General features: G+C 72.0%; 54 protein-coding genes, 1 tRNA gene and 1 other RNA gene (1 of these 56 only partly in view). 35 read left to right on the forward strand and 21 right to left on the reverse strand.

The window, feature by feature from the left end; translation table 11 throughout:
- The 5 genes from mtrA to raiA form a co-directional block, all read left to right on the forward strand.
- Positions 1–95, forward strand: partial view of an MtrAB system response regulator MtrA gene (gene mtrA, locus ABZ783_RS12260; RefSeq protein ID WP_073832804.1) — the 3' portion only. It extends 595 nt beyond the left edge of the window; only the last 95 of its 690 coding nucleotides appear in the window; its start codon lies off the left edge, out of view; its stop codon occupies positions 93–95.
- Positions 96–207: 112 nt separating this feature from the next.
- Positions 208–1,848 carry an MtrAB system histidine kinase MtrB gene (gene mtrB, locus ABZ783_RS12265; protein ID WP_357437158.1) on the forward strand — a complete coding sequence of 547 codons (1,641 nt, stop codon included), beginning with the start codon at positions 208–210 and terminating at the stop codon, positions 1,846–1,848.
- On the forward strand, positions 1,845–3,626 hold the full coding sequence (locus ABZ783_RS12270; RefSeq protein ID WP_357436592.1) for an LpqB family beta-propeller domain-containing protein: 1,782 nt from the start codon (positions 1,845–1,847) through the stop codon (positions 3,624–3,626). Before mtrB ends, ABZ783_RS12270 begins: the two co-directional genes overlap by 4 nt.
- A 9-nt stretch (positions 3,627–3,635) precedes the next feature.
- Entirely contained in the window at positions 3,636–4,337 is a 702-nt protein-coding gene (locus ABZ783_RS12275) for a ComF family protein (protein ID WP_357436595.1), read from the forward strand.
- A gap of 253 nt (positions 4,338–4,590) precedes the next feature.
- Positions 4,591–5,241, forward strand: coding sequence for a ribosome-associated translation inhibitor RaiA (gene raiA / locus ABZ783_RS12280; protein WP_357436597.1), 651 nt, complete (start codon positions 4,591–4,593; stop codon positions 5,239–5,241).
- Positions 5,242–5,320: 79 nt separating this feature from the next.
- Here raiA and ABZ783_RS12285 read toward each other — a convergent pair whose 3' ends face one another.
- Both ABZ783_RS12285 and ABZ783_RS12290 read right to left on the reverse strand, forming a co-directional pair.
- A complete protein-coding gene (locus tag ABZ783_RS12285) occupies positions 5,321–6,436 on the reverse strand; it encodes a GNAT family N-acetyltransferase (RefSeq protein ID WP_357436600.1) in 1,116 nt (371 codons plus the stop codon).
- Entirely contained in the window at positions 6,433–7,590 is a 1,158-nt protein-coding gene (locus tag ABZ783_RS12290) for a GNAT family N-acetyltransferase (protein ID WP_357436603.1), read from the reverse strand. The genes ABZ783_RS12285 and ABZ783_RS12290 overlap by 4 nt, the downstream gene beginning before the upstream one ends.
- A 169-nt stretch (positions 7,591–7,759) precedes the next feature.
- Between ABZ783_RS12290 and secA the strand changes: the two genes are divergently transcribed.
- Positions 7,760–10,678, forward strand: coding sequence for a preprotein translocase subunit SecA (secA, locus tag ABZ783_RS12295; RefSeq protein WP_357436606.1), 2,919 nt, complete (start codon positions 7,760–7,762; stop codon positions 10,676–10,678).
- Positions 10,679–10,895: 217 nt separating this feature from the next.
- Here the strand turns inward: secA and ABZ783_RS12300 are convergent, their stop codons facing one another.
- Together ABZ783_RS12300 and ABZ783_RS12305 are read right to left on the reverse strand one after the other, a co-directional pair.
- The gene (locus ABZ783_RS12300; protein WP_357437162.1) at positions 10,896–11,486 is read right to left on the reverse strand and encodes an Rv3235 family protein; all 591 of its coding nucleotides are present in this window, start codon (positions 11,484–11,486) and stop codon (positions 10,896–10,898) included.
- Between the two features lie 102 nt (positions 11,487–11,588).
- Entirely contained in the window at positions 11,589–11,816 is a 228-nt protein-coding gene (locus ABZ783_RS12305; RefSeq protein WP_357436609.1) for a helix-turn-helix domain-containing protein, read from the reverse strand.
- Between the two features lie 207 nt (positions 11,817–12,023).
- On the opposite strand from ABZ783_RS12305, the gene ABZ783_RS12310 reads away from it, so the two are divergent.
- Positions 12,024–12,533: a hypothetical protein gene (locus tag ABZ783_RS12310; protein WP_357436611.1), complete on the forward strand. Its 510-nt coding sequence runs from the start codon at positions 12,024–12,026 to the stop codon at positions 12,531–12,533.
- A 15-nt stretch (positions 12,534–12,548) separates the two neighbouring features.
- Here ABZ783_RS12310 and ABZ783_RS12315 read toward each other — a convergent pair whose 3' ends face one another.
- A complete protein-coding gene (locus ABZ783_RS12315) occupies positions 12,549–13,613 on the reverse strand; it encodes a hypothetical protein (RefSeq protein WP_357436614.1) in 1,065 nt (354 codons plus the stop codon).
- Positions 13,614–14,139: 526 nt separating this feature from the next.
- Between ABZ783_RS12315 and pruA the strand changes: the two genes are divergently transcribed.
- From pruA to ABZ783_RS12365, 10 genes are all read left to right on the forward strand, one after another.
- Positions 14,140–15,768: an L-glutamate gamma-semialdehyde dehydrogenase gene (gene pruA, locus ABZ783_RS12320; protein WP_357436616.1), complete on the forward strand. Its 1,629-nt coding sequence runs from the start codon at positions 14,140–14,142 to the stop codon at positions 15,766–15,768.
- Between the two features lie 176 nt (positions 15,769–15,944).
- Positions 15,945–16,463, forward strand: a complete 519-nt coding sequence (locus ABZ783_RS12325) for a PadR family transcriptional regulator (protein WP_357436619.1) — start codon at positions 15,945–15,947, stop codon at positions 16,461–16,463.
- Positions 16,464–16,525: 62 nt separating this feature from the next.
- On the forward strand, positions 16,526–17,647 hold the full coding sequence (prfB, locus tag ABZ783_RS12330; RefSeq protein ID WP_357436622.1) for a peptide chain release factor 2: 1,122 nt from the start codon (positions 16,526–16,528) through the stop codon (positions 17,645–17,647).
- 118 nt (positions 17,648–17,765) lie between these two features.
- Positions 17,766–18,446: a cell division ATP-binding protein FtsE gene (gene ftsE, locus ABZ783_RS12335; RefSeq protein ID WP_073832794.1), complete on the forward strand. Its 681-nt coding sequence runs from the start codon at positions 17,766–17,768 to the stop codon at positions 18,444–18,446.
- A 73-nt stretch (positions 18,447–18,519) separates the two neighbouring features.
- Complete coding sequence (gene ftsX, locus ABZ783_RS12340) at positions 18,520–19,395, forward strand: permease-like cell division protein FtsX (RefSeq protein ID WP_357436626.1); 876 nt, start codon at positions 18,520–18,522, stop codon at positions 19,393–19,395.
- Positions 19,396–19,524: 129 nt separating this feature from the next.
- The gene (gene smpB / locus ABZ783_RS12345; RefSeq protein WP_357436629.1) at positions 19,525–20,004 is read left to right on the forward strand and encodes an SsrA-binding protein SmpB; all 480 of its coding nucleotides are present in this window, start codon (positions 19,525–19,527) and stop codon (positions 20,002–20,004) included.
- Positions 20,005–20,108: 104 nt separating this feature from the next.
- Positions 20,109–20,484: a transfer-messenger RNA gene (gene ssrA, locus ABZ783_RS12350) on the forward strand.
- A gap of 87 nt (positions 20,485–20,571) precedes the next feature.
- Positions 20,572–21,225, forward strand: a complete 654-nt coding sequence (locus tag ABZ783_RS12355) for a hypothetical protein (RefSeq protein ID WP_357436632.1) — start codon at positions 20,572–20,574, stop codon at positions 21,223–21,225.
- A 124-nt stretch (positions 21,226–21,349) separates the two neighbouring features.
- Positions 21,350–21,820: a hypothetical protein gene (locus ABZ783_RS12360; protein ID WP_357436635.1), complete on the forward strand. Its 471-nt coding sequence runs from the start codon at positions 21,350–21,352 to the stop codon at positions 21,818–21,820.
- 39 nt (positions 21,821–21,859) lie between these two features.
- The gene (locus ABZ783_RS12365) at positions 21,860–22,864 is read left to right on the forward strand and encodes a hypothetical protein (protein WP_357436637.1); all 1,005 of its coding nucleotides are present in this window, start codon (positions 21,860–21,862) and stop codon (positions 22,862–22,864) included.
- 3 nt (positions 22,865–22,867) lie between these two features.
- Here ABZ783_RS12365 and mdlC read toward each other — a convergent pair whose 3' ends face one another.
- Both mdlC and ABZ783_RS12375 read right to left on the reverse strand, forming a co-directional pair.
- A complete protein-coding gene (gene mdlC, locus ABZ783_RS12370; protein WP_357436640.1) occupies positions 22,868–24,463 on the reverse strand; it encodes a benzoylformate decarboxylase in 1,596 nt (531 codons plus the stop codon).
- A gap of 141 nt (positions 24,464–24,604) precedes the next feature.
- On the reverse strand, positions 24,605–25,408 hold the full coding sequence (locus ABZ783_RS12375; RefSeq protein WP_357436642.1) for an S-methyl-5'-thioadenosine phosphorylase: 804 nt from the start codon (positions 25,406–25,408) through the stop codon (positions 24,605–24,607).
- 152 nt (positions 25,409–25,560) lie between these two features.
- Here ABZ783_RS12375 and ABZ783_RS12380 point away from each other — a divergent pair, with 152 nt between their 5' ends.
- Positions 25,561–26,151: a YqgE/AlgH family protein gene (locus ABZ783_RS12380; protein ID WP_357436645.1), complete on the forward strand. Its 591-nt coding sequence runs from the start codon at positions 25,561–25,563 to the stop codon at positions 26,149–26,151.
- A gap of 85 nt (positions 26,152–26,236) precedes the next feature.
- Positions 26,237–26,309: transfer RNA gene (locus tag ABZ783_RS12385), tRNA-Ala, on the forward strand.
- A 96-nt stretch (positions 26,310–26,405) separates the two neighbouring features.
- Here the strand turns inward: ABZ783_RS12385 and ABZ783_RS12390 are convergent.
- Both ABZ783_RS12390 and ABZ783_RS12395 read right to left on the reverse strand, forming a co-directional pair.
- On the reverse strand, positions 26,406–26,537 hold the full coding sequence (locus ABZ783_RS12390; protein WP_357436647.1) for an integrase: 132 nt from the start codon (positions 26,535–26,537) through the stop codon (positions 26,406–26,408).
- A 101-nt stretch (positions 26,538–26,638) separates the two neighbouring features.
- On the reverse strand, positions 26,639–26,863 hold the full coding sequence (locus ABZ783_RS12395) for a hypothetical protein (RefSeq protein WP_357436649.1): 225 nt from the start codon (positions 26,861–26,863) through the stop codon (positions 26,639–26,641).
- A gap of 302 nt (positions 26,864–27,165) precedes the next feature.
- Here ABZ783_RS12395 and ABZ783_RS12400 point away from each other — a divergent pair, with 302 nt between their 5' ends.
- The gene (locus ABZ783_RS12400; RefSeq protein WP_357436652.1) at positions 27,166–28,188 is read left to right on the forward strand and encodes a hypothetical protein; all 1,023 of its coding nucleotides are present in this window, start codon (positions 27,166–27,168) and stop codon (positions 28,186–28,188) included.
- Between the two features lie 81 nt (positions 28,189–28,269).
- Here the strand turns inward: ABZ783_RS12400 and ABZ783_RS12405 are convergent, their stop codons facing one another.
- Positions 28,270–28,710, reverse strand: a complete 441-nt coding sequence (locus ABZ783_RS12405; protein WP_357436654.1) for a VOC family protein — start codon at positions 28,708–28,710, stop codon at positions 28,270–28,272.
- Between the two features lie 238 nt (positions 28,711–28,948).
- Entirely contained in the window at positions 28,949–29,596 is a 648-nt protein-coding gene (locus ABZ783_RS12410; protein WP_357436657.1) for a MerR family transcriptional regulator, read from the reverse strand.
- An 89-nt stretch (positions 29,597–29,685) separates the two neighbouring features.
- Between ABZ783_RS12410 and ABZ783_RS12415 the strand changes: the two genes are divergently transcribed.
- Both ABZ783_RS12415 and ABZ783_RS12420 read left to right on the forward strand, forming a co-directional pair.
- Positions 29,686–30,102, forward strand: coding sequence for a hypothetical protein (locus ABZ783_RS12415; RefSeq protein WP_357436660.1), 417 nt, complete (start codon positions 29,686–29,688; stop codon positions 30,100–30,102).
- 135 nt (positions 30,103–30,237) lie between these two features.
- Entirely contained in the window at positions 30,238–30,579 is a 342-nt protein-coding gene (locus tag ABZ783_RS12420; protein ID WP_357436663.1) for a VOC family protein, read from the forward strand.
- Between the two features lie 80 nt (positions 30,580–30,659).
- On the opposite strand, the gene ABZ783_RS12425 is transcribed toward ABZ783_RS12420, so the two are convergent.
- Positions 30,660–32,234 carry an MFS transporter gene (locus ABZ783_RS12425; protein ID WP_357436666.1) on the reverse strand — a complete coding sequence of 525 codons (1,575 nt, stop codon included), beginning with the start codon at positions 32,232–32,234 and terminating at the stop codon, positions 30,660–30,662.
- Between the two features lie 141 nt (positions 32,235–32,375).
- Positions 32,376–32,879, reverse strand: a complete 504-nt coding sequence (locus tag ABZ783_RS12430; RefSeq protein ID WP_073832775.1) for a hypothetical protein — start codon at positions 32,877–32,879, stop codon at positions 32,376–32,378.
- Between the two features lie 411 nt (positions 32,880–33,290).
- Between ABZ783_RS12430 and ABZ783_RS12435 the strand changes: the two genes are divergently transcribed.
- From ABZ783_RS12435 to ABZ783_RS12445, 3 genes are all read left to right on the forward strand, one after another.
- Positions 33,291–34,574: an extracellular solute-binding protein gene (locus tag ABZ783_RS12435; protein WP_357436669.1), complete on the forward strand. Its 1,284-nt coding sequence runs from the start codon at positions 33,291–33,293 to the stop codon at positions 34,572–34,574.
- 66 nt (positions 34,575–34,640) lie between these two features.
- Entirely contained in the window at positions 34,641–35,630 is a 990-nt protein-coding gene (locus ABZ783_RS12440; RefSeq protein ID WP_357436672.1) for a sugar ABC transporter permease, read from the forward strand.
- Complete coding sequence (locus tag ABZ783_RS12445) at positions 35,627–36,526, forward strand: carbohydrate ABC transporter permease (RefSeq protein ID WP_357436675.1); 900 nt, start codon at positions 35,627–35,629, stop codon at positions 36,524–36,526. Before ABZ783_RS12440 ends, ABZ783_RS12445 begins: the two co-directional genes overlap by 4 nt.
- Before the next feature lie 43 nt (positions 36,527–36,569).
- Here ABZ783_RS12445 and ABZ783_RS12450 read toward each other — a convergent pair whose 3' ends face one another.
- The 3 genes from ABZ783_RS12450 to ABZ783_RS12460 all read right to left on the reverse strand — a co-directional run bounded on the left by ABZ783_RS12450 (position 36,570) and on the right by ABZ783_RS12460 (position 40,346).
- The gene (locus ABZ783_RS12450; protein WP_357436678.1) at positions 36,570–38,663 is read right to left on the reverse strand and encodes a DUF4153 domain-containing protein; all 2,094 of its coding nucleotides are present in this window, start codon (positions 38,661–38,663) and stop codon (positions 36,570–36,572) included.
- 203 nt (positions 38,664–38,866) lie between these two features.
- Positions 38,867–39,856 (reverse strand): L-glyceraldehyde 3-phosphate reductase, encoded by a 990-nt coding sequence (gene mgrA / locus ABZ783_RS12455; RefSeq protein ID WP_357436681.1) that lies wholly within the window; start codon positions 39,854–39,856, stop codon positions 38,867–38,869.
- 37 nt (positions 39,857–39,893) lie between these two features.
- Positions 39,894–40,346: a GNAT family N-acetyltransferase gene (locus ABZ783_RS12460; RefSeq protein WP_357436684.1), complete on the reverse strand. Its 453-nt coding sequence runs from the start codon at positions 40,344–40,346 to the stop codon at positions 39,894–39,896.
- Positions 40,347–40,412: 66 nt separating this feature from the next.
- On the opposite strand from ABZ783_RS12460, the gene ABZ783_RS12465 reads away from it, so the two are divergent.
- The 5 genes from ABZ783_RS12465 to ABZ783_RS12485 all read left to right on the forward strand — a co-directional run bounded on the left by ABZ783_RS12465 (position 40,413) and on the right by ABZ783_RS12485 (position 45,086).
- Complete coding sequence (locus tag ABZ783_RS12465) at positions 40,413–41,381, forward strand: aldo/keto reductase (RefSeq protein WP_357436686.1); 969 nt, start codon at positions 40,413–40,415, stop codon at positions 41,379–41,381.
- 5 nt (positions 41,382–41,386) lie between these two features.
- Positions 41,387–41,884, forward strand: coding sequence for a hemerythrin domain-containing protein (locus tag ABZ783_RS12470; RefSeq protein ID WP_357437165.1), 498 nt, complete (start codon positions 41,387–41,389; stop codon positions 41,882–41,884).
- Positions 41,885–41,954: 70 nt separating this feature from the next.
- On the forward strand, positions 41,955–43,256 hold the full coding sequence (locus ABZ783_RS12475) for a histidine kinase (protein WP_357436688.1): 1,302 nt from the start codon (positions 41,955–41,957) through the stop codon (positions 43,254–43,256).
- Positions 43,253–43,903, forward strand: a complete 651-nt coding sequence (locus tag ABZ783_RS12480) for a response regulator transcription factor (RefSeq protein ID WP_073832894.1) — start codon at positions 43,253–43,255, stop codon at positions 43,901–43,903. Before ABZ783_RS12475 ends, ABZ783_RS12480 begins: the two co-directional genes overlap by 4 nt.
- A gap of 76 nt (positions 43,904–43,979) precedes the next feature.
- The gene (locus tag ABZ783_RS12485) at positions 43,980–45,086 is read left to right on the forward strand and encodes a hypothetical protein (RefSeq protein WP_357436690.1); all 1,107 of its coding nucleotides are present in this window, start codon (positions 43,980–43,982) and stop codon (positions 45,084–45,086) included.
- A 119-nt stretch (positions 45,087–45,205) separates the two neighbouring features.
- Here the strand turns inward: ABZ783_RS12485 and ABZ783_RS12490 are convergent, their stop codons facing one another.
- Entirely contained in the window at positions 45,206–45,691 is a 486-nt protein-coding gene (locus tag ABZ783_RS12490; protein ID WP_357436692.1) for a pyridoxamine 5'-phosphate oxidase family protein, read from the reverse strand.
- A 15-nt stretch (positions 45,692–45,706) separates the two neighbouring features.
- A complete protein-coding gene (locus ABZ783_RS12495) occupies positions 45,707–47,143 on the reverse strand; it encodes an MFS transporter (protein WP_357436695.1) in 1,437 nt (478 codons plus the stop codon).
- A gap of 97 nt (positions 47,144–47,240) precedes the next feature.
- On the opposite strand from ABZ783_RS12495, the gene ABZ783_RS12500 reads away from it, so the two are divergent.
- From ABZ783_RS12500 to ABZ783_RS12510, 3 genes are read left to right on the forward strand one after another with little or no spacing between them, the layout of a single operon-like run.
- Positions 47,241–47,735: a helix-turn-helix domain-containing protein gene (locus tag ABZ783_RS12500; RefSeq protein WP_357436698.1), complete on the forward strand. Its 495-nt coding sequence runs from the start codon at positions 47,241–47,243 to the stop codon at positions 47,733–47,735.
- Between the two features lie 28 nt (positions 47,736–47,763).
- On the forward strand, positions 47,764–49,242 hold the full coding sequence (locus ABZ783_RS12505) for a sigma 54-interacting transcriptional regulator (RefSeq protein WP_357436701.1): 1,479 nt from the start codon (positions 47,764–47,766) through the stop codon (positions 49,240–49,242).
- 2 nt (positions 49,243–49,244) lie between these two features.
- A complete protein-coding gene (locus ABZ783_RS12510) occupies positions 49,245–51,197 on the forward strand; it encodes a VWA domain-containing protein (RefSeq protein ID WP_357436704.1) in 1,953 nt (650 codons plus the stop codon).
- Between the two features lie 151 nt (positions 51,198–51,348).
- Here ABZ783_RS12510 and ABZ783_RS12515 read toward each other — a convergent pair whose 3' ends face one another.
- A complete protein-coding gene (locus tag ABZ783_RS12515; protein ID WP_357436707.1) occupies positions 51,349–51,753 on the reverse strand; it encodes a metalloregulator ArsR/SmtB family transcription factor in 405 nt (134 codons plus the stop codon).
- Positions 51,753–52,406, reverse strand: a complete 654-nt coding sequence (locus ABZ783_RS12520; RefSeq protein ID WP_357436709.1) for an SRPBCC family protein — start codon at positions 52,404–52,406, stop codon at positions 51,753–51,755. The genes ABZ783_RS12515 and ABZ783_RS12520 overlap by 1 nt, the downstream gene beginning before the upstream one ends.
- Positions 52,407–52,550: 144 nt before the next feature.
- Here ABZ783_RS12520 and ABZ783_RS12525 point away from each other — a divergent pair, with 144 nt between their 5' ends.
- Positions 52,551–53,027, forward strand: coding sequence for a hypothetical protein (locus tag ABZ783_RS12525; RefSeq protein WP_357437167.1), 477 nt, complete (start codon positions 52,551–52,553; stop codon positions 53,025–53,027).
- An 89-nt stretch (positions 53,028–53,116) separates the two neighbouring features.
- Here the strand turns inward: ABZ783_RS12525 and ABZ783_RS12530 are convergent, their stop codons facing one another.
- On the reverse strand, positions 53,117–54,091 hold the full coding sequence (locus ABZ783_RS12530; RefSeq protein ID WP_357436712.1) for a helix-turn-helix domain-containing protein: 975 nt from the start codon (positions 54,089–54,091) through the stop codon (positions 53,117–53,119).
- 70 nt (positions 54,092–54,161) lie between these two features.
- Here ABZ783_RS12530 and ABZ783_RS12535 point away from each other — a divergent pair, with 70 nt between their 5' ends.
- Complete coding sequence (locus ABZ783_RS12535) at positions 54,162–55,463, forward strand: MFS transporter (RefSeq protein ID WP_357436713.1); 1,302 nt, start codon at positions 54,162–54,164, stop codon at positions 55,461–55,463.
- The last annotated feature ends 114 nt before the right edge of the window (positions 55,464–55,577 follow it).

Consider the following 55,577-nt stretch of genomic DNA (forward strand, 5'->3'; position numbering starts at 1 on the left):
TCCAGCGGCTGCGGGCCAAGATCGAGCCGGATCCGGAGCGGCCGGAAATCATCCTCACAGTGCGGGGCGTGGGCTACAAGGCGGGTACCGGATAGCCTGGTCATCACTGTGGTGACCGCCCTGCCCCCCGACTCGCCGACCGTCGCGTCCCGCCGGCTCCACGCCGCGCGGGCGCTCTGGCGTGTCGTCGCCGCCCGGGCGGCCCGGCTGGCCGCCAGCGCCCACCAGACCTGGCGGCGGTCGTTGCAGCTGCGCGTGGTGACCATCACCCTGGTCGCCTCCAGCCTGCTGGTCGGCGGGTTCGCATACCTGATCGCCGACAAGATCACCAGCATCCTGCTGGAGAGCGCACAGACCGACGTCGAGCTGCGGCTGCAACACGGCAGCGACTACGCGGGCAAGCAGTTCCGGACCTTCAACCAGCCGCAGGAGGCCCAGTTCCAGGACACCCTCGACGGCACGGTCAACTACCTTGCCGGGGGTGACCCGACCCAGACCAACGGCGTGGTGGTGGCCATCACCGGGGCGGGCGTCATCGCCCGGACGTCCCCGGCAACCGACATCGGACCCCTGATCAGCCCGCAGTTGCGGGCCTCCGTCGCCGCCGGCAACGTCGCCCACCAGATCGACACCGGGACGCTCGGCGGCCGGCGCACCAAATACCTCGTGTACGGCTCGCCGGTGCCGACCAACTTCGGGCAGGTGGAGCTCTACTACGTCGTACCGCTGGACCGGCAGGACGCCGCGGCCCGAGACGCCCGGGCCACCGTGGTCGCCACGGGGGTGGCGCTGGTGCTCCTGCTCGGCCTGCTCGCCGCCCTGGTCACCCGGCTCGTGGTGACCCCGGTACGGGTGGCCGCGCGGACCGCCCAGCGGCTCTCCGCCGGCCTGCTCGACCAGCGCATGGTGGTCAACGGCGAGGACGACCTGGCCCTGCTCGCCGCCTCGTTCAACCAGATGGCGACGAACCTCCAGCGGCAGATCCTCCGGCTGGAGGAGATGTCCCGGTTGCAGCGCCGCTTCACCTCGGACGTCTCGCACGAGCTGCGTACGCCGCTGACCACGGTCCGGATGGCCGCCGACCTGATCTTCGCCGAGCGGGACGGGTTCGACCCGGCGGTGGCCCGCAGCGCCGAGCTGCTGCAGGCCGAGCTGGACCGGTTCGAGGAACTGCTCACCGACCTGCTGGAGATCAGCCGCTTCGACGCCGGCTTCGCCATGCTGGACGCCGAGCCGACGGACCTGGTGCCGGTGGTGCACCGGGTGACCGAGCGGCTGGCCGGGCTGGCCGAGCGGGTCGGGGTGACCATCGAGCTGGACCTGCCGGACCCGCCGGTGATCGCCGAGGTGGACCCGCGCCGGGTCGAACGGGTGCTGCGCAACCTGATCGGCAACGCGGTCGAGCACGGCGAGGCCAAGCCGGTCCTGATCACCCTCGGCGTGGACCAGAGCGCGGTGGCGATCACGGTGCGGGACCACGGCGTGGGCCTGAAGCCGGGCGAGGAGAAGCTGGTCTTCAACCGCTTCTGGCGGGCCGACCCGTCCCGGGCCCGGCAGACCGGCGGCACCGGCCTCGGCCTGTCCATCAGCCTTGAGGACGCCCGGCTGCACGGCGGGTGGCTGGAGGCATGGGGCGCGCCCGGTAAGGGTGCCCAGTTCCGGCTGACGCTGCCCGCCCGCGCCGGCGATCGGCTGACCACCTCCCCGCTGCGGCTGGTGCCGGCCGACGCCCCGCTGCCGTTCGGCGGCCCCCGCGACGGCGGCCTGCTGGCCATCGGCCCAGGCAGCGACGGGGCGCTGGCGATCGGGCCGGCCGAGAGCGGTGACCGGGCCCAGGTGAACTCGTGAGGCGGCGGCTGCTGACCGTGCTGCTGGCCGGCATGCTGCTGCCCGCCGGGCTGGTCGGCTGCGGCATACCGGACCGGACCGAGGTCCTGGTCGACGGCCGGGGCCCGGCGGCCGGGGCCGGCTCGGTCAACGGCAGCGGCAGCCAACCGCCCGCACGCAGCACGACCACCGACGCCAGGGAATACATCAACGACTACCTCGCCGCCGCCGCAGGGGAGCGGGACGGGGCGTACGACCGGGTCAAGAGGTTCATCGCGCCCGAGGCGCGGAGCCAGCTGAAGAAGAAGCAGCCGAGCGGCGATATCGAGCTGACGGTGGTCCGGCCCTTGCCGCCCCTGGAGACCACGCTGCTGGCCGAGGACGTCAAACAGGTCACGGTGCGGGTGCAGCAGGTCGGCGTGCTGCGGGCCGACGGCACGCTCGCGCCCCCGGTGGCCGGGGACACCCAGTACGTGTTCAAGCTGGGCCCCGCGGAGCCGGCCGACCAGGGGCTGTGGATCACCGAGCTGCCGGACGTACTGCTGCTCAGTGACACGGCCCTGGGGCGCTACTACAGCACGCAGACCATCTACTTCTGGAACACCGACCAGAGCCGGTTGGTGCCCGACTGGCGGTACCTGCCCTCGACGTTTCCGGCCGAGCGGCGGCTCACCGAGGTCGTGAAGTGGCTGACCAGCGGCCCGTCCGAATGGCTCGCCCCGGGGGTGAACAAGGTTCCCCCCGGCACCGCCCCGATCAATAACGCCACCGGGTCCGACGGGCGCTGGGAGGTCAACCTGACCATGCCGGCCGCGAACGACGACCGGCTGTCCCGCCTGGCCATCCAGCTCGCCTGGTCGCTGGAGAAATTCACTGGTCAGCTCGACCTGAAGATCCAGAACCAGAAGCGGCTCACGGTCGACCTGAAGCAGGAGCGGGCGGCGAATCCCGTCTATCCGCCGCTGCGGGCCCCGGAGCGGTTCTGTGTCTACGATGCGGCGATCCATCCGCTCGCCATCGGCAACGAGCCCGTCGGCTCGGTGCCGATGGCGCCCGCCGCCAACCGGAACGTGGTGTCGGCGGGACTCAGCCGCGCCGGTGACAAGGTGCTGGCGGCGCTGGTGGTGACCCGGCCGGACCGGAAGCAGCTGCTCATGGTCGGTACCGGCCCTGCCCCGGTGGCCGAGTTCCACAGCAGCGCGAAGCCGTTCCGGTCGATCGGCCGCCCGATCTGGCTGCGCTCCCTCGACGCGGACCACCCGTTCGGCCTGGTGGTGGCCGACGGCAAGCTCTACCGGTTCGACAGCGGCGCCGGGATGAGTGAAATCCTCGTTCCCGGCCCGGTCACGGCGGTGGCCGCGTCGCTCGACGGTCACCGGATCGCACTGATCATCAATGGCGCGCTCTACGTCGTGCCGGTGAGCGTCGATGGCGGCCTGGTCAGCGTGGGTCAGCCCCGCCAACTGGTCACCCGGCTCACCAACATCACCGCCGTCGACTGGTACGCGGAGAACCAGCTGGTCTTCGCCGGCAGCGACGGGCGTCAGCCGGCGATCTACCAGACCACGGTCGACGGGGCCGTGGAGTACGCGCTCAAGCGGGACACCGGCGCGCCGGTGTCCCACCTCGCCGCCTTCCCGGGCGGCGCGGTCGGTCCGCTGCCGGCCATGTCCTTCATGTACCAGGCCACCCTGGCCTACCGGAACAACCCGTTCGAAAAGATCGAGCGGGAGCAGGTGCGGGACGTGGCGGCCAACGCCAAGGCGTCGGATCCGACCGCCCCCTTCTTCCTCTACTGAGAGGTGCCGGTGCGGGACCTGGGCGGGCTCTGGGCGGACCTGACCGACCTGGTGCTGCCGGCCGGGTGCGCCGGTTGCGGCGAGCGGATCCCCGGCCTGCGGCAGGCGTTCTGCCCCCGCTGCGTCGGCGAGTTGACGGCGCTGCGCCCGGCGCCGGCCCGCCCCGATCCGGCCCCGCCCGACCTGCCCCCGTGCGTCGCCCTGGGCCCGTACGCGGGCGCGCTGCGGGAGGGGCTGCTGGCGTACAAGGAGCGGGGCCGGCATGGGCTGGCCCGCCCGCTGGGCGCGCTGCTCGCCGAGGTGGTGGCCGCGGCGATGGGCGCCGCCGGGCCGGTGACCCTGGTGCCGGTGCCGGACACCGCGCGGGCGGCTCGGGCCCGCTACGGCGACCATCTGGACCGGTTGACCCGCCACGCGGCGGCTCGGCTGCACGCTGCCGGCTGGCCGGTACGCGTGCTCCGGCCGGTGCGGGCGCTGCCCCGGCCGGACTCGGTCGCCCTGGACAGCGCCGGACGGGCCGCCGCGGCCGACGCGGCGTTCCGGCTGCGCCGGGCCGACGGGGTCCGGGTCGACGGTCCGGTGGTGCTGCTCGACGACATCGTCACCACCGGGTCCACGTTGGCGGCGGTGAGCCGGATCTTGCACAGGGCGGGAATGACGCCAAAGGCGGCCGCGGTGCTCGCCGCAACGCAAAAGCGACGCCTCGGGTGACGCTTCGTGTTTCCTTTTCACCCCTTGGTGTATGAGCTGTGAGAATTCCCAGGCAGCTTTTGACAACGAGGGGTGACTGCCACGCGAACACGGGTTAGCGTTTTCGTGTCGGGGGTAGGAGGTCTTCCCATCCGCCCCCGGCGGTGAAAGGAGGCGTAGCCGTACGCGACCGGTCGACGCCGAGCGGGGACGCTCCCAGGGCGCGTTGACCGGGAAAACCGGACCGAACGACCGTCCGAACAAGGGAGGTCACGTGGACATCGTGGTCAAGGGCCGTAACGTCGAAGTGCCGGACCATTACCGGGTACACGTAGCCGAAAAGCTCGCGAAGATCGAACGCTACGACCACAAGCTCATTCGCGTGGACGTCGAGTTGTTCCACGAGCGCAATCCGCGCCAGGCCGATCACTGCCAGCGGGTGGAGATCACCTGCGTCACGCGGGGCCCGGTGATCCGGGCCGAGGCCTGCACGAATGACTTCTACAGCGCGCTGGACGCGGCCATCGCCAAGTTGGACACCCGGTTCCGCCGGGCGGCCGACCGGCGCCGGGTGCACCGGGGGCGGCATGCGCCGCTCTCCGTCGCCGCCGCCACCGCTGACCTGCCGGTCGCCGACCTCAACGGGCCGGGGCTGGCGGCGCTGAACGGTACCGGGACCGCCACCGCGGTCGCCGAACGGCCCGACGAGGACGGCTACGGGGAGTCCGACAACCAGCCGTGGCACATCGCGCGGGAGAAGGTGCATCCCGCCGAACCGATGACTGTCGACGACGCCCTGTTCCAGATGGAACTGGTCGGCCACGACTTCTACCTGTTCCAGGACAAGGAGTCCGGGCGCCCCAGCGTCGTCTACCGTCGGCACGCCTACGACTACGGGATCATCTCCCTCGACACCGGACTCTGACCACCCCCTGTGACACCGGCCGAGGAGCCGCGGTGGGCAGCCATCGCGGCTCCTCGCGTCCCTGCGTCGGCCGTGACGCTCAGTGCGTCGGGAAGTCCGACGCGAGCATGCCGAAGATCAGGTCGTCGATCCGGCCGCCGTCCAGTCCGGGCAGCCGGCCGCGCAACAGCCCCTCCCGGCGGAAGCCCACCTTCTCCAGCACCCGGTGTGACGCGGTGTTCTCCGGCAGGGTCCCCGCGGTGAGCCGGGCGATCCCGGGGACGCCGAACGCCCAGCCGGCCAGCAGGCGTACCGCCCGGGTGGCGTAGCCACGTCCACGCCAGGCGGGCAGCAGCGCGTAGCCGACGCTCGCCTCGCCAGCCGCCCGGTCGCTGTAGGACAGCCCGCAGCTGCCCGCCGGTTCGCCGGTGGCCGCGTCGAGGATCAGCAGCCGGGCCAGGCTGCCGGTGAGCCAGGCGCTCTCCGCCAGCCGGCAGCGCCGTTCGATCGCGGACCGGGTCGGCGGCACCGGCGGTGCCTGGTTGGCCACCACCTCCGGCCGCGTGTGCAGCCGGAACATCACGTCGGCGTCGGCCGGGCCGAGCCGGCGCAGGGTCACCAGGCCGTCGGTGAGCCGACCGTCGGGCAGGTCGGGCAGGAGCCGGGCGGCCGGACCGGGCGGGTCGTCGGCGAGGCGTACCCAGGCGAGCAGGTGGTGCCGGCCTCCCCCGCGGCTCGGGTTCGCCGCCCGGCGTACCCCCTCGTGGCGGAATCCGGCGGCCAGCGCGACCCGCTGGCTGGCGGTGTTCTCCTCGTTGGTGAGCAGTTCCAGGCGGGCGCAGCCGGCGGCGAAGGCCGACTCGGCCAGCGCCCGGGTGGCGGCCGTGGCGACGCCGCGCCCGCGGGCCCAGGGCGCGACCCAGTAGCCGATCTCCCACTGGCCGCGGGTCGGCGCCGGTTGGCTCAGGCCGATGCTGCCGAGCAGCCGGTCGGTGGCGGGGTCGGCGATCGCGTACGCGGCGCCGCCGGTGGCCCAGGCCGCGGGGGCGCCCTCGGTGATCCACCACCGGGCGCTCTCCTCCGTGTACGGGTCCGGGAGCCCGGAGATGCCCCGCTGGGTGACCGGATCGGCGCAGCCGGCCACGGTGTCCGCCACGTCGTCGAGGCGGGACGGTCGCAGCCGTACCCCGTTCGCCTCGATCGTCTCCGGCGTCACGCCAGGTCCTGCGGGAGCAGCGCGGCCACCCAGACATCCGGCCGCTCGCCCCGCTGCTGGATGCCGCTGCGGGCGGTGCCCTCGAAGGCGAAGCCCGCCTTCTCGGCGACCCGGCGGGAGGCGGTGTTGCCCACGTTGGCCCGCCACTCGATCCGGGCCAGGCCGAGCGTGGTGAATCCCCAGGCGCAGAGTGCGGCCAGCGCGGCGGGCAGGTATCCCCGGCCGCGGGCGTGCGGGGCGGCCATGAAGCCGACGTCGGCGACGAGCGGGTCGGCGGGGGAGATCCGCAGGTCGATCGAGCCGGCGTACCGGTCCTCGGCGTCGGCGACGGCGTAGTTGGCCCCGGTGCCGCGGGCCCACGCCGCCCGGGCGACGTCGCGCAGGTAGCCGTCGGCGTGCTCTCGCTCGTAGGGGTGCGGGACGCTGGTCCAGCGGACGGTCTCCGCGTCCTGGCAGGTCGCTGTGACCGCCTCCAGATCGCGTTCCTCGAGCGGGCGCAGCCGCAGCTCGGTGGCGCCCGCGGTGGCGAACAGGACCGGCTGCGGGCGGCCGAAGACGGCGGCCCGCAGGGCGGCCAGGGTGTCCGGTCCGGCCGGGCCGGGCTCGCCCGGGGCGGGCACCTCGCCGGGGAGCAGCGAGCCGAGCCAGCCCTCGGGGCGCCCGTCCACGGCCGGCTGGGCGAGCCGCAGCTCGCCCTCGATCCGGAAGCCGGCCCGCAGCGCCACCAGTCGGGAGGCGTGGTTGCCGATCTCGGCCTGCCAGATGAGCCGGCGCAGCTTGCCTGCGTCGAAGGCCCAGCGGGCGACTGCCCGGGTGGCCCGGGCCGCGACGCCCCGGCCGCGCGCCCACGGTGCGGTCCAGTAGCCGACCTCGGCGCTGCCCAGGGCCCGGTCGATCGAGACCAGGCCGCAGGAGGCGAGCAGCTCGCCGGTGGCGGCGTCGCACACCGCGAACTCGGCACCGCTGCCGTCGGCCCAGGCCGCGGCGCTGCGCCGGGCGACGAAATCGAGCGCGTGTTCGGGCCGGTACGGGCGAGGTACGGTGGTCCAGCGCTGGATGTCCGGATCCTGGCAGGCGCGGTACACCGCGTCGGCGTCCTCCGCCCGCCAGGGTCGCAGCAGCAGGCCGTCCTCGACGATCTCCACGGGCTCCACCGGGCCATCGTGCCGGATCGTTCGCGTTCGGCGTAACCCGATTTGCGCCGGGTCAGCGCGCCAGCCAGGCGGTATGTCCGGTTCGCGGCCATGGACCGTCGCCACCAGTGACCATCGCCGCGATGGAGCGCCTACGATGGTTCGAGACTGTCTAGGGGAGCGTTGATCCGTGTCGATTCTGGAAAAGGTCCTTCGCGCGGGCGAGGGCCGCATGGTGCGTCGACTCAAGGCGATCGCGGCCGCCGTCAACTCGATCGAGGACGACTACGTCAACCTCACCGACGACGAGCTGCGCGCGATGACCGACCAGTTCAAGGAGCGGCTCGACGACGGGGAGACCCTCGACGACCTGCTGCCCGAGGCTTTCGCGGTGTGCCGCGAGGCGGCCGCCCGGGTGCTCGGCCAGCGGCCCTACGACGTCCAGGTGATGGGCGGCGCGGCGCTGCACTTCGGCAACATCGCCGAGATGAAGACCGGTGAGGGCAAGACCCTGACCTCGGTCATGCCGGTCTACCTGAACGCGCTCGCCGGCAAGGGCGTGCACGTGGTCACGGTGAACGACTACCTGGCCCAGCGCGACGCCGCCTGGATGGGCCGGGTGCACGAGTTCCTCGGCCTCACCGTCGGCGTGGTGCTGCCCAACCGGCCGGCCAGCGAGCACCGGGCCGCCTACGAGTGCGACATCACCTACGGCACCAACAACGAGTTCGGCTTCGACTACCTGCGCGACAACATGGCCTGGTCGAGGGACGAGCTGGTGCAGCGCGGCCACTTCTTCTCGGTGGTCGACGAGGTCGACTCGATCCTCATCGACGAGGCCCGGACCCCGCTGATCATCTCCGGTCCGGCCGAGCACTCCGCCCGCTGGTACCAGGAGTTCGCCGCCGTGGTGGCCCGCCTGCAGCCGGGCACCGACGGCGAGGGCGACTACGAGGTCGACTACGCCAAGCGCACCATCGCCATCACCGAGCGCGGCGTGGCCAAGGTCGAGGACCGGCTCGGCATCGACAACCTCTACGAGTCGGTCAACACTCCGCTGGTCGGCTACCTCAACAACGCGATCAAGGCCAAGGAGCTCTACAAGCGCGACAAGGACTACATCGTCAGCGAGGGCGAGGTCCTGATCGTCGACGAGTTCACCGGGCGCATCCTGCACGGCCGCCGCTACAACGAGGGCATGCACCAGGCGATCGAGGCCAAGGAGGGGGTGGAGATCAAGCAGGAGAACCAGACCCTGGCCACCATCACCCTCCAGAACTACTTCCGCCTCTACGAGAAGCTCTCCGGCATGACCGGTACCGCCCAGACCGAGGCGGGTGAGTTCAACAAGGTCTACAAGGTCGGCGTCGTGACCATCCCGACGCACCGGCCGATGGTCCGGCAGGACCGGCCGGACGTCATCTACAAGACCGAGAAGGCCAAGTTCAACGCCGTGGTCGAGGACATCGCCGAGCGGCACGAGCAGGGCCAGCCGGTGCTCGTCGGCACGGTCTCGGTGGAGAATTCCGAGATCATCTCCCAGCTGCTGCGCCGCCGGGGCATCCCGCACTCCGTGCTGAACGCCAAGTTCCACGCCAAGGAGGCGGAGATCGTCGCCCAGGCCGGGCGCAAGGGCGCGGTCACCGTGGCCACCAACATGGCCGGCCGCGGTACGGACATTCTGCTCGGCGGCAACGCCGAGTTCCTCGCCGCCAACGAGCTGCGCCAGCGCGGCCTTGACCCGGTCGAGCAGCCGGAGGAGTACGCCAAGGCGATGGAGGAGGTCCTGCCCGAGTGGAAGCAGGCCTGCGACGCCGAGGCCGAGGAGGTGGCCGCCGCCGGCGGCCTCTACGTGCTGGGCACCGAGCGGCACGAGTCCCGCCGGATCGACAACCAGCTGCGCGGTCGCGCCGGCCGGCAGGGTGACCCGGGCGAGTCCCGCTTCTACCTCTCGCTCCAGGACGAGCTGATGAAGCGCTTCCGGGCCGGTGCCGTCGAGGCGGTGATGGAGCGCTTCAACATCCCCGAGGACGTGCCCATCGAGTCGAAGATGGTCACCCGCCAGATCAAGAGCGCGCAGGCCCAGATCGAGGGCCAGAACGCCGAGATCCGGAAGAACGTCCTCAAGTACGACGAGGTGATGAACAAGCAGCGCCAGGTGGTCTACGCCGAGCGCCTGCGGGTGCTCAACGGCGAGGACCTCTCCGACCAGGTCCGCAACATGATCGACGACGTGATCAACGCGTACGTCACGGGCGCCACCAGCGAGGGCTACGCCGAGGACTGGGACCTCGACCAGCTCTGGGCCAGCCTCAAGCAGCTCTACCCGGTGGGCGTCACCATCGACGAGCTGGAGGAGGAGGTGGGCTCCCGGGCCGGCCTCGACCAGGACTTCCTGCTCGCCCGCCTCAAGGAGGACGCGCACAGCGCGTACGACCGGCGCGAGGAGCAGCTCGGCGAGGACGCGGTACGCCAGCTCGAGCGGATGGTCCTGCTCCAGGTGATCGACCGCAAGTGGCGCGAGCACCTCTACGAGATGGACTACCTGCAGGAGGGCATCAGCCTGCGGGCGTACGCCCAGCGCGACCCGGTCATCGAGTACCAGCGCGAGGGCTTCGACATGTTCGCCACCATGATGGACGGCATCAAGGAGGAGACGGTCGGCTTCCTCTACAACCTGGAGGTGCAGGTCGAGGAGCCCGAGCCGGAGGCCGAGGAGGTGCAGCTGCTGGAGAAGCCGGTCGAGATCCGTGCCAAGGGCCTCAACCGCGCGCCGCAGCAGCAGGGCCTGCAATACTCCGCGCCCGCCATCGACGGCGAGGCCGGCCGCGGCGCGCCGGCCATCGAGCGGGCCGACGAGCAGGCGCCGGCCCTGGGCATCGGCAACCCGGACAGCACCGCCCGGCCCGCCGCCCCGTCCGCCTCGGGCAAGCCCCGGCGCCCGGCGGCCGCGGGGATGAACGGGCAGGCGGTCGCCGCCAGCACCGCCCGCCGGGCCGCGCCCGGCCAGGTGGATGCCGGCGAGGGTCCGTCCCGCAACGCGCCCTGCCCGTGCGGCTCCGGTCGCAAGTACAAGCGGTGCCACGGCGCCCCCAACGGCGGCAACTGACCCGCCCGCACCAGCGACGACGGGCCCCGGCCGAACACGGCCGGGGCCCGTTCCCGTCCGTGGCCAGCCATTCCCTTGATCGACTCGCCTTGCGGCGGGTGGCGGTGTCCGGGGTGGTGGAGGGCACGATGTGCGGCATCCCGAGTCGATCGCGCCGGTCGGGCGGACGTCGTCTCGAGCGGATTGCGCAGGCCGGGGCGCAGCCGCCGGCGGCGGGTCAGAGCACCTCGAGGGTGGTGCAGAGCCAGGTGCCGCGTCGGTGCTCGACGCGCAGGGCGATCGCCCAGCTGGCGCCGCCGGCTCCGGCGAGCACGGCGGCGGCCCCGGCGGCCCCGGCCCGCGGCTCGCAGACCCGCAGCCGGCGGAGCTGGAGGGTTGGCCGGGTGGCGTGGCGGCGTAGCGGGCCGACGCGTCGGGCCGCCCGGGTCAGCTCGGTGGCCACCCGGGTCGTGGCGTCGGGCAGGCAGAGCGGCCGGAGCTGACCGGGTGGCCGGTAGCCGTTGACGATCTCCAGGAAGGTGCGGACGAACCGGTGCGCCGCCCGGGTGGCCTCGGGGGTGGCGGTGGCCAGCGCGGCGGCGGGTGGCCCGCCGGTGCGGCGGCCCGGGCCGGTGGGCACCGGTCGGACGTCGGGGGCGCGCCCGTCGGGCCGGTCGGGATCCCGGCGGCGCGGGTCGAACAGGTCGAGGGTGAGTTGGTCGACGTCGGTCCAGGGCAAGCCCTCGTCGGTGCAGGGCGGGTCGATCGGTGGGGCGGGTCGGAGCCGGACCGGGGGACGCGGTGCCAACGGGCGGCGGGTGTCGACCATCCTCAACCCCTGTTCCTTGCGTTTGCTTCCGTTTGCCTCCGACAGGGCCTCGTTGTCGAACAGGGCAGCATCGCCCGTCAATGCCGCTAAGGGGTCGCGCGATCACTCCGGGTCGCGTTCGACCAGCGGGTTGCCGCGTACCCACTCGGCGGTCTCGGCGTACTTGTGCTGGATGTACTCCTCCAGCCGGGCGCGTTCCACCCGCCACTGCCCGCGGCCGCCGATCTTGATGGCGGGCAGCTCGCCGCTGCGCACCATGTGGTAGACCTGCGAGTCCGAGACGTTGAGTTCGGCGGCCACGTCGGACAGCAGCAGGAACCTGGGCTCCACGGTGACTCCCGGGGTTGGCTTTCGTTTGCCTCAGTTTGCCACCAGCAGCCGTTCCGCCCCGGCGCCCGGTGCGGCGATCCGGTCGGCGGACACACCGGCGAGGAACTTCTCCCGGGCGGGTGCGGGGTGTATGACGGTCACGGCGTACGGCATGATCGGCGCCCGGGGCCGGCATCCGCCGGCCGGGCCTGAGCAGGGGAGAGACCGGTGACCGACGAGCTTGTCCGGGTGTACGTGCCGGCGACCGTCCCGCTCCTGGCGCAACTGCGCGAGCAGGGCCTCGCGGTCGGTGAGGCGCACGCGGTCACCCCGGAGCTGCGCGAGTGGTACGCCGAGGGCGACGAGGAGGAGTTGGAGTACGTCGCCTTCACCCGGGCCGCCCAGGACGCGCTGCTGCTGCTCCGGGGCGACCCGGGCGCGCCCCGCCGGCGGGTGGTGGTCTCGGTGGACCTGCCGGCCCGCGCGGTCGGCCGGGTCGGCGGCGAGCTGGGGTCCAGCCTGGTCCGGCTCGTCGGGCCGGTGCCCGTCAAGACGGTCGCCGCGATCCACGTGGACGGCGCGGAGGCGGTCGACGACGTGGCGGCCGCCGCCGAGGTGGTGGCCGAGGCGCAGGCCGGTGACCCGGACGCCCAGTTCACCGTCGACGGCGCCGAGGACCACGAGCTGGAGTGGTACGACGTGACCGAGCTGGACCTGCTGCTGCGCGCGATCTCCTGACCCGCACCCCGGGGGTCAGGCGGCGACCTGCTCGTCCTCCTCGACGGTGCGTGGGCCGAGGGTGCGGCCGAACGCGATGAGCGTGGTGAGTGCCCCGACGAAGAGCACCCAGATGCCGTTGTCGAGGCGGGAGGTGCCGAGGGAGGTCTGGGCCACCTGGTCCGCCTCGCTGAGCGCGGCGGCCAGGTTGAGCAGGTCGCGCCCGCCGATCCGGATGATCACCTCGGTGAGCAGCAGGAGGAGGCCCGGCCCGGCTCCGGCGACCAGGTACGCGGGCCAGCGCAGCTGCGACAGCTCCAGCTCGCCGCCCCGCGACCTGGAGCTGTCGGCCGCGGAGCCGTCCCGGCGGGCGGCGCGGCGGCGGGCCCAGGTGAGGTAGCCGAACGCCACCAGGCCAGCGATCAGCCCGGCGAGCAGCGACTCGGTGCGGGAGACCCATTTCGCGGCGTCGAGCATCGACTGCTGGGTGTCGCCGGCGCCGAACAGGTCGGACAGCGGGTCCCGGGCACGGCTGAACAGCACCACGAAGACCTGCGCGGCCAGCGTGGCGCTGGCGAGCCCGCCCACCATCCGGGCGTTGCGGGCGCCGGCCAGCGCACCGCCGATGATCGCCGCCGCCGCGGTGGTGCCGGCGATGGTGTTGGTGGTCGCGTTGTCGGCGTAGGTGAGGTTGATCGCGACCGCGGCGGCGAATCCGACCAACAGGCCGGTGCCGACGGCGGCGAGGAAGCGCAGGGTGGCCCGGCCGAGCGGGTTGGTCACCGCCAGGGCGACCGCGGCGCCGGCGACCAGCGCGGCGCAGATCACGCCGGGCAGCGCGTACGCGGAGAGGCTGATCGCGGTGACGCCGGCCGCGGCCGAGCTGATCGCGGCCCGGGTGGACCAGAGCATCGCGGCGAGCCAGCCGACCGCCAGCAGCGCCAGCACCACCGCGCCGGGGGCGTACGCCGGTCGTCCGGTGCCCTCCGGGGTGGCCGGCTCGTCGGCCGGGTCGGTGCTCGGCTGCTCCGGCTCGTCGGCCGGGTCGACCACGGGCTTATCCGGCTCCGCAGCCGTGGAGCTGCCGGGCTGGTTGCTCATCGTGTTCCCCTTCGACGGACGCCGGATCGGCCGCGACGGGCCGGGCAGGTCACCGGTCATCCAGGGTACGCGGCGTCCGGTGCGCCCTTCGGGACCCGCCCGCCGGTCGGTGCCGACCCGGGCCGGCGCCCGCCAGCGGGTGGCGGCCGGACGTTCGACAGCGCCTGAGACGGGTGGGTGGGCCCGGCACCGGGGCGGTGCCGACGGGATCCGCGGCCTCCTCACCGCCCGGCCGCCGATGCGGACGGCTGGTGACGGATCGTAGGCAGGAATGGTTGCGGGCTGATGGATCGTCGGGGCGGGGGCGGGGCGACCTACGGTCCGGTGTGTGCCGGTGCGTCCGGGTGTCGGCTGCGGGCGGGCTTCGCCGGGGGCGGCGGGGGTGGAGCGGGGGGTGTCGCATGGAAGAATTGGCCGAGGTCCCGCCGCCGCACCGGTCCGCCGCGCGGTGCTCGGCACCCGGCCGCCCGGTCGGTGCCCGCGGGTCCGATTTCGCCACCGCCGTCGAGATCGCACAGGAGCCGTGATGGACGCCGTGTTCTCCGTACCCGAGCCGCGCAACGAGCCGGTCCACACCTACGAGCCCGGCAGCGCCGACCGGGAGCGGCTCCAGCGGCGGCTGACCGAGCTGGCCGCCGCGCAGATCGAGCTGCCGATGACCATCGCCGGTGAGCAGCGGATGGCCGGCGGTGACCCGATCAAGGTGGTCCAGCCGCACAAGCACGCCCACGTGCTCGGCATCACCGGGCACGCCACCCACGACGACGCCCGCGCCGCAGTCAAGGCCGCCAAGGACGCGGCCCCGATGTGGCGGGCGCTGCCGTTCGAGGAGCGGGCCGCGATCTTCCTGCGCGCTGCCGACCTGCTCTCCGGCCCGTGGCGGGACACGCTCAACGCGGCCACCATGCTCGGCCAGTCCAAGACGGTGGTCCAGGCCGAGATCGACTCGGCCTGCGAGTTCATCGACTTCCTCCGGTTCAACGTGCACTTCGCCCGCAAGCTGCTGGCGGAGCAGCCGATGTCCTCGCCGGGGGTGTGGAACCGCTTCGACCACCGGCCGCTGGAGGGCTTCGTCTACGCGGTCACCCCGTTCAACTTCACCGCGATCGCCGGCAACCTGCCGTCGGCGCCGGCCCTGCTCGGCAACACGGTGGTCTGGAAGCCGGGACCGACCCAGCAGTTCGCCGCGCACTTCACCATGCGGCTGTTCGAGGCGGCCGGGCTGCCGCCCGGCGTGATCAACATGGTCACCGGGCGCGGCGAGGAGGTCTCCGACGTGGTGCTCGCCGACCCGGACCTGGCCGGCATCCACTTCACCGGGTCGACCAAGGTGTTCCAGCACCTGTGGCGGACGGTCGGCGAGAACATCGCCCGCTACCGGGGCTACCCGCGGCTGGTCGGCGAGACCGGCGGCAAGGACTTCGTGGTCGCGCACGCCAGCGCGGACGTGGACGCCCTGCACACCGCGCTGATCCGGGGCGCCTACGAGTACCAGGGCCAGAAGTGCTCGGCCGCGTCGCGGGCGTACGTCCCGCGGTCGATCTGGGAGGGTGGGCTGCGGGACCGGCTCGCCGCCACCGCCGACTCGCTGGCGTACGGTGACGTCACCGACTTCCGCAACTTCGGTGGCGCGGTCATCGACGACAAGGCGTTCGGCCGGCACCAGGCCGCGCTGGAGCTGATCAGCGGCGACGACACCTGCCGGGTCCTGGCCGGCGGCACCGCCGACGACTCGGTCGGCTACTTCGTCCGGCCGACGCTGTTCGAGTGCTCCGACGCCGCACACGAGACCTTCACCACCGAATACTTCGGGCCGATCCTGGGCGTGCACGTCTTCGAGGACGCCCGGTTCGACGAGGTGGTCGCCCAGGCCGAGGCGATCGCCCCGTACGCGCTGACCGGGGCGATCTTCGCGACCGACCGTCGGGTGGTCGACCAGGTGGCCGAGAAGATGCGGTACGCGGCCGGCAACTTCTACATCAACGACAAGCCGACCGGTGCGGTGGTCGGGCAGCAGCCGTTCGGCGGCGCCCGGGCCAGCGGCACCAACGACAAGGCGGGCTCCTGGCACAACCTGGTCCGCTGGATGTCGCCGCGGACGATCAAGGAGACCTTCGTCCCGCCGACCGACCACGGGTACCCGCACATGGCCTGACCTGCTGATGGTCGCCGGTGACGCACGGAGCGTCACCGGCGGCCGGCCGGCCGGGTGAGGGCGTGGACGTCCCCGGCGGACTGTCGTCGGCCGACAGTGCACATCGGACGACCCAACGGGTGGCGAAAACCGGAAATCCTGGACGCCGGGTCGGGCGAAGTGGCAGCTTAGAGGGCATGGCGGAATCCGGAGTCAACCCGACGGCCGCGGCCCTGCTGGGTCTGCTGCACGAAGGACCGATGACAGGCGGCCAGCTGATGGCCGCCGCCGAGCGGCGGCTGGCGCCGTATTGGTCGATGACCCGCAGCCAGGTCTACCGGGAGCTTCCGGTGCTGGCTGAGAAGGGGCTGGTGCGGCTCGGCAAGCCCGGGCCGCGGATGAGCCAGCCGTACGCGCTCACGGCGGCCGGGAAGCGGACGTTCTCCCGTTGGCTGGCGGAGAACCCCGGGCGGGACACGATCCGTAACCCGACCGCGTTGCGGATCGCGTTCGGCGACCTGCACTCGCCGAGTCAGCTCAAGAACCTCTACGCCTCGGCGAACGAGTACCACTCCGAGGCCCTCGCGGCGGCGCGTGAGCAGGCCAAGAACGCCAAGAAGGAAGGCGAGGCGTACGACGCCAGCGCGCTGGAGTTCGCCGTCGCGTACCACAAGGCGGCGCTGTCCTGGCTCAAGTCCGCCCCGGTCGGCGGATGACCAGCCCGGGTAGAGGCATCTGAGGTGAGCGGACGCCGAGCGGCCAAGTACGCTTGTCTGTCGTGACCTCTGCCGACTACGCCGAACAGCTCAAGGAACTCGACGCCACCCTGCGCAACATCGAGGCCGTCCTCGATCTCGACAAGCTGCGCGAGCAGAAGGGCCGCCTGGAGCAGGAGGCCTCCGCGCCCGACCTCTGGGACGACCAGGCCAAGGCGCAGCAGGTGACGTCGCAGCTGTCGTACGTCAACGGCGAGATCAACAAGCTCTCCGACCTCCGCGCCCGGCTGGACGACGCCGGCGTGCTGCTGGAGCTGGCCCAGGCCGAATCCGACCCGGGCACGCTCGCCGAGGTCGAGACGGAGATCACCGGGCTGACCAAGGCCATCCAGGAGATGGAGGTCCGCACCCTGCTCTCCGGGGAGTACGACTCCCGGGAGGCGCTGGTCGCCATCCGGGCCGGCGCGGGTGGCGTGGACGCCGCGGACTTCGCCGAGATGCTGCTGCGGATGTACCTGCGCTGGGCCGAGCGGCACGGCTACCCGACCGAGGTCTACGAGACCTCGTACGCCGAGGAGGCGGGCCTCAAGTCGGCCACCTTCACGGTCAAGGTGCCCTACGCGTACGGCACGCTGAGCGTCGAGTCCGGCACCCACCGGCTGGTCCGGATCAGCCCGTTCGACAACCAGGGGCGGCGGCAGACCAGCTTCGCCGGCGTCGAGGTGCTGCCGGTCGTCGAGCAGACCGACCACATCGAGATCCCCGAGAACGAGATGCGGATCGACGTCTACCGTTCCTCCGGCCCGGGCGGGCAGAGCGTCAACACCACCGACTCGGCGGTGCGCATCACGCACATCCCGACCGGCATCGTGGTCACCTGCCAGAACGAGAAGTCGCAGCTGCAGAACAAGGCCTCCGCGCTGCGGGTGCTCCAGGCCCGGCTGCTGGAGCGCAAGCGCCAGGAGGAGCAGGCCAAGCTCCAGGGCCTCAAGACCGACGCCGCCGGCTCGTGGGGCGACCAGATGCGCTCGTACGTCCTGCACCCGTATCAGATGGTGAAGGATCTGCGTACCGAGCAGGAGACGGGCAATCCGTCCTCGGTGTTCGACGGTGAGCTGGACAGCTTCATCGAGGCCGGCATCCGGTGGCGTAAGCAGCAGCAGCTCAGCGCTGACGGTGCGTGATCGGCCTCCGACGGAACGCGTCGTCGATCTCTGGGTGACCGGCTGAATCGATGACGCGACTCGCTTCGGCGGGGCGTGGGGCTTGGCTCTCCGGTTACACCGCGTAGACTCTCGACCCGTGATTCAGCTTGAGCAAGTGACGAAGACGTACCCGAAGGCGTCCCGGCCTTCGCTCGACAACGTGTCCGTCTCGATCGAGAAGGGCGAGTTCGTCTTCTTCATCGGTCCATCCGGCTCCGGCAAGTCCACGATCATCAAGATGCTGCTGCACGAGGTCACCCCCAACAAGGGGCGGGTCGTCGTCAACGGCAAGGACGTCACGTCGATGCGCTCCTGGAAGCGACCCCACTTCCGGCGCTCCATCGGCTGCGTCTTCCAGGACTTCCGCCTGCTGCCGAACCGCACCGCCTACGAGAACGTGGCGTTCGCGCTGGAGGTGATCGGCAAGACCAAGGCGGTCGCCCGCCGGGTCGTTCCGGAGGTGCTGGAGCTGGTCGGCCTCGGTGGGAAGGAGCACCGCTACCCCCACGAGCTCTCCGGTGGTGAGCAGCAGCGGGTCGCGGTGGCCCGGGCGTTCGTGAACCGGCCGCTGATCCTGCTGGCGGACGAGCCCACCGGAAACCTGGACCCGGACACGTCGATCGAGATCATGCGCCTGCTGGACCGGATCAACCGCACCGGCACGACCGTCGTGATGGTCACGCACGACTCCAACATCGTGAACCAGATGCGCCGTCGCGTCATCGAGATCGAGAGCGGCCGCATCGTGCGCGACCAGGCTCGCGGCGTCTACGGCTGAGCCGTCGCCCCGCTGACGATCCGTAGATCCTGACGACGAACACCTCACGCCGGAGAGCCGGAGGAATTTCCCGATGCGGATGAAGTACGTCCTTTCCGAGGTACTGGTCGGACTGTGGCGCAACGTCACGATGACCATCGCGATGATCATCACGATGGGTGTGTCGCTGTTCATGCTGGGCGGTAGCGGCCTTCTCTACCAGAAGGTCGGCGACATGAAGGACCTCTACTACGAGAACGTCCAGGTCTCGATCTTCCTGAAGACCGACGTCAACGACCAGCAGCGAGGCGACCTTGAGGCCAAGCTGAAGTCCGACCCGCTGGTCAAGGAGGTCACCTACGTCGACAAGACGGAGGCGTACAAGCGCTTCCAGGAGATGTTCCAGGACGCGCCCGACCTGATCAGCGCGGTCAAGGAGGACAGCCTCCCGCCGTCGTTCCGGATCAAGCTGAACAACCCGGAGCAGTACAAGAGCATCTACGACGAGTACAAGACCGCCGAGGGGATCGACACGATCGTCGACCAGAGCAAGCTCCTCGACAAGGTCTTCAACGTCCTCACCGGCATCCAGAACTTCGCCCTGGCCATCGCGGTGGTGATGGCGGTCGCCGCGTTGCTGCTGGTCGCGAACACCATCCAGGTCGCCGCGTACAGCAAGCGGCGCGAGGTCGCGGTCATGAAACTGGTCGGTGCCTCCAACTGGTTCATCCAGGCCCCGTTCGTGCTGGAGGCCATCGTCGCCGGCTTGATCGGTTCGGTCCTCGGCCTGCTGGCCCTGATCGGCCTGAAGGTCGTGGCCGCCGGCGGGTCGATGGCGGCCGTGGAGGGCCTGATCACGCCGGTCTCCTGGTCCGAGATCTTCCTGATGTTCCCGCTGATGGCCGGCGTCGGCGGCCTGGTCAGCGCGGTCACCGCCTGGGTCACGCTGCGCTTCTACCTGCGGGTCTAGTCAGCGCGACGGCTCTCCGAGGGCCCTCCCGCGCCGGAATAAACGGCGCGGGAGGGTCCTTGTCATTCGGGTAGCATGATCCCGCTCCGCGGCCGATGGTCGCGGACGAGTGGAAGGGAGGTGGCGCCGATGCCACGGGAAAAGGGCCGCAAGGTGGTCGCCTCCAACAAGAAGGCGCGCCACGACTACGCCATCCTCGACACGTACGAGGCGGGCATGGCGCTGACCGGCACCGAGGTCAAGTCGCTGCGGGCCGGCCGGGCTTCGCTGGTCGACGCGTTCGCCCAGGAGCGTGACGGCGAACTCTACCTGCACGGCATGCACATCCCGGAGTACACCCAGGGCACCTGGACCAACCACGAGCCCCGGCGTACCCGGAAGCTGCTGCTCAAGCGGCTGGAGATCGACCGGCTGATCGGCAAGACCCGGGAGAGCGGTCTCACCATGGTGCCGTTGCAGGTCTACTTCTCCGACGGCTGGGCGAAGGTGGAGATCGGCCTGGCCCGGGGTAAGAAGTCGTACGACAAGCGCCAGGACCTTGCCAAGCGGGACGCCGACCGGGAGATCGCCCGGGTGGTCGGCCGGCGCGGCAAGGGCATGGACGACTGATTCCTCCCCCGATGTCCCGATCCATGATCGGGCGGGCCTCGGGATGAATCCGGTTGCGGCAGGCGTTAGGCTTGGTGGTGCTGCCGACAGGGGCAGCCCTTCGAGGGGGTGACTGGTTTCGACTTCGTACGTTGCGGCAGGGGAAGCGAGCCGAGGAAGCCGACGTCGTCTCGTGAATCGGTCGTCGGAAACCAATAAGCGCCAAGAACAATCGCGCTGACTTCGCTCTCGCCGCCTGAGGCGAGTAGCAAGTCTGTCGGCCTGGGAGCGCCTTCGACCCAGTTAGCCGGCATCAGCTAGAAGGCTGGCCAAGCGGACCCGGTCGCGGGGTCCGTGCGGCGAGATCAATCAGCGACTGGGCCCGTCACACCGACTCGCTCGCGTGATCGGAGGGGCCGAGTAGAGGCACAGCGAGCTGCGCTCGGAGAAGCCCTGACAAGGCGGCGAAGGACCCGGGTTCGATTCCCGGCACCTCCACCACCTGACCTGTGCGCCCCGGTCCACCCGGACCGGGGCGCACAGTCGTCTCCGGCCCCGTTGCCACCAGCATCTAAGCTGCCGCCTGTGATGAACGAGAAGATCCGGCTCTCCGTGGGCGCCGCGCCCGGCCAGCGCGCCTTCGCGGCGGTGGTGGGTGTCCTGTGCACCGCCTTCGGGGCGGTGTTCGTGCTGCTGCCGGTCTTCGCCGATCGCCTGCTGAGCCGGCTGACCGGCGTCGGCGACCCGTTCCCGTCGTACGACGAGGCGCGGGACCTGCCGCCCGACATGCTCCCTCCGGCGCTGAACGACAGCGCTCCGGCAGGGCCGGTCCGGTTCGTCGGGCTCTGCGGCCTGCCGATCGTGCTGCTCGGCCTCTATCTGCTGCTGCGGGTGCTGCGTACCGCCGCCTGGCTGGAGGGGACCCGGGCCTCCGTACGCGGCGCGTTCGCCACCCGCACCGTCGACCTGGCCACCGCCGAGGTGCGGGGCGGGGCGGTCGCCTACCGGGGCGGCAACGACGCGGTGCTGCGGGTGCCGACCGTGGTCGCCCGTGACCGGGAGAGCGGCCGGCAGGTCACCATCCCGTTGCAGGGCATGGGGCTGGCCACCCTGCCGCCGTACGAGCTGCGGGCGCTCGCCGACGCGATCACCGCCGGCCGGCCCGACCAGGGCCGGGACGCCGACGCGCACGTCCTGGCCGGTCAGCTCCGCAGCATGGCGGGCAATCCGCTGGGTCGCTGAGGCGTTTGGGACAGCTGGGGCCGGTGGGGCCAATGGGACAGATGAGGCGCCGGATGACCCTGGACAGCCCGCCCGACCAGGTCCACCATCGCTGTACGCGGAAGCGCAGCAGCGGGAGGTGCCCATGGTCACCGGTCCGATCCAGCAGCCGTCCACCGTCGTCGCGGCGGGCCGACCGCCCGCCGCGCGCCAGCCGGGACCCGCGCTCCCCGGCGACCTGCACGCCCTCGCCCGGGTGCTTGCCGGGCCGGCCGAGCAGCCGCGCTGGCGGGAGCACCTGGTCGTCCAGCTCGGCCCGGTCCGGCGCGGTTTCGCCGAGCACGTCCGGCTCACCGAGGGCCCCAGCGGCCTCTACGCCGAACTGCTCTTGCAGGCGCCCCGGCTGGACCGGGGGGTACGCCGGCTGACCCACGAGCACGCCGCCATCGCCGCGGCGCTCCTCGCCCTCCAACGCGCCGTCGAGCTGCCCGGCGTGCCGGCCGAGGAGCTGCGGGAACGGGTCGGGCACCTGCTGCGGGCCCTCGACCGGCACCGGCAGCGGGGCGCGGACCTGCTCTGGGAGGCGTACCAGACGGACCTGGGCGGGGAGACCTGACCAGCGGAACCGCGGGCAGGGACGCGCCGTCCAACCGGCATGCGTCGCACGATCGCTCTGCTGGGGTTGCCGCTGCTGCTCCTCGCCGGCTGCGCCGCGCCCGGCTCCGCTCCTGCCGGGCCGTCGGTCGATCCTGCCGACCACCGCTGGGAGGCGTTCCACCAGCGCGCCGGCGAGGTGGCCGACGCCTGGCGACCGGGCGAGGTGTGGCGCAGCGGCTACGTGCCGCTCGAGGACGCCACCGTGCTGACCGGGGAGCCGGGCTTCACCGGCGACACCAAGCAGGCGTTCCTCCTCGGCTGGTACCGGGACCAGATCGCCCTGCCCACCGCCACGCCGGCCGACGGGACGATCCGGTTCCCCGACGGCACCCTGCGGGTGCCGCTGATCAGCGCCGCCGACGCGTACGCACAACTGCACCAGGGGGACCCGCCGCCGTGCGACGGGCGGCCGATGACGCCGCCCACCGGCGGGCCGGGGCCCCTCAAGGACGGCGGGCCGACCATCGAGCCGGGACCGGACGGCCTGCTGCCCACCCGCACGGGGCCGGACAGCCCGGTCGCCACCCACGTGGACACCCCCTGCATTCCGCTGACGGTCACCGGGGTGACGCTGGGCAGCGCCTCGGTGCGGACCAGCCGGGGCGTGGCCGAGGTGCCGGCCTGGCTGTTTACCGTGGCGGAACTGCGGGTGCCGGTGGCCCGGCTGGCGGTCGCGCCACGCGCGGTCGGCGCCAAGCCGGAGGCCGTGGCCTCCACCCGGCCGCTGCCCGACGTGGTGGTGGCCGTGCAGACCCTCGACGCCGTGGACGGGGCCCGCCTGGACTACCGGGTCGGGGTGGGCGCGTGCGACAGCGGCGTCACCCCGCTGGTGCTGGAGCGGGACGACGTGGTGGTGCTCGGCGCCGGGGTGGTCCGGTCGACCGGGATCTGCACGGCGCAGCTGGAGCTGAAACCGGTGAGCCTCACCCTGAAGGCGCCGCTGGGTGCCCGGACGGTGCTCGACGTGGGCAGCGGCACCGCCCTCACCCTGGTACGGCGATGAGACTCACAGGATCCGGGGCAGCTCGGTGCTGATCGGCGCCGGCAGCACCGTCGGCCGGTCGGCGGCCAGCGCCGCGTCGAGCGCCTCCCCGAGCCGGTCCAGCGGGTCCACCACGGCGGACGCGCAGCCGTAGCCGTGGGCGATCGCGGCGACGTCCAGCCCGGGCAGGTCCAGCGCGGGCACGCCGGGGGTGTGCTTCAGCTCGGCGAACGCCTTGAGGATGGCGTACTGGTGGTTGACCGGGACCACGACGGCGAGCGGCAGGCGCAGCTGCGCGGCGGTCCACAGCGCCTGCACGGAGTAGTGGAAGGAGCCGTCGCCGACCACGGCCACGACCGGCCGGCCGCGGCCGGTGTCCCGCTCTGCCAGGGCGATCCCGACCGCTGCCGGCAGCCCGAACCCGAGGCCGCCGCTGGCCATGGTGAAGTACGACCGGGGCCGGTTGATCCGCAGCCGGCGGCGCAGCGCGGCCAGGTTGGACGGTGACTCCTGCACCAGCACCCCGTCGGCCGGCCAGTGCCGGGCCAGCGCGGCGAAGAGCGCGTCGGCGCTCGGCGGGCTGGTCGCCTCGGGCGTCTCCGGCTCCGACCGGACCGGTGGGGCTGGCCGGTCCGCCGGCGGCAGCAGCTCCAGCAGGCCCGCCAGGGCCAGCCCGGCGTCGCCGAGCAGGCTCTCCCCGACCGGGGCGCGGGCCGACTCGTCCGGGTCGTCGGCGACGTGCAGCAGCCGGGCGTCGTCGGGCAGGTAGTCGCCCGGCACGTGCGGGTAGTAGCGGAACACCGGCGCGCCGACCACCAGCACCGTGTCGTGCCCGCGCAGTGCCCCGGCGAGTGGGCCGATCGCGTACGGCAGGACCCCCCGGAAGTGCGGGTGGTCCTCGGGGAAGACGGCCCGCTCCGGGGCCGGGGCCGCCCAGACCGGGGCGGCCAGCCGTTCGGCGAGCGCCACGGCCGCCGGCCACGCGTCGGCCCGGTCCACCGCCGCGCCGAGCACGAGCACCGGGGCGCGGCTGGCCGCGAGGGTGGCGGCGAAGCCGCGCAGCCGGTCCGGGTCCGGGGCGGCCCGGGTGGCCACCGTCCGGACCTGCGGGGGCGGATCGGTGGGCTGGTTCCAGTCGTCCATCGGCACGGAGAGGAACACCGGCCCGGCGGGGGGCTGCACCGCCGTGGCGTACGCGCGCATGAAGGCCGCCGGGACGTCCTGCGCGCGGGCCGGCTCGTGGGCCCACTTGACGTACGGCTGGGTCAGCTCCGCCGCCCGCCGGCTGGCCAGCCGGGGTTCGAGCAGCAGCATCTCCCGGGTCTGCTGGCCGGCGCTGACGATCAACGGGGTCTTGTTGTGCCAGGCGGTGACCAGGTTGCCCATCCCGTTGCCGGTGCCCGGGGCGGTGTGCAGGTTGACGTGCGCGGGCCGGCCGGTGGCCTGGGCGTACCCGTCGGCCATGGCCACCGCCGCCGCCTCCTGTAGCGCGTGCACGTAGCGGAAGTCGGCGGGGAAGTCGCGGAGGAAGGGCTCCTCGGTGGAGCCGGGGTTGCCGAAGACGGTGGTCAGCCCCAGGGCGCGCAGCAGGTCGTACGTGGTGTCGCGGACCGTTGCCATCGCCGACTGCCCCCCGTCCCCCAACGGTGCGGGGAGACGGCCCGATGATCAGTTCCCCGACGAACCGAATCTATCCGGCGGTTGCCTGCTTTTCGGGCGCTTCCCGAGTCTCGTGACGGCGGTGGCCGGGCCGGCCACCGGTCAGGGCAGCGGGAATGGCAGTTTGATCCCGTCGAGGGCGTGCCCGCACGGGCAGTCCCGCTCGGACGGCAGCGCGGCGACCGCGTCCAGCAGGACTCCGCGCAGCCGGTCGGTGTTCTCGGCGAAGACCCGGAACACCTCCTCCTGGGTGACCGACTCGCCGGGCGTCACGCCCGCGTCCAGGTCGGTGACCAGCGCGATGGACGTGTAGCAGAGGGCCAGCTCGCGGGCGAGCACGGCCTCCGGGTGGCCGGTCATGTTGACCACCGTGCCGCCGATCGAGGCGAACCAGCGCGACTCGGCCCGGGTGGAGAAGCGCGGCCCCTCGACCACCACCACCGTCCCGCCGTCCACCGCCGGCACGTCCCGCCCGGCCGCCGCGTGGAGCAGCGTCCGCCGGCCGACGGGGCAGTAGGGGTCGGCGAATGGGACGTGCACGGCGCCCTGGTCGTAGTAGGTCTGGGTGCGCCCGCTGGTGCGGTCGACGAGCTGGTCCGGCACCACGAAGGTGCCCGGGCCCAGCTCGGGGCGGAGCCCGCCGACCGCGCAGGGGGCGAGCACCTGGCGTACGCCGAGGGAGCGCAGCGCCCAGAGGTTCGCCCGGTACGGGATCAGGTGCGGCGGGTAGCGGTGGTCGCGTCCGTGCCGGGGCAGGAACGCCACCCGGCGACCGCCCACCTCGGCGATGGTGACCGCGTCCGACGGTGCTCCGTACGGCGTCTGCAGGACGTGTTCGGTGGCGCCGTCGAGCAGGGCGTAGAGCCCCGACCCGCCGATCACCGCCAGCTCGGCCGTTGGACCCATCGGTGCTCCCTCGATCCTGTCGCGATCACCCGCCCGTCAGACCTTAGTCAGCGGGCGAGCCGCAGGCTAATGTGCGTGGCATGGTGTTGACCGGGCGGATGGTCGACGACGTCGGATGCGCCACACGGGCGTACGGCTGACGGGTGTCGGACATGCAGGGTGAGGGACAGGCGATCGGTGGCCGAGCCATGGAGTCCATGACCGGGCGGCTGCTGGTCGCGACTCCGGCGCTGAAGGACCCGAACTTCGACCGTACGGTCGTGCTGCTGGTCGCTCACGAGGCCGGCGGTGCCCTCGGCGTGGTGCTGAACCGGGCCACCGAGGTGCCGGTCGCCGATGTCCTGGGCGGCTGGAGCGACCTGGCCCGGGACCCGGCGGTGCTCTTCGAGGGCGGCCCGGTGCAGCCCGACTCGGCCATCTGCCTGGCCCGGATGCGCCACCCGGTCAAGCCGGTGAAGGGCTTCCACCGGGTGTCCGGCGCGGTGGGCACCATCGACCTCTCCGTCGACCCGGAGCGGCTGCGCGAGGCCATCGGCGGGATCCGGGTCTTCGCCGGGTACGCCGGCTGGGGCGCCGGCCAGCTCGAGCGGGAGATCGAGGAGGGGTCCTGGTTCGTCCTCGACGCCCTGCCCGGGGACGCGTTCGTCGACCGGCCCGACGACCTCTGGCCCATGGTGCTGCGCCGGCAGGGCGGCATGATGGCGGCGGTGGCCCACTTCCCGCCGGACGTGGCGCTGAACTGAGCGGCGGGGGTACCCCGCGAGATGACCATGCCGGCCGGCGTGTGTATAGTTCTCTGCGTGCCCGGGCGACCGGGGACGACCGCAAGGGGCCGTGGCGCAGCTGGTAGCGCACCACACTGGCAGTGTGGGGGTCAGGGGTTCGAGTCCCCTCGGCTCCACCCAAGCAAAAAGCCCTGGTGGGGGACACAATCTCCCACCAGGGCTTTTCTCGTTTCCGGTGCTCTCCGGCCGCTACGTGCCAGAACTGTGCCAGATCACGCGTTGATCTCGCCCCGCGCCTCCTCGATCAGCGCGTCCAGCGCGGCGGCGATGGCGTGATCGCGGTCACGGGTCCCGTGCTGAAAGATCATGGCGGCGTGGGTGCTCGAATGCCCGATGCGCGCCATCAACTCCTTCGGCGTCGCGCCGCTCTGCGTCGACTATGTGCTGCCGATAGGGCGTAGGTCGTGCAGGTGTAGCCCGAGGCCGTCAGGGATGCCGGCAGCGGTCAGCGCCTTGGGCGGTCGTTTCCCGCCTCCGATTTCGGGTCGTCGTCAATTTGTGTGCCGTCCTCCATTTCCGCCGTCGCGCGGCGTACCCGTGCGTCCATCGTGCGCAGGTCGATGTCGCGGCGGCGCAGCGCCACCAGCTCGCCGAACCGCAGTTGGGCGAACGCGGCCAGGAGGACGAACAGGCGGTATCGCGGACTGGATGGCCTCGGCGATGCGGGCATGCTGGCGTAACCGTCCGACGAACCGTCACCAAGCCGCCGCGAAGGGGCGGGGCAACCTCCTCCTTGGACAGGCGAATGTATCCGATCCAGCAGGTGTAACAGCTGATCAGCGGCTTGAGCGGAGGAGGGGAAAACGCCACGCTGAGCCGTAGTTGCATCGTTGCTGTGCGTCAGCTGACCCGGCGGCGCGGCGCACCGTCTCAACTGCACAAGCAGCGGCAGGAGGCGCGTCGCACCAGCTAGACCGCAAGGCGCGCCGGCACCGGCATACGAAACGCCAGCACGACGAAGGGAACAGTACATTGCGGATTCGTAGCGTCCTCATCGGCAGCATCGCGGCTACGGCGACGATCGTTCTCAGCGCCACCGCCGCCTCGGCGTCGGTCAACATCGACCCGACCACAGGCATCGGCTTCATCGGCAAGGGCAACGTCCAGAACGCCCTCGGCTACAACAATGCAGCGCTCCAGAAGGCCGTCGACAGCAAGAGCCTCGCGTTCACCTACAAGCAGTCGACGTCCCAGTCGCTGTCGCAGGACGTCACCCAGGTCGGCTCGCAGGTCGGCTCGCAGATCGGCGTCCAGTCGGGGACGCAGACCGGCACCCAGGTCGCCACACAGGTCATAGCGCAGGATCTGACCTGCACGTTCACCAACGGCAACGGCACCAAGACGTTCCATCGCGACGGCGTGCGCAGCGGCGAGCGCACCGGCACCCGGACCGCCTCGCACGTCGGGACCCGCGAGGGTGCCCGGGACGCCTCCCGTGCCGGCACCCGGACCGGCAGCCGTGCCGGCGTCCTCACCGGCAGTGTCAGCTACGCCCTCGACGTCGACGCCCGCAAGGCCAACCAGTACACCGGCTTCATCGTCAACGGCTGGCAGGGAGCCCCGTCCTACGAGGCCGGCGACACGAGGTGGAATTCCCCGACCTCGTTCGGCGACTGGTCGTTCGGCGACTGGTCGTTCGGTTCCTGGTCGTTCGGTTCCTGGTCGTTCGGCGACTGGTCGTTCGCCGACTACCAGTTCGAGCCCGTGGACAACGTGCTGTGGGGCGAGTGGGACGCGGCTCCGGGCGAGAACCCGGCCGATTGCCTTCGCAGCGCCAACGCCGACAAGATCACAGCCCTCAGCAACGTCATCACGCCCGGTGCGATCACCGACGGCCCCGTCACGGACGGCGCCATCACCAACGGGGCGATCACGCCCAACCTCGTCACCGGCGGCACGATCACCGAGGGTGCGACCACGTACGGCGACATCCAGACCGGCGTAAGGACCCCCGCCGGCCCGGCCCAGCTGTTCGTCAACGGCAAGGCTCTCTGAGCCACCCGCACCGCAGCAGCAGCCCCCGGCCCCACTCGGTGGTCGGGGGCTGCTTCGGGTGCGCGGTCCCTTCGCCGGCCTTCAGCTGAGCTGTTCGGCCAGTCCGACGACGATGCCCTCGGGGCCGCGGACGTAGCAGAGCCGATAGATGTCCTCGTACTGCACCACCTCGCCGACGAGTTCGGCGCCGTGGGTGCGCAGGCGGGCAACGACGTCCTCGATGTCGTCGACGGCGAACATGATGCGACGAATGCCCAGCGTGTTCGCCGGCGCGTCCTTCGGCTCGGCGCTGATCGCCTTCGGCGTGTGGAACATCGCGAGCTCGATTCGGCCGTGGCCGTCCGGGGTCCGCAGCATCGCGATGTCCTGTCGGACGTCGTCGATCCCGATGACCCGCTCCACCCAGCGTCCCTCGACTGGCGCCTTGCCCTCCAGCTCCATGCCAAGTTCGACGAAGAACGAAATAACAGCGTCAAGGTCGTCGACAACGATGAGGACGTTGTCCATCCGCTGGATCGTCATGCTGGCTCTCCTTGGTGTGGTGGGGCCACGGTGGCCGCGTCCGCTCCTGAGACGGAGCCGGCAGGCCGTTCTCGACATCCTTCGCGACATCTTCGTCGGGAACCTGTCGGCGCGGCCGCGACCGGGCCGCGTATCTGCGCTGCCTCCTCAGGCGGCGCGCCGTCCGGCCCGGCGGCGATGGCCTGATCGTGGTCCGGGGTGGCGACTGGTGGCTCGGCGAATGTTCATGGCCGGCCCCCTATCGACCGGACGCGGACGCCGGGCCCAGCAGGCGGGCGGAGATGCTTTCCTGGGCCAGTAGGCGCAGCGCCGCGATGAGTGTTTCGCCGAGGACGGTGCCGATCACGACGCTTTCGGCGATCTGGTCAGGGTCGGCGTGCGACGTGACTGCCGCGAGTTCGAGCTCGGTGAACCGTTCCACGGCTTCCGCGTACGCGTCGAGGTGACCGGTGAGGCTGTCTTGGCCGAGCGCGCGCAGGGCGGTGATGGTCTCGACGAGTGTTGCGATGGCGGGCGCGTCCGGCCCGACGGCCCAGCCGCGCCGCGCTACGAGTTCCCGCACCTGTGCGGTGGCTGCGACGCGTACGTCGTCGTCGGCGGTCACCTGACGGTGGGGCGTGATGGCGCGGTGCACCGTCCCGATCCGTTCGTGCAGCGACATGGTTTCGGAGTCGAACGCCTGCAGGACGACCTTCACGCTGGCTACGGGGACCTGGGCCAACTCGATCAGGGCGCGAATCAGGCGCAGCCGGCGCAGGTGCCGCTCCCCGTACCTGGCCTGGTTGGGGCTGGTCAGCTCGCCCGGCGGGAGCAGGCCTTCCCGTAGGTAGTACTTGATCGTCGGCACGGCCACCCCCGACCGGCGGCTCAGCTCCGCGATACGCATTTGCCGTCCCCTCCGTCTTCATGGATAGTATCAGTATCCGTAAGCGGACAGCGCTGCTATCCATCACTATCCGACCCGAAGGAGACCTCGTGCAGACCTTGGCACTCAGCACCGAGTCGCGGATCATCGCCGGAGCGGTGCTGCTCACGATCGTCACCATCCAGGTGGGCGGCTGGTTCATGACCCGCATCGCCCGTGGCGACGTGCCGATGACCGACTTCCAGAAGTCCTTCGCGCGCGCCGGCCATGGTCACGCCGGCGTGCTGGTCCTGCTGAGCCTGGTCGCACTGCTCTATGTGGACGCCACCGGTCTCGACGGAGCCTTCCTGTGGACCGCACGGCTCGGAGTGCCGGTCGCCGCGATTCTGATGTCGGCGGGATTCTTCGCGTCGTCCGCCGGCAGGAACGTCACGGCGCCGAACCGGTTCGTCTGGGTGCTGTGGGTGGGCGCGCTCGCTCTCGCTGCGGGGGTGGTGAGCCTCGGCGTCGGGCTGCTGACCGCCTGAACCGTTGCGGAGCCGGCCGGCACCCACCCCGGTGCCGGCCGGACTACGTGGAGACGGCAGCGCCTTGCACCGAGTCAAGGTCAGCACCAACTTTCTGATTGCTCCGCCGCTGTCAGAAAGCCCTAGCATTAGCTGATGACCGTAGATCTTTTCGCGGGCATTCCCGTCCGCGACTACACCGCGGCGGCGGCCTGGTACGAGCGGCTCCTCGGCGCCCCGCCGTCGTTCCTGCCCAACGACACCGAGGCGGTGTGGGAGTTGGCCGAGCACCGGTACGTGTTCATCGAGGTGCGGCCCGAGCATGCCGGGCACGCCATGCACACCCTCTTCGTCGGCGACTTCGACGCCCGCATCGCCCAGATCGCCGAGCGCGGCCTGGAGCCGGCCGAGCGTGAGACCTACGCCAACGGCGTCCGCAAGGCCATCTTCCGCGACCCGGACGGCAACGAGATCGGCTTCGGCGGCGCGCCGGCCTGAGCGTGGGCCGGGCCGGGAAGTCCGCGCTGATCCGGGCGCGACGGTCGATCCCTACCGCCCGGGCCGGTGCCCGGGAACGGTCACCCCTGCGGGGGTGAGACGAAGTCCTTCGCGCGGATCAGGACGAAGGACAGGATCCCGGCGACGATGCTGACGATCGCCGCGAACAGCAGGACCTCGTTCAGCGCGCTGGCGAAGCTGCCGCGGGCGATCTCGACGAGCAGGCCGCGCTGCTGGGGCGGGACGGTCGCGAACAGTCGGCTCACGCTGCCGTTGCGCAGTGCTGTCGCGATCTCGGCGCTGTGCGGGGCCAACGGGGTGCCGGCAGCTCGGGTCTGCACCATGGCGGTCAGTCGGTTGGCGAGCAGGGTGCCCAGCAGCGCGACGCCGGTGGCGATGCCGACCTGCCGGAACGTCAGGTTGATCCCGGACGCCATCCCCGACCGGCGTGGCGCCACGACCCCGACCGCCGTGGAGGCCAGCGGCGGGTTGACGAACCCGATGCCGATGCCCGTCGCGATCAGTCCCGGGATCAGGTGGGTCCACGACGAGGTGGCGGTGAGGCCGCGCATGAGCAGCAACCCGATGCCGACCAGCACCAGTCCTGGGCCGACGAGGGCGCGGACCGGCATCTTCGCGCTCAGCCGTCCCGCCACGCCGCTGGCGACCAGCACGCCGATGGAGAGGATGAGCAGCCGCAGGCCGGTCTGCAGGGCGGTGTAGCCGAGCACGTTCTGCAGGTAGAGGACCAGGTAGAGCAGCATCGAGAAGATGCTGAAGGAGAGGCCGAACGCGGCGATGTCGCCACCGACGAAGGTGGGCACCCGGAACAGCCGTAGATCGAACATCGGGTCCGCGGTGCGGGCCTCGATCAGCAGGAAGGCCACGAGCAGCACGGCGGCCGCGGCGAAGCAGGCGATCACCGGTGTCGCGGTGAAACTGCTGCGTCCCGCTTCGATGAGGGCGTAGACCAGGCAGGCGAGTGCCGCGGAGAAGATCACGAAGCCCGGCCAGTCCGGCCGCGCGCCTTGCTCGTCGCGCGACTCGACCACCTTGCGCAGGGTCAGGACCAGCGCGATGGCACCGATGGGCACGTTGACGAAGAAGATCCACCGCCAGGACAGGCCCGACACCAGCGCGCCACCCACGATGGGCCCGACGGCGACGGCGACGCCGGCCAGGGCACCCCAGATACCGAAGGCCGTGCCGCGTTCGGCGCCGCGGAAGGCGTTGGCCAGGAGGGCCAGCGAGACGGAGAACATGATGGCCCCGCCGATGCCCTGCAGGCCGCGGGACAGTTCGAGCATGAGCGGGGACTGCGCGACGCCGCACAGCGCGGACGCGGCGGTGAAGACGACCAGGCCGATCACGTAGAGCCGGCGGCGGCCGAACAGGTCCGCCAGCGACCCCGCGGTCAGCAGGAGTGCGGCCAGGGTCAGCGCGTAGGCGTCGACGACCCACTGCACGTCGGAGAAGGACGCCCCCAGCGACGCCTGGATGTCGGGCAGCGCGACGTTCACGATCGTCAGGTCGAGCAGCAGCATGAACGTGCCCAGACAGACGGCGGTGAGGGCCCACCATTTCGGGTCGGCCCTTGACGGGGAGGCCCCGTGGGCACCTGAGCTGGCGGTGCCGGGCCGGCTCGGCTCGGTCATAGCCCGGATGCTACCGACGGCTTCGTACCCAAATTCACGTTTGGGGCATATGTACTGGTGGGATGCCTCCCGACGGCGGGCCAAGCGAGACACCCTGGTGCGGGCAAGGCCCGCACCAGGGTGTCTGTCACTTCTCAGGCGTCAGCAGCCACAGGTGTAGTACAGGATGTCCCAGTGGTTGCCCTCGTCGGTGTAGAGGTTGCCCGACGGGGCTCGCCACTGGTAACCCCAGCCCGATATGTAGCCCACGTATGTGTAGGAGCGGGAGATGTAGTTGTAGACGCAGGTCGTCTTGGCGATGTCGACCTTGTAGCCGTTCCAGTGGCTGTAGGTGCCGCCGGCGTGCCCGGTCTCGGTGCCGCCGGTGATGGTGATGGCGCAGCCACTGGCCCGCTTGAACGTGATGATGCCATCGATCGTGGCCTGCCGGATGCCCTCGAATGAGGTGCACGTCGGGTTGTTGCGGTCGCTGCAGTTGCCGCTGGAGACCCAGCTGATGCCGGCGGCGCGCAGCTGGGAGGTGGCGCTGGCGTGGCTGATCGCGAAGGCGGGGGTGCTGAAGCCGAGGGCGGTGCCGATGGCCGCGACGCCTGCGAGGAGCAGGGTGAGCATGCGGCGGCGCACTACACGACGGGTCGTTGACATGGCATCTCCTGAATCGCAGCAGGGGCAGATATTTGCGAAGTGGAGGCCGGCCCGTGAAATTTCTACCATGCATCGACGTCTATGGATAGATGTGCGAGCTGTCGGGCAACTCACGCGAGGTCGTCCAACTCGATCTGACCAGCGGAAACTTCCCCCGGAAATCCATGCCGGTCGACCGACTCGAGTTGCCCTTGAGCGGGTCTCGAGCGTCGTTCAGGACGCTTGACGCCGCATGCGGCGTCAAGCCACCGGCACCGACCGTCGCCTGTGGAAGAGCCGACCCGCTAGCCTACGGGCGGAGCGGACCGTGCCGGACGTCCGCGCGCTCCGCGGTGACGTGGGCAGCAGGCGCATCGGGTGTCCGACGGGCTGTGCGGAGTCGAGGTACCGAGTGACTGAGAAGGAGTGCCCATGAACCGGTGGCTGCGGCGGATGGTCCCGCTGGCCGTGCTCGCGCTCGCGACGACCGCCTGTTCCACCGACGGCTCGTCCTCGAACGAGAATGATCTCAAGGGCAAGACCGTCAACGTGATCGGCACCTGGGGCGGTGACGAACAGGCCGCGTTCCTCAAGATGGTCGAGCCCTGGGAGAAGCAGACCGGCGCCAAGGTGAAGTACACCGGCACCCGGGACATCAACACTGTCCTGACCACCGGTGTCGCCTCTGGCGTGCTGCCGGACGTGGCCGGACTGCCTGGCCCCGGGCAGATGGCCGAGTACGCCAAGACTGGCAAGCTGCTGCCACTGGACGACGTGCTCGACATCAAAACGTACGAGAGCGAGACCGCCCCGGCGCTGGTCGAGTTGGGCAAGGTCGACGGCAAGGTGCACGGCGTCTTCATCAAGGCCGCCGTCAAGGGCCTCATCTGGTACGACCCGAAGGTCAACGACTACGGGGCGAATCCGCCCAAGACGTGGAACGACCTGATGACCCAGGCGAAGGCGAACCAGAGCAAGGCGAAGGCGATCTGGTGCGTCGGCCTGGAGTCCGGCGCGGCGTCCGGTTGGCCGGGCACCGACTGGATCGAGGACCTGGTGCTGCGGACCGCGGGCCCGGATGTCTACAGCCAGTGGTATCAGGGCAAGGTCAAGTGGTCCGACGCGGCCATCAGGAAGGCGTTCGAGATCTACGTGAACGACGTCGTCGCCAACACCTACGGCGGCGGCAAGGCCGCCGTGGCGACGAACTTCGAGGCCGGTGGCGACCCGCTGTTCGCGGCCCCGCCCGGCTGCCAGCTGCACCACCAGGGGAGCTTCATCACCGGGTTGGGGAAGTTCAAGCAGGCCAAGGCGGGCACCGACTACAACTTCCTGCCGTTCCCGGACATCGAGGCCCAGTACGCGGGCGCGGTCGAGGGCGCGGGCGACCTGTTCGGCATGTTCAAGGACACGCCGGCCGCGAAGTCGCTGATGAAGTACCTGGTCACGGCTGAGGCGCAGGACATCTGGGTCAAGGCTGGCGGGGCCCTGTCGGCGAACAAGAACGCCAAGAGCTACCCGGATGACGTCAGCAAGCGCTCCGCGGAGATCCTGGCCAACGCGAAGTCCTTCGCCTTCGACGCGTCGGACCTGATGCCGACCGCCATGAACGACGCGTTCTGGAAGGGGATGGTGGCGCTGACCAACGGCACCAAGTCCCTCGACCAGGTCCTCGCCGACCTTGATGCGGCGCAGAAGGACGCGTACCAGTCCTAGTCCGGGCGGGGGAGTGGCGTGGCCGCTCCCCCGCCTCATCCCGTGGTGCGATTCCCGGAGGCAACAGTGGATTCACGCCTGGCCACGGCACTTCAGGTGGTTGTCGGCATTCCGGCCATCCTGATCCTGTACGTCTGGGGAACCGAGCGCGTGCTCGCCGTCGCCGCGCGCAACAACCAGTGGCAGCAGCGCATCCGGCCGTGGCTCTGGATCGCGCCGGCGCTCGGGTTCCTCGCCTTCTTCCTGATCTATCCGACGATCCGGACGATCATCCGGAGTTTCTACGGCAAGAATGAGCTCACGCCGACGTTCGTCGGGCTGGACAACTACCGGTGGTTCTTCACCAACAGTGACGCCATCGGCACGCTCCTCAACAATGTTCTGTGGCTACTGTTCTTCGCCGGCTTCACGGTCGGGATGGGCCTGGTCATCGCCGTGCTTGTGGACCGGGTCCGGTATGAGGCGCTGGCCAAGAGCATCATCTTCCTGCCATTGGCCATCAGCATGGTCGCGGCCGGTGTCATCTGGAAGTTCATGTACGACTACAAGCCGGAGGGGACTACCCAGACCGGCACGTTGAACGCGTTGCTCGGGGCGGTCGGGCTGGGACCTGTCGGCTGGTTGCAGTCGCCCGGTTTCCGGCTCAGCACGTTCGCGCTCATCGCCATCATGGTGTGGATGTGGACCGGCTTCGCGATGGTCATCATCTCTGCCGCGCTCAAGGGGATCGACCCCGAGCTGCTGGAGGCGGCCCGAATCGACGGCGCCAACGAGTGGCAGGTCTTCCGGCGGGTGATCCTCCCGCTGCTGGGCCCGACCCTGGCGGTCGTCTCCACCACGATGATCATCACCTCGCTGAAGACGTTCGACATCGTCTACACGCTGACGAACGGCAACTACGACACCGAGGTCATCGCCAACCTCATGATCAAGGAGATGTTCGTGTTCGGCGACTTCGGCCGAGCCAGCGCCGTCGCGGTCGTCCTCCTGCTGGCGATCGTCCCGATCATGGGCTTCAACATCCGTAAGTTCCGTGCCCAGGAGTCGATCAGATGACCACGGTCGCAACGCCCAAGGCGCCCGGCACCCGGGCCGCAGCCACCCGCAAGCCCGCCCGGCCTCGCCGCCGCCTCGTGCTGCACCTGGCGGTCGTCGCCCTGATGGTCGTCTGGGCGGTGCCGACGGTCGGGCTGCTGGTGAGCTCGTTCCGTCCACAGTCGGAGCTGTCCACCGCCGGCTGGTGGACGGCGTTCGCCCCGCCGTACCAGTTCACCATGGAGAACTACCGCGACGTCTTCCAGCAGAGCGGCATCGGCGAAGCGTTCGTCAACAGCCTGTTCATCGCCATCCCGGCCACCATCATCCCGCTCTTCGTCGCGGCGTTCGCCGCGTACGCGTTCAGTTGGATGCAGTTCCCCGGTCGTGACGTGCTCTTCGTGGTGATCGTCGGGCTGCTGGTCGTCCCGCTCCAGACCACCCTCATTCCCGTGCTGAAGCTGTTCGCCGAGTGGGAGATCACCGGCCAGTTCCTGGCCGTGTGGCTGGCCCACACCGGCTACGGCCTGCCGTTCGCGGTCTACCTGCTGCGCAACTTCATGGGGTCCCTGCCGCGGGCGGTGTTCGAGTCGGCCTACATGGACGGCGCCTCCCACGTGACGGCGTTCTTCCGGATCGCGGTGCCGATGAGCGTGCCGGCCTTCGCCGCACTGGCGATCTTCCAGTTCCTGTTCGTGTGGAACGACCTGCTCGTCGCGCTGATCTACATCGGGCTCGCGAACTCGGACAACCTGCCGATGACCGCGGCGATCGCGAACCTGGTCAACTCCCTCGGCGGCGGCTGGTACCTCCTCGGCGCGGCGGCGTTCGTGTCGATGGCCCTGCCGCTGGCGGTCTTCTTCGGCCTGCAGCGCTACTTCGTCCGCGGCATCGTGGGCGGCGCGGTCAAGGGCTGACCCGGGCCGGGGCCGGGCCCAACTCGCACCCGGCCCCGGGGCGTCACCGGGTGCCGCGCCTCTTTGGCAGGTCGAACTGGTCGGCCTTGCGGCAGTCCTTCTGCCCGCCGATCGCGGCCGGGCCGAGCCGGTCGAGTTCCTGCCGGGCCCGGTACCGGCCCAGGTTCCACGCGTACCAGGGGTCGGACTCGGCCAGGTCGTCGGCGATCCAGCTCAACGTGCAACGGCGTACCGGATCGGGGAGCTTGGCCAGGGCCGGGGTGGCGTCCGCGGAGAGCGCCCGCAGGTACCACGCGTCGATCTTCCCGGTCTGCTCGTACCGCAGGATGTTGCGCCGCGCGGCGTAGTCCTCCGGGTTGAGCACCGCCAGGCCGAGCAGCATCGCCACGGCCAGCGCCACGGTCGACCCCGGGATCCAACGGCCCTGCCACCGGACGCCCGCCGCCAGGATCATCAGGAAGACCACCCCGAGCAGCAACTCGAACGCCATCACGAAGATCCGCTCGCCGGTGAAGCTGTAGACCTTCTGGTACGTCCACATCCGGGACAGCGCGGACACCACGATCACCACACTGAGCGCACTGAGCAGGCCCAGCAGGACGCGCAGCACGGTGCGTTCGACCGGACGTTCCCGGCTGGCCCACCGGCTCACCGCGGCCAGCACGGCCAGGGTCAGCAGGGTGACGAAGAGCAGCTGCCAGAAGCCGCTACGGGCGTACTCGGAGTAGCTCAGCCCGGCGACCTTCTGCACGTGCCGCTGCCCGCCGAAGAGCACGGTGAACTGCACGACCACGAAACCGACGAAGAGCAGCGTCAGTGCCGCGATGGCGGGGGCCCATTCCAGCAGGCTGAGCCGGCGGTTGCTCGGCTTGTCCACCGTGGACAGGTCGGGCGGGGCGGCCAGGGTGTAGACCGCCGCGACCGCGATCAGCCCGCCGACGGCGGCCAGGAAGATCCCGCGGAACATCGCCCCGGCGTCGGTGTTCGGGACGGTCGCGCCGATGAGTTCGGAGAACGCCGCGTCGGCCGAGGCGAGCAGACTGCCGAACACCAACAGCACCAGCACCGTGGCGACGACCGAGGCGGCGACCCGGCGGACCTTCCCGGCGTCCGGGGAGGCGGTGATGTGCCGGCGTACCCAGGGCAGGCCGCGGAATGCCGCGAACGGCGCCGCGAGCAGGCCGAACAGGATCGAGCGGACCAACCGCCCGCCGACGATGGCCAGGGTCGCGCAGCCCAGTGCGCCGAGGACACAGAACGTCACCAGCCACCAGGCGTTGCGGAAGGCGAGCACGGCCAGCAGGACCAGGGCGGCCGCCGCCCAGCCGCCCCGGATCAGTCGGTCGGTGCGGGGCAGGTCGGCGGTACGCCGCCGGACCGCCACCAGCACGCCGAGGGTCAGCGTGAGCCAGCCGAGGAACCAGCCGATGCCGACTCGGCTCAGCGGTACGAAGAACGCGGTGCCGAGCGCGCCGGCGAGGACCGCGAGCGGGGCGGCTCGCCCGGTGGCCGGCTTCGGCCCGGGCCAGCGCGCGCCGAGGAACGACGTCCGGGGCACGGGCGGGCGCGGTGCCCAGCCGCCCCCGGGGTGCAGCACGGGCTGCGTCACGACGTACGGCGGTGGATATCCCGGAGGCGGGGGCGTCGCCGGTGCGGCTGAGGACTGCGGGGCGATCCCGGCCGGCGGCGGCGTCGTGTCCGCTGCCGGGGTGCCCTGGGGCTCCGGTGCGTCGGCTGCGTCCTTGTCAGCCGCCGGTCCGTCGGTGGCGCTCCCGGTGCCGGCCGTGGCCGGCGCGCTCGCCGTGGCCTCGACGGCCGGCGGGGTCGCCTGGGCCGGCACGCCCGGCGCGGGCGCCATGACCCGCGGGGCCGCCGCCTGCGCGGGCACCGGCTGGTCCTCGCCAGGTGATACCAGCGGTACGAACAGCGCGTAGCCGCGAGTGCCGGGCGGCACGGTCACCGGGATCGCCCAGGCCGGCTGGCCCTCCTGGCCGGGCCACACCATGCCGGGCGGCGCGCCGTCCCCCGTGGGCATGACGAGCAGGTACGGCGTGACGTCGGCGGGGACGTCACCGCCGCTCGGTTCGGTCGCCGGGGCGGTCCGGGGGGAATCTGGCGCCGATGGCGACTCGGGCACGGCACGCTCCTTGATCGCTTGGTCCCGACACTGTAGGGCCCGACCCCGGTCCGCCGCCGCCCCGCGCCGCCCCGGCGGCCCGTTCGGTCAGCACACCCGGGCCGGCCGGTGAACCGCCCGTGCCGCCGGGCTGCCTCGCCGTCGGAACCGCGCCGCGCGGCCGTCTCGCGACGGAACCTGCGGCGCGGTCCGAGACACAGGGATCAGCCCAGGGCCCGCTCGATCTCGGCCAGTTCCTCGGCGGTGAAGTCGAGGTTGTCCAGCGCGGCCACGTTTCCCTCCAGCTGGGCCACGCTGCTCGCCCCGATGATCAGGCTGGTCATCCGCGGGTCGCGCAGCGCCCAGGCCAGGGCGAGCTGGGCCAGGGTCTGGCCGCGCCGCTCGGCGATCGCGCCGAGCGCCCGGATGGTCGCCATCCGCTCCTCGGTCAGGTCGCTCTCGTTGAGGAACACGCTGGTGCGCACCCGGGAGTCCGCCGGGATCCCGCCCAGGTAGCGGTCGGTGAGCAGGCCCTGCGCCAGCGGGCTGTACGCGATGCAGCCCGCGCCGACCTTCTCCAGCGTGTCCAGCAGGCCGTCCGTCTCGGTCCAGCGGTTGAACATCGAGTACGCGGGCTGGTTGATCAGCAGCGGCGTACCGAGGTCACGCAGGATCGCGGCGGCCCGGGCGCTCTGCTCGGAGTTGTAGTTGGAGATGCCGACGTACAGCGCCTTGCCGGAGCGGACGATGGCGTCCAGCGCGCCCATCGTCTCCTCCAGCGGCGTGTCCGGGTCGAACCGGTGCGAGTAGAAGATGTCCACGTAGTCGAGCCCCAGCCGGCGCAGCGACTGGTCCAGCGACGAGATCAGGTACTTGCGGGAGCCCCATTCGCCGTACGGGCCGGGCCACATCAGGTAGCCGGCCTTGCTGGAGACGACCAACTCGTCCCGGTACGGCTTGAGGTCGGTGGCGAGCAGCCGGCCGAAGTTCTCCTCGGCGGTGCCGGGCGGCGGGCCGTAGTTGTTGGCCAGGTCGAAGTGGGTGATGCCGAGGTCGAAGGCGCGCCGGACGATGTCCCGCTGCCGCTCGTACGGCCGGTCCGGCCCGAAGTTGTGCCACAGCCCGAGGGAGATGGCGGGCAGGCGCAGACCGCTGCGCCCGCTGCGCCGGTAGGTCATCGAGTCGTAACGCTGATCAGCGGCGAGGTAGGTCACCACGCGACCCTAGCCCTGGCGTGTGACGGGACCGCGATCAGAGGTCGTAGCGCAGGCGGGGGAGGGTGCGGCCGGTGGAGGGGGAGACGGCGGTGCCGGCCGGGACCGCGCCGACGTGCCGGTAGAACGGCTCCGCGCCCGGATCCGCGTCGAGCCACAGCGCACGGGCGCCCGCGGCGCGGGCCGTGGCCACGGCGTGGTCGAACAACACCCGACCGACGCCGGTGCCGATCGCCGGCGGGTCCACGAAGAGCATGTCCAGCTCCAGCTCGGGCGGGGTGCCGCCGAGCACCAACAACCCGACCGCCGCGCCGTCCCGTTCGACCACCGCCACCTGCCGCGTGGCCACGTCCGCCGGGGTCAGCGTCAGCTCGCTGCGGCAGCGGGCCAGGAACTCGGCCTCGTAGCCCCAGTGACCCTTGGAACGCAGTGCCAGCTCGGTCAGCTCGGCCGCCTCGGCGGGGCGGGCGGCCCGGATGCGGAGATCCACCCGCCCATTGTGCCGCCGGTGGCGGAACGGGCGTGGGGTCCCGCTTGTCCGGGTAGCTTCGGTGCCATGCGTTTCGTCCAGCTCGACACCCCCAAGCCGATCTCGAAGATCGGCCTCGGCACGTGGCAGTTCGGCTCGAAGGAGTGGGGCTACGGCGCCGACTACGAGCGCCGGGCAGCGGACATCGTCCGGCGGGCGCTCGACCTCGGCGTCACCCTCTTCGACACCGCCGAGCTCTACGGCTTCGGCCGCAGCGAGCGCATCCTCGGCGCGGCGCTTGGCGCTGACCGGGCCAAGGTCGTGGTGGCCAGCAAGATCTTCCCGGTGCTGCCGGTCGCCCCGGTGGTGCATCAGCGCGCGGTCGCCTCCGCCGCCCGGCTCGGCGTCAGCTGCATCGACCTCTACCAGGTGCACCAGCCCAACCCGGTGGTCGCCGACACCACCACCATGCGGGGCATGCGCGGCCTGCAGGACGTCGGGCTGGTCGGCGAGGTCGGGGTCAGCAACTACCGCCTGCGCCGCTGGCAGGCGGCCGAGGCCGCGCTCGGCCGCCGGGTGCTGAGCAATCAGGTCCGCTACAGCATGGTCGACCGTGGCCCCGAGGCGGACCTGATTCCGTACGCGGAGCAGGCCGGCCGGATCGTCATCGCGTACAGCCCGCTCGCGCAGGGGTTCCTCTCCGGCCGGTATGACGCGCGGAACCTGCCCGGCGGGGCGGTCCGCCGGGCCAACGCGTACTTCCTGCCGGAGAACCTGGAACGCGGCACCCCGTTGATCGCCACGCTGCGCGAGGTGGCCGCCGCGCACGACGCCACGCCCAGCCAGATCGCCCTGGCGTACGTGCTGCGCTCCCCGAACGTGGTGGCCATCCCCGGCGCCTCCGGCGTCGAGCAGATGGAACGCAACGCGGCCGCCGCCGAGATCGACCTGGCCGACGACGAGTACGCCGCCCTGGCCACCGCCGCCCGGCAGTTCCGGCCGGTCACCGGCCTGGCCGCCGTACCCAAGCTGATCCGCGCCCGGACCGGGAAGTGACCACCATGGACGACATCACCGCACTCATCCTCGACGACCACGCCGCCTTCCGTCGCGGCTTCGCCCGGCTCGACGACGCCCGCGACCCGACCGAGTTGCTGTCCATCTGGGAAGCGCTCGCCCTGCATCTGGACATCCACGCCGAGGCGGAGGAGGCCATCCTCTACCCGCACTTGGTCAAGCACGGCGACGACGGCGAGGAGGAGACCGAGGACGCCATCGGCGACCACAACAAGATCCGCGACGCGATCGCCGAGTCGAAGCGCCACGAGGTCGGCTCGGACCCCTGGTGGGCGGCGGTGTGGAAGGCTCGCCGGGAGAACAGCGAGCACCTCGCCGAGGAGGAGGACGAGGCGCTGCCCGACTTCCGCCGGCACGCCGGCGTGGAGCTGCGCGCCGAGCTGGGGGCGCGCTGGCTGAGGTTCTACGGCGAGCACAAGAACGGCCGGAACCTGCCGTTCCTGGACAAGGACCCCGAGAAGTACGTCCAGGAGCACCGCTGACGCCCCGGCGGTGCGGATCTCCCCATCGTGGGGGAGTCGACCGGGTGCTGGGCGGCGCGAGAATGGGTGGGTGAGTCTCCGGGGGGTGCTGGGGCCGCTGGTGCGCGGGAGCACCTGGCGGCGGGCGGTGTTCCTGCTGCTCGGCGGGGTGCTCGCGCTGCCGTACGCGCTGCTCGCGGCGGCCTTCGCCCAGATGCTGGCCAACGACGACGCACCCCGGCCGGTGGTCTTCGGGCTGCTGCTGGTGGCCGTGCTGCTCGCGGCGGTGCCGGTGTTCCTCGCCGGCAGTCGGGCCCTGGAGATCGCGGCTGCGCGGGCGCTGCTCGCGGTCGACCTGCCCGAGCCGGCGGCGGGCCACCGGATCGACCGGGAGACCCGGGTACGCGCGGCGCTCTGGATCGCGCTGCACCTGCTCACCGGCGGTCTGGTGCTGTTCGCGGCGATCAGCGCCCTGCCGATGGCGCTGGTCTTCCTGGCCGGGCCGATCGGCCTCGATCCGGGCGTGAGCCGGGCCAACGGGTTCGGGCCGCTGATCGCGAACCCGGTCGGCGCCACGCTGACCGGGGTGGTGCTGCTGGTCGGGCTCGGCTACGCGGTGGCCGGGCTGGGCGCGCTCGCCGCGTCGATGGCGCCGGTGCTGCTCGGCCCGTCCCAGGGCGAGCGGATCGCCGCGCTGGAGGCCCGGGCCGCCCGGCTGGCCGAGCGGAACCGGCTGGCCCGGGAGCTGCACGACTCGGTCGGGCATGCGCTGACCGTGGCCACGCTCCAGGCCGGGGCCGCCCGTGAACTGCTCGACGTCGACCCGGAGTTCACCCGGCGGGCGCTACTCGCCATCGAGGAGACCAGCCGGCACGCGATGGACGATCTGGACCACGTGCTCGGGTTGCTGCGGGAGAGCGACGGCGGGCCGAGGCGCGCCGCCACCGCGCCCCAGCCCACCCTGGCCCGGCTGGACCGGCTGGTCGCCGACACCCGCGCCGCCGGCCTGGCGGTCGAGTCCCGGGTGAGCGGGGCGGTCGGGGAGTTGCCCGCGGCGGTGTCCCGGGAGGGCTACCGGATCGTGCAGGAGGGGCTGACCAACGCGGCCCGGCACGGCCGCGGTCCGGTGACGCTGCGGGTGGACGTACCCCAGGACGCGGCGGCTCCCGGTCGCGGCGCGGCGTCGGACGCGCCGGCCTGGACCAGTCGGTGGTTGGAGATCGAGCTGGTCAACGGCCTGCGCGGCGCGGCGCGGGCGGGGCGCGGCGGACGCGGCCTGGCCGGCATGCGGGAGCGGGTGCTGCTGCTCGGCGGGCGGCTCACCGCCGGGCCGGAGGACGACCGGTGGCGGGTGCGGGCCTCGCTGCCGGTGCCGAGGGGGGATAACGGGTGAGCATCGACGTGCTGATCGTCGACGACGACGAGCTGGTCCGGGTGGGGCTGCGGGCCATCGTGGACGCCCAGCCGGACCTGCGGGTGGTCGGTGAGGCGACGGACGGCGCGGAGGTGCCGCCGCTGGTGGCGAAGCTGCGCCCCCGGGTGGTGCTGATGGACGTCCGGATGCCCGCCATCGACGGAATCCAGGCGACCCGCCGGCTGCTCGCCACCTCCGCCGACCCGCCGCGCATCCTGGTGATCACCACGTTCGCCAACGACGAGTACGTCTACGACGCGCTGCGCGCCGGGGCGAGCGGCTTCCTGCTCAAGCGGGCCCGCCCGAGCGAGGTGGTGGAGGCGATCCGGGTGGTGGCGGCCGGTGAGTCGCTGCTCTTCCCGGCGGCGATCCGGCAGCTCGTCGGGGCGTACGGGGGCCGGGGCGGGGACGGGCTGCGGTCGGCGCGGCTCACCGACCGGGAGGCCGAGGTGCTTCGGCTGATGGCCACCGGGCTGTCCAACACTGAGATCGCCGAGCGGCTGGTGGTCGGGGTGGAGACGGTGAAGACCCACGTCGGCAACGTGCTGACCAAGCTCCGGGTACGGGACCGCACGCAGGCGGTGATCGCCGCGTACGAGTCGGGCTTCGTGGTGCCGACCGGTTGAGTCCCTCCGGCGGGGGAACGGGTTCCCCGCCGCACGGGAGGACCGGAGTGCCCGGCCGGCCGAGGCTGGAGCCATGATGACGATCACCGATTCCCCACCCCACCGGGCCGCCGGGACGCGGCTTCGTCTGGCCGCCCCGCTCGCCGCCGCCTGGCTCGGCTGCTGGGGCCTGCTCGCCGGAGTCTCCTCGCTGATCGGGTCCGGCTACCCGTTCGGCGCCAACGATCCGCACGGCGAGGCCAGCCTGCTCCGGCTGGTCCCGGTCCACCTCGGCGCCCCGCTGTTCGCCGGGGTGCTGCTGCTCGCGGCGGTCGCGGCGCTGCTGATGAGCCGCACCGACGCGGTACGCGGTCTGCCCCGGGCGCTGCTGCTCGGCTACGGATGGGCGGTCGCCTTCGGGCTGGCGGTGGTGGTGCCGGACGCCCGGGTGCTGGTCATCCTCGGCTACCTGCCGATGCTGATCATCGGCGCGCCGTTCGGCTGGCCGCCGGTCGACTACGCCGACGTCTTCGACTGGCCGCTGCTGGCGAGGTGCTGCGCGTTGGTCGGCGCTGTTCTGCTGGCCGGGGCGCTGTTGGTCTGGCAGCGGCGTACCGCCGGCGCCTGCCCGGCCTGCGGTCGCGACGACTACGAGCGGGGCTGGACCTCGCCCGCGGCGGCCGCCCGCTGGGGGCGGTGGGCCGCCTACCCGGCCGCGGCCATCCCGCTCTCCTACGCGGTGGTCCGGTTCGCCTGGGCGGCCGGCATTCCGCTCGGCATCCCGGGGGACTTCCTGCGGGAGATGCGGGAGACCGGGCTGGTGTGGGCGGGTGCCGGACTGGCCGCGTTCGCCACGGTCGGCGCGATCCTCACCCTCGGCCTGGTAAGGCCCTGGGGTGAACGGTTCCCCCGGTGGATGGTGGGGCTGGCCGGGCGGCGGGTGCCGATCACGTTGGCGGTCGTACCGGCGGCCTTGGTCGCGATCTCGGTGACCGCGGCCACCCTCGGGCTGATCAGCCTCCCCAAGTTCTGGGAGATGAGTGGCGGGTTCAGTCTCACCACCGCGCCGATGCTGCTCTGGCCGCTCTGGGGGGTCGCGCTCGGCGCGGCGGCGGTGGCGTACCACCTGCGCCGTCGGGGTGCCTGCCCACGGTGTGGCAGGCGTGACGAACCCGTTCAGCAGCGCGGGAATCTTCCTGGTTGAGCCAGGAGGCCGGGCCCTCCGCGTGCTCGCACCGGCGCGGCAAAGGATCCTCTGTTACGGCCGACACGCCGCCGGTCCTTCCAGCCGGTACGACCGGCGGCGTGTGTCTCTTCGAGCCGTCAGTCGGCGTCGGGCGCCCGCCAGATACGGCTCTGCAGATCGGTGCCGCGGATGACTTGGACGCGCCACGGGGTCAGCCGTAGCACGTGCAGCTTCGGGTCGGCGGGGCTGCGCCAGAAGTTGCCGAGGGGGTATCCGACTCCGGTCGGGCTGGTCCGCTCGTACAGCTGCCACACGTAGTGCTTGGTCTCGATGTCGTCCACCCACTCAGTGACCGTGTCGATCGCCACGGCGTTCTGCCGAGGACTCCAGTACGAGAACGTGGCGTGCGGGTTGGTGGCCAGGTGTGCCGCCTTGACCGGCGTCTTGTACGTCGCCAGCCAGCCCAGCAGCCGCTCGTCGACCTGTTCCCACACCGCGATCAGCACTCGAGCTCGGGGGCGGCCCTTGACGTCGACCGTGGTCATGGTGGCGTAGCCGATGTCCCGCAGGTAGGCGTTGAACTGGCTCTCGATCATCGAGAACGTGGCAACCCTGATCGCCATCGCTGCTCCTCCTGCTCAGACCAATGTGCGGGCTGCTGCCGGCGTCGGCACCCGAGGCGTCGGTGCCTTCCGGCGCAGACCGAACGCCGTTATGAGCGCGGCGAGGACGGCAGCAGCCGCCGGCAGCACCAGGCCACTGCGGATTGCCTCCAGGCTGATGCCTTCCCCGTCCTGCGCGCTGCCCGTGGCCAGGCTCACCGCGGTTACCGCGGAAATGCCGAGCGCCATACCGAACTGCATCGAGGTGTAGAGCAGGCCACCGGCCAGGCCGTGCTCCCGTTCGTCGATGCCATCGGTGGCTGCCATGGTCAGGGGGCCGTAGGACAGCGAGAAGGCCAGGCCCAGCAGGAGCATGCTCGGCAGCATCGCCGCGTAGGCCCAATCCGGCGCGACCGGCAGGAACAGCGTGTAAGCCAGCGCGGCGGAGACGATGCCGCCGAAGAGGATCCGCACGTTTCCGAACCGGTTGACCAGCCACGGCGTCAGGGTCGGGGCGAGGATGGTGTCGATGCCAACGACGAGCATCGCCAGACCCGTCTGCAGGGCGGTCCAGCCCCGCAACTCCTGCAGGTAGAGCGTCACCATGAACTGGAACCCGGCGAAGCTGACCATGAACAGCAGCGCAGCCAGGTTGGTCCGCACCAACGGAGCCGACTTCAGGATGCCGAGCCGGACAAGCGGGCTGGCCGAGCGCCGCTCGATCAGGGCGAAGGCTCCCAGAACAACCATGCCTGCGGCGAGGAACGCCACGGTCGTCCCAAGCCCCTGCCCACCGTGCTCCAGCCGGACCACACCGTAGGCGAGCAGCAGCATGGCGGCCGTGACGCTGAGGGCACCGGCGAAATCGAAGCCCTGCACTTCCGGGGTCTCCTGCACGTCATCCTTCAGCAGCGGCACCGCGGCCAGCAGAATCACCGCGGCGAGAATTACCGGAGCGAAGAACACCCACCGCCAGCCGGCCGAGACCAGCAGGCCACCAGCGACCAAGCCGAGGGAGAAGCCACCGGCGGCGGTGCCGGCGTACACCCCCAGCGCCCTGTTGCGCTGCGGGCCCTCGGGGAAGTTGCTGGTCACCAGGGCCAGCCCGGCGGGGGCCATGAACGCAGCCGCCACTCCGGTGACGAAGCGCGCCGCCAGCAGCATCCAGCCCTCGGTGGCGAAACCACCCAGCCCAGAGAAGATCAGGAAGACCACCAGCCACAGCAGGAACATCCGCCGCCGGCCGAGCAGGTCGGCCGCTCGCCCGCCCAGCAGCATGAAGCCCCCGTACCCGAGCACGTAGGAGCTCACCACCCCGCTGAGCACCCCGGTCGACAGCCCGAGATCCTCCCTGATGGCCGGCAGCGCGACATTCAGCATCGCCACGTCGATCCCCTCCAGGAAGATCGCCCCGCACAACACGAACAACACACCCCACGCCCGCGCACCCATACGGCTGCTCGACGTAGACATCGCGACTCCTCTCGGAGGGCGTACCACCCTCCGGTTCTCCTGGTGCATGTTGGTTCCTTCTTGTTACCGAGAGCATCGTCAGGCACCATCAACAGGCATGGAAGACGGAACTTTCCGGTCCCTCGGTGACTGCGGAGATACCGACGCCGACTACGACGTCCTCCAGTGGGACACCCGCGAGGACTGTGAGGTGCGCCAGATCCTCGACCGGATCGCCGACAAGTGGTCACTGCTCGTCATCGCCCTGCTGGACCGACGCAGCCTGCGCTTCACCGAGCTACGGCGCATGATCGACGGCATCAGCCAGCGAATGCTCGCCCGCACCCTGCGGCACCTGGAACGTGACGGGCTGGTGAGTCGGACGGTGCACCCGACGGTTCCACCCCGCGTCGACTACGAGCTGACCGCACTCGGCGCCACCCTGCACAAGACAATCCGGGCACTGGTGACGTGGACCGAGACGCACCAGAACGAAATTGCCACCGCGCGAGCGGCCTATGACCAGCGCGCTGCCGCGGAACAGGCCCGAGCCGAACGCGAGGCAGCCGAACGAGATGCCATCGCCCGGGAAGTCCTCGCGGGCCGTCGGTGACCCCCAACCGCGCGCTAGCGTTGCTCAGGTGACTGCGCCAACCCAGGTTTCCCCGGTCCCGCCCGCCGACCTGCCCGGCACGCTCGGCGCGTTGCGGGCGGCCGGCCACCACTACCGCACGGTCAAGCAGGAGATCCGCGACAACCTCCTCGCCCGGATGCGCTCCGGGGAGGAGCGCTTCCCGGGCATCGTGGGCTACCAGGACACGGTGCTGCCGGAGGTCGAGCGGGCCCTGCTCGCCGGCCACGACATGGTGCTGCTCGGCGAGCGGGGCCAGGGCAAGACCCGGCTGATCCGGTCGCTCGGCGCGCTGCTCGACGAGTGGACCCCGGTCATTCCCGGCTCGGTGCTCAACGAGCACCCGATGCACCCGCTCACCCCGGCCGCCCGCGCCCTCGTCGCGGAGCGCGGCGACGAGCTGCCGATCGGCTGGCTGCACCGCTCGATGCGGTACGGCGAGAAGCTGGCCACGCCGGACACCAGCGTCGGCGACCTGATCGGGGACGTGGACCCGATCCGGATCGCCCAGGGGCGTACGCTCGGCGACCCGGAGACCATCCACTTCGGACTGGTGCCGCGCACCAACCGGGGCATCTTCGCCGTCAACGAGCTGCCCGACCTGGCCGAACGGATCCAGGTGGCGCTGCTGAACGTGCTGGAGGAGCGGGACATCCAGGTCCGCGGCTACCAGCTGCGCCTGCCGCTCGACCTGCTGCTGGTGGCCAGCGCCAACCCGGAGGACTACACCAACCGGGGCCGGATCATCACCCCGCTGAAGGACCGGTTCGGCGCGGAGATCCGTACCCACTACCCGGCCGACCTGGAGCTGGAGCTGGCGCTGATCCGGCAGGAGGCCGACCTGGTCGCCGAGGTGCCGGAGCACGTGCTGGAGGTGCTCGCCCGGTTCGCCCGCGCGGTGCGGGAGTCGCCGTCGGTGGACCCGCGCTCCGGGGTGTCCGCGCGGTTCGCCATCGCCGCCGCGGAGACCGTCGCAGCGGCCGCGCTGCGCCGCGCCGGCCTGCTCGCCGCTCCGGCGGCCGGCGGCGCCGCGTCCGGGGCCGGCGACCCCGTGGTACGTCCCGAGGCGCCGGTGGCCCGGGTCGGCGACGCGGTCTCGGTGACCTCCACCCTGCGCGGCAAGGTCGAGTTCGAGAGCGGCGAGGAGGGGCGGGAGATCGAGATCCTGGCCCACCTGCTGCGCACCGCCACCGCCGAGACGTTCCGGGGCCGCCTGGCCGGGTTGGACCTGTCCGGGTTCACCGCGCTGGTCGCCGAGGGTGAGGTGATCGAGACCGGCGAGCTGGTCTCCTCCGCCGAGCTGCTGCGCCAGGTCGGCACCGTGCCGGGGTTGGCCAAGGTGCTCGACCGGCTGGGCCTGGGCGACGCGCCCAGCCCGGAGGAGGCGGCCGCCGGGATCGAGTTCGTGCTGGAAGGGCTGCACCTGACCCGCCGGTTGGGCAAGGACGTCACCGACTCCGGGCGCACCGTCTACGGCGGCCGGGACTGAGCATGGCCGGCAACCGGTTCCGGTACGGGCAGTGGCGCGGCGGGCCCGACCCGCTCGCCCCGCCGTACGACGTGCGGGCCGCGGTGGACGCGGTCGGCGCGGAGGTGCTGGGCGGCGGCAGCCTGCGGGAGGCGCTGCGGGATCTGCTGCGGCACGGCCCGCAGGGGCGCGGCGGCCTGGACGAGCTGGCCGCCCGGGCCCGGCGGCTGCGCCGCGAGGCGCTGCGCCGGGGCGACCTGGACGGCGCGGTGACCCGGGCGCGGGCGCTGCTCGACCAGGCCCTGGCAGCCGAGCGGGAGGAGCTGCGCGGCCGGGACGGCGACGACGCCCGCTTCGCCGAGGCGGTGCTGGACAACCTGCCCCGCTCGACCGCCCGCGCCGTGGAGGAGCTGTCCGGGTACGACTGGGCCAGCGACGAGGCGCGGGCCACGTACCAGCGGATCCTGGACGGGTTGCGCGGCGAGGTGCTGGAACAGCGCTTCGCCGGGCTGCGGGACGCGGCGCGGGCCGCCGCGGACCCGGCCGCCCAGCGGCAGCTCGCCGAAATGATGCGCGACCTCAACGACCTGCTCGCCCGGCACGCCCGGTCCGAGGACACCACCGACGCGTTCGCCGAGTTCATGCGCCGGCACGGCGAGTTCTTCCCAGAACGGCCGAAGGACGTCGACGAGCTGATCGACGTGCTGGCCCGCCGGGCGGCGGCCGGAGAGCGGCTGATGCGGTCGCTGTCGGATCGGCAGCGGGAGGAGCTGGCCGGGCTGATGCGCCAGTCCCTCGGCGAGCGGCTGGCCGGGGAGCTGGCGCAGCTGGACGCGCAGCTGCGGGCGCTGCGCCCGGACCTGAACTGGCAGCGCGGCGAGCGGATCCGGGGCGACCGGCCGCTCGGCTACGGCGAGGCGACCGGGGCGCTCGGTGAGCTCGCCGAGCTGGACGAGCTGCTGGACCAGCTCGACCAGGACCAGCCGGGCGCCACCCTGGACGACGTCGATGTCGACGCGGTGGCCCGGACGCTGGGCCGGGACGCGGCCGACGACGTACGCCGGCTGCGGGAGCTGGAGCGGGAGCTGCGCCGGCAGGGCTGGGTGACCCGGGACGCGGAGGGGCTGACGCTGAGCCCGAAGGCGTTGCGCCGGCTGGCCGGCACCGCCCTGCGGCGGGTCTTCGCCGATCTGACGGCCGGCCCGCGCGGCCAGCACGACCTGCACTCGGCGGGCGCGGCCGGCGAGGTCAGCGGCGCCTCCCGGCCGTGGGAGTACGGCGACGAGCAGCCCCTCGACGTGGTGCGCACGCTGACCCGTGCGGTACGCCGGGCCGGTCCGGGCGTGCCGGTGCAGCTCGCGGTCGACGACTTCGAGGTGGTGGAGACGGAGCGGCGGGCGTCGGCGGCGGTGGCGCTCTGCGTCGACCTGTCGTACTCGATGATCTCCCAGGGGCGTTGGGGGCCGATGAAGCAGACGGCGTTGGCGCTGTCGCATCTGGTGGCGACCCGGTTCCCGCAGGACGCGCTGCAGATCATCGGGTTCGGGCGGGAGGCGCTGCCGCTGACCCAGCAGGAGTTGGCGGCGGTGGAGCCGGACCTGCAGCAGGGCACCAATTTGCAGCACGCGCTGCGGCTGGCCGGCCGGCATCTGCGCCGGCACCCCGGCGCCGAGCCGGTGGTGCTGGTGGTGACCGACGGTGAGCCGACCGCCCACCTCGACCCGGACGACGGGGAGGCGTACTTCCACTGGCCGCCGCTGCCGGAGACGATCGAGGCGACCATCCGGGAGGTGGACCGGCTCACCCGCTACGGCGCGACGCTGAATCTGTTCATGCTTGGCGACGATGCGGGTCTGCGCCGGTTCGTCGACGCGGTGGCCCGCCGGTCCCGGGGCCGGATGTTCACCCCCGATCTCGACGATCTCGGCGAGTACGTGGTCTCCGACTACCTGCGCGCCCGCCACGGCCGCCGCTGACCGGTCGCCGGCTCCCGTCGGGTCGGCCGGCGGGCCCCTCGTTCGCCCGCTGTCGAGCTGATGTCGGGAACGACTCGCGGTCTGCGATCGGGTGGCCCGCCAAGGGTGTATGGAGCATCGTCGGGGTCGGCGTGTCCGGACAATCCTGAGATCAGGCGGTGGCTCGGGGTGGTCGGCGCTCGGTCGTGGGGCCCGGCTCCCGGGCCTGGTCCGGGTTGCCGGCCCGTCGCCGTGCCCGGCGACCGCGGGCGAGCTCGGTCTCCAGGGCGTCGAGGGGCTGGGCGAAGGGGTCCGCGAAGCGCGCGAGCCACTCCTGGGCCACGGCGACTCCGGCGCTGTCGACGCCGTAGATGCGGCGGGTGCCCTCGGCGCGTACGGTCACCAGCCCGGCCTCGCGCAGGACGCGGAGGTGCTGGGAGGCGGCCGGCTGGGAGATCCCGAACTGTGCGTGCAGCGCGTCCGCGATCGCGCCCGCCGGCCGCTCGCCGAGGCTCAGCAGCTCGAGGATCCGGCGGCGCACGGGATCGCCGAGCGCGTCGAAGACGGCACCCGCCATCAGCCCTCCGGTGCCTCCTGCGGCGCGGTCGTGTAGAACGCGACGGTACGCGCCGCGGCGGCGCGGGCCTGCTCCGGGTCGTCGCCGTCGCCGATCGCGGCCTGGGCCCAGCCTTCGCCGGCGAGCCGGACGAATCGGGTGCCGTCGGGGCTGAGCGGCCAGGCGGCCCCCTCGGCCGGGTCGAGGGCGGCGCCGGCCAGGTGCTGGCCGAGGCCCAGCAGCGCGAGGTCCCAGCCGATGCCGACCGCCCCCGGGCCGAACTGCGCCCACAGGTCGGGGTCGACGTGCGCCTCGTGGACCAGTTCCAGCGTCGTGCCGCCGTCGGCCTCGCCGAGGTGGACCTGCACCCACGAGACCTGGCCGTTGAACTCCCAGGTCACCGCGAAGCTCTCCGGTTCGGTGCAGCGCTCCACCACGCCGCTGGCGTTGCCCTCGAGCTGGTATTGGCCGCCGACGACCAGGTCGCCGCTGATCGGAAGGAACCAGCGCGGGATCCGCTCGGCGTTGGTGAGCGCGTCCCACACGTCGGGGCGTTCGGCGGCGTACCGGCGGCGGGCTATGGCGATCTTGGTGGGTCGGCCGTCGCGGGTGCCGCCGCGGATTTCGCGGGCCACCAGACCGGCGGCGCGGACGGGGTCACTGGTGAGCGTCAAGACTCCTCCTCCATAAGTTTTGGCTTATATTAGCCCGGTCGATCGGGTGGGTAAACCCCGCCAGGCGGCCTCGTCCGGGTGAACCCGGCGGGGTAGCCGCGGCGCTGCCGTCCGTAGGCGGGGTTGGATGCGGGCATGGACGACGTGGACGCTGCGGAGCTGCGGCGCGCGTACGAGACGGTGCTCGCGGAGGTGGACGCCGGCGGGTTCGGGCCGCCCGAGGACGGGGAGCTGAGCGCCGAGCAGATCGTCGCCCACCTGGCCGCCAACGACGAGCTGATGAGCGAGGCGACCGAGGCGGTGCTGGCCGGTTCGCCGTTCGCGTACTACGACCTGGAGACCATCCACCGCCCGCAGCTCGACGCGCTGGTCTCCGAGTGCGGCGGGCTGGACGGGCTTGCCGCGCTGCTTCGGGCGACCAGCCAGAAGTTGTGCACCCTCGCCGAACGCCTCGGCCCGGCCGCGGAGACCCCGGTGGAGACGGTGCTGCGGGAGGGCTTCGACCTGGACGTGGCCGACTCGCTGCCCTGGGGCCGCACCCTGGACCTGCACACCCGCGTCCACCTGCCGATGCACCTGGCCCAGCTCCGCGCCCTGCGCCGCCAACCGCACCTGGCCTGAGCGAAGCCGAGCCGGTGGCGTGGGCGATGCCCGGCGAAGCTCCTGGGTGAGACGCGCTGCCCGGGGCCCTGCCGGTCCGGCGGCGGGGATCAGGAGATGCGGTGGAAGGTGCGGCGGTAGGCCGTGGGGGCGACGCCGACCCGCTGGTGGAAGTGCTGGCGCAGGGCGGCGGTGGTGCCGAAGCCGGCGTGTCGGGCGATCTGGTCGACGCTCAGGTCGGTGGTCTCCAGCAGCAGCCGGGCGTGCTCGGTGCGCTGCTGGAGCAGCCATTGCGCCGGGCTGAGTCCGGTCTCCGAGCGGAAGTGCCGGGTGAAGGTGCGCACGCTCATCCGGGCGTGCGCGGCCAGGTCGCGCAGCGCCACCGGCTCGTGCAGCCGTTGCCGGGCCCACTCCCGGGTGGCCGCGGTGCCGGTCTCCGCCGCTCGGGGGACCGGGCGCTCGATGTACTGGGCCTGGCCGCCGTCCCGCCACGGCGGCACTACGCAGCGCCGGGCGGACCGGTTGGCCACCTCGCTGCCGTGGTCGGTGCGGATCACGTGCAGGCACAGGTCGAGGCCGGCGGCCACCCCGGCCGAGGTGAGCACCCGGCCGGAGTCGATGAACAGCACGTCCGGGTCGAGGTCCACGGCCGGGTGCAGCCGGCGGAAGCGGTCCGCGTACGCCCAGTGGGTGGTGGCCCGGAGGCCGTCGAGCAGGCCGGCGGCGGCCAGCACGAACGCGCCGGTGCAGATCGACATGATGCGCGCGCCACGCTCGTGGGCGGCCCGCAGCGCCGCCGTCACCTCGGCGGCCAGCGTCCCGTCCGCCAGCGGCGGGCCGCCGTGGATGCCGGGGACGATCACCGTGTCGGCGGCGTCGAGCAGCTCCAGCCCGTGATCGGGGACGACCTGGAACCCGGCGGTGCTGCGGACCGGGCCACCGCCGGGGGCGCAGGCGTCGACGGTGTAGAGCTGCTGGAAGTCGTCGGTACGGGCGGTGCCGAAGACCTGGGACGGGGTGCCCAGGTCCAGGCCGACCACCTGGTCGAGGGCGAGCACGGCGATCCGGTGCGGAACGACAACCATGGCCCGATTATTGCGCACGATGGCTTTCCGGCCACTCGTCGTGCGGTCCGCCCACCCCGAGACTCGGAGCGTGACCCGTTCCCGCCGTCTCCACCCGGCATGGGCCGTCGCCGCCGTCGCCTTCGTGGCGCTGGTCGGCGCGGCCGGTTTCCGCGCCACGCCCGGGGTGCTGCTGCACCCGCTGCACGCCGAGTTCGGCTGGCCCCTCGCGACGATCTCCGCCGCCGTCTCGGTCAACCTGATGCTCTACGGGCTGACCGCCCCGTTCGCCGCCGCGCTGATGGACCGGTTCGGCATCCGCCGCGTGGTGGCCGGCGCGCTGGTGCTGGTGGCCCTCGGCAGCGGGCTGACCGTCATGATGAGTGCGAGCTGGCAGCTCATCCTCTGCTGGGGCGTCCTGGTCGGGCTGGGCACCGGATCGATGGCGCTGGCCTTCGTGGCCACGGTCACCGGGCGCTGGTTCGTCCGCCGGCGAGGGCTGGTCACCGGCGTGCTCACCGCGGGCGGGGCGACCGGGCAGCTGGTCTTCCTCCCGCTGATCGCCGTGCTGGTCCGCGACCACGGCTGGCGGGTGGCGGCGCTGGTCGTCGCCGGGGCGGCGCTGGCGGTCGTACCCCTGGTGGTGTGGCTGCTGCGCGAACACCCGGCGGATCTCGGCCTGCCCGCCTACGGCGCCATCGAGGTGCTGCCGCCCGCCCCGCCGGCCCGCGGGGCGGCGGCCCGGGCGATCGGCGCGCTCACCGCCGCCGCGCGAACCCGGCCGTTCTGGCTGCTCGCCGGCGGCTTCGCGATCTGCGGCGCGACCACCAACGGCCTCGTCGGCACCCACTTCGTGCCGGCGGCGCACGACCACGGCATGCCGGAGACCACCGCCGCCGGCCTGCTCGCCCTGGTCGGGATCTTCGACATCGCCGGCACGGTGGCCTCCGGCTGGCTCACCGACCGGATGGACAGCCGGCTGCTGCTCGGCGCCTACTACGCGCTGCGCGGCGCGTCGCTGCTGGTGCTTCCGGGCCTCTTCGCCGACACCGCGCAGCCCAGCATGCTGGTCTTCATCGTCTTCTACGGGCTGGATTGGGTGGCCACCGTGCCGCCGACCGTGGCACTGTGCCGGGAATACTTCGGCGCGTCCGGCGCGGTCGTCTTCGGCTGGGTGTTCGCCGCCCACCAGATCGGCGCCGCGGTGGCGGCGACCGGCGCCGGACTGGTCCGCGACCAGCTCGGCGACTACGCCCTCGCCTGGTACGCGGCCGGCGCGCTGTCGATCGGGGCGGCCGGGCTGTCGTTGCTGCTGCGCCGACGACAGCCGGTGCCCGTGCCGGTCGCGGTGCCAGTGGCCGCCGCGCCCCGCGCCTGGAGCTACCGGGGCTGACGCCGGCGACCTGGCGATGTCCCCGTCCGCCGGCCGGGCCGCCGAGGCCCGCCAGTGTCATCGGCGACCTGGCGATGTCCGCGGCTGCCGGACACCGCCACGTCGGCGACCCGT

This window comes from Micromonospora sp. NPDC047738 (assembly GCF_040642675.1).
GTDB lineage: Bacteria > Actinomycetota > Actinomycetes > Mycobacteriales > Micromonosporaceae > Micromonospora.

What these genes read in the sequence shown, in the direction of transcription:
- ABZ783_RS12395 (WP_357436649.1), bottom strand. Translation starts at nt 26,863, where the DNA reads ATGCCCGCATCGCCGAGGCCATCCAGTCCGCGATACCGCCTGTTCGTC.
- ABZ783_RS12380 (WP_357436645.1), top strand. Translation starts at nt 25,561, where the DNA reads ATGCAGGGTGAGGGACAGGCGATCGGTGGCCGAGCCATGGAGTCCATG.
- ABZ783_RS12470 (WP_357437165.1), top strand. Translation starts at nt 41,387, where the DNA reads ATGGACGACATCACCGCACTCATCCTCGACGACCACGCCGCCTTCCGT.
- ABZ783_RS12410 (WP_357436657.1), bottom strand. Translation starts at nt 29,596, where the DNA reads ATGCGTATCGCGGAGCTGAGCCGCCGGTCGGGGGTGGCCGTGCCGACG.
- ABZ783_RS12435 (WP_357436669.1), top strand. Translation starts at nt 33,291, where the DNA reads ATGAACCGGTGGCTGCGGCGGATGGTCCCGCTGGCCGTGCTCGCGCTC.
- ABZ783_RS12355 (WP_357436632.1), top strand. Translation starts at nt 20,572, where the DNA reads ATGAACGAGAAGATCCGGCTCTCCGTGGGCGCCGCGCCCGGCCAGCGC.
- ABZ783_RS12375 (WP_357436642.1), bottom strand. Translation starts at nt 25,408, where the DNA reads ATGGGTCCAACGGCCGAGCTGGCGGTGATCGGCGGGTCGGGGCTCTAC.
- ABZ783_RS12425 (WP_357436666.1), bottom strand. Translation starts at nt 32,234, where the DNA reads ATGACCGAGCCGAGCCGGCCCGGCACCGCCAGCTCAGGTGCCCACGGG.
- ABZ783_RS12315 (WP_357436614.1), bottom strand. Translation starts at nt 13,613, where the DNA reads ATGAGCAACCAGCCCGGCAGCTCCACGGCTGCGGAGCCGGATAAGCCC.
- ABZ783_RS12485 (WP_357436690.1), top strand. Translation starts at nt 43,980, where the DNA reads ATGACGATCACCGATTCCCCACCCCACCGGGCCGCCGGGACGCGGCTT.
- ABZ783_RS12515 (WP_357436707.1), bottom strand. Translation starts at nt 51,753, where the DNA reads ATGGCGGGTGCCGTCTTCGACGCGCTCGGCGATCCCGTGCGCCGCCGG.
- ABZ783_RS12325 (WP_357436619.1), top strand. Translation starts at nt 15,945, where the DNA reads ATGGCGGAATCCGGAGTCAACCCGACGGCCGCGGCCCTGCTGGGTCTG.
- pruA (WP_357436616.1), top strand. Translation starts at nt 14,140, where the DNA reads ATGGACGCCGTGTTCTCCGTACCCGAGCCGCGCAACGAGCCGGTCCAC.
- ABZ783_RS12495 (WP_357436695.1), bottom strand. Translation starts at nt 47,143, where the DNA reads ATGTCTACGTCGAGCAGCCGTATGGGTGCGCGGGCGTGGGGTGTGTTG.
- ABZ783_RS12420 (WP_357436663.1), top strand. Translation starts at nt 30,238, where the DNA reads ATGACCGTAGATCTTTTCGCGGGCATTCCCGTCCGCGACTACACCGCG.
- ABZ783_RS12430 (WP_073832775.1), bottom strand. Translation starts at nt 32,879, where the DNA reads ATGTCAACGACCCGTCGTGTAGTGCGCCGCCGCATGCTCACCCTGCTC.
- ABZ783_RS12500 (WP_357436698.1), top strand. Translation starts at nt 47,241, where the DNA reads ATGGAAGACGGAACTTTCCGGTCCCTCGGTGACTGCGGAGATACCGAC.
- smpB (WP_357436629.1), top strand. Translation starts at nt 19,525, where the DNA reads ATGCCACGGGAAAAGGGCCGCAAGGTGGTCGCCTCCAACAAGAAGGCG.
- ABZ783_RS12530 (WP_357436712.1), bottom strand. Translation starts at nt 54,091, where the DNA reads ATGGTTGTCGTTCCGCACCGGATCGCCGTGCTCGCCCTCGACCAGGTG.
- ABZ783_RS12445 (WP_357436675.1), top strand. Translation starts at nt 35,627, where the DNA reads ATGACCACGGTCGCAACGCCCAAGGCGCCCGGCACCCGGGCCGCAGCC.
- ABZ783_RS12390 (WP_357436647.1), bottom strand. Translation starts at nt 26,537, where the DNA reads ATGGCGCGCATCGGGCATTCGAGCACCCACGCCGCCATGATCTTTCAG.
- mdlC (WP_357436640.1), bottom strand. Translation starts at nt 24,463, where the DNA reads ATGGCAACGGTCCGCGACACCACGTACGACCTGCTGCGCGCCCTGGGG.
- ABZ783_RS12465 (WP_357436686.1), top strand. Translation starts at nt 40,413, where the DNA reads ATGCGTTTCGTCCAGCTCGACACCCCCAAGCCGATCTCGAAGATCGGC.
- ABZ783_RS12300 (WP_357437162.1), bottom strand. Translation starts at nt 11,486, where the DNA reads ATGGTCGACACCCGCCGCCCGTTGGCACCGCGTCCCCCGGTCCGGCTC.
- ftsX (WP_357436626.1), top strand. Translation starts at nt 18,520, where the DNA reads ATGCGGATGAAGTACGTCCTTTCCGAGGTACTGGTCGGACTGTGGCGC.
- ABZ783_RS12365 (WP_357436637.1), top strand. Translation starts at nt 21,860, where the DNA reads ATGCGTCGCACGATCGCTCTGCTGGGGTTGCCGCTGCTGCTCCTCGCC.
- ABZ783_RS12405 (WP_357436654.1), bottom strand. Translation starts at nt 28,710, where the DNA reads ATGACGATCCAGCGGATGGACAACGTCCTCATCGTTGTCGACGACCTT.
- ABZ783_RS12510 (WP_357436704.1), top strand. Translation starts at nt 49,245, where the DNA reads ATGGCCGGCAACCGGTTCCGGTACGGGCAGTGGCGCGGCGGGCCCGAC.
- ABZ783_RS12360 (WP_357436635.1), top strand. Translation starts at nt 21,350, where the DNA reads ATGGTCACCGGTCCGATCCAGCAGCCGTCCACCGTCGTCGCGGCGGGC.
- ABZ783_RS12490 (WP_357436692.1), bottom strand. Translation starts at nt 45,691, where the DNA reads ATGGCGATCAGGGTTGCCACGTTCTCGATGATCGAGAGCCAGTTCAAC.